Here is a 41,192-nt window from a genome sequence, read left to right on the forward strand (position 1 = left end):
ATTAAAGAATCTATATGTTTAACTAGTTCATTATTTATTAAAAATCCACCTATACCTTGTGGCCCTAGAAGTCCTTTATGACCTGTAAAACATAGTATATCTATATTATTTTCTTTCATATCTATGTTTAATACTCCGCTAGTTTGAGCACTATCTAATATAAATACCTTATTGAATCTTTTGCATAGATTACCTATTTCTTTTATAGGCATAACTGTTCCACATACATTTGATGCATGATTTATAATTATAGCTTTTGTATTTTCTCTAATTGATTTTTCTATATCGTTTAGTTTTATTTCACCTAAAGAGTTACACTTAACTTTTGTAATTGTTATGTCGCTTAAAGAATTCAAAGGTCTCATAACTGCATTGTGTTCCATAGAAGAAACTATTACATTGTCACCTTTTTTTAGTAAGCCTTTAATTACTATATTTAAGCTAGTTGTAATATTTGGTGTGAAAACAACATTTTCAGGTTTATCAAAATTGAATAATTCACATATTAACTCTCTAGTTTCATATAGAACATTTTCTGCTTCATAGGATGATGAATATGCACCTCTATTTACATTACAACCTACATTATTTATATAATTTAACATAATTTCACCCATTAATGGTGCCTTTGGATATGATGTTGCTCCATTATCACAATATATCTTATTCATTTTTTCCCCCTAATTAAATATATCTTAAGTTTAATATATCATTCATTTTTATTACTTCTATATTGTTTTTATCTATCATTTACATGAGTATTTTAGAATTTTTCTATACTACATTTTTACCTAATTATCTACAAAATGGCTGTGCTATACTTTGCGTGGAAAAGTATTTTGTATTTAACAATTTCATATGGGGGTATTTTTGATGAAGGAAAAAAGAAACATCATTATCGGTGGAGCTATAATTGGAATTATATCTGTTTTATCCGTACTTTGTGGAAATCCAAGGAATATGGGAATATGTGTAGCTTGCTTTATAAGGGATATTGCAGGTTCATTAGGTCTTCACAAAGCTGAAATAGTTCAATATGTAAGACCTGAGATTATAGGAATGGTGCTAGGTTCTTTTATTTTAGCACTTGGTAGTCGTGAATTTAAGTCTCGTGGTGGCTCTTCTCCATTTATAAGATTTTGTCTAGGATTTATAGTAATGATAGGAGCATTAATGTTCTTAGGTTGCCCTACTAGAATGGTGCTTAGACTTGCAGGTGGAGATTTAAATGCTTTATTTGGTATAGGTGGTTTTATAGTAGGTATACTTATTGGTATAGTTTGCCTACAAAAAGGATTCTCTCTTAAGAGAAGTTACAAACAAACTAAATTAGAAGGCTTTTTATTTCCAGCTATAAATATTGTATTATTCATTATGCTAATATCATCTTCTGCTTTATTGTTATTCTCAAAAGAAGGTCCTGGTTCTCAGCATGCTCCAGCTTTTATAGCTTTAGCAATAGGGCTAGCCGTTGGAGTTATATGTCAAAAAACTAGATTGTGTATGGTTGGTGGATTTAGAGATTTAATATTATTTAAAGATTGTTATTTGTTATTAGGATTTTTAGCTATGCTAGTAGCTGCTTTTATAGGGAATTTAGCTTTTGGATTCTTCACTCCTGGATTTACCGATCAGCCAGTAGCCCATACAGATGGTTTATGGAATTTTTTAGGTATGGTAGTAGCAGGATGGGGTTCTGTATTATTGGGTGGTTGCCCTATGAGACAATTAATTTTATCTGGTGAGGGAAATATTGATTCTGTAATAACTATATTTGGTATGCTTATTGGAGCGGCTTTTTGTCATAACTTCCAATTAGCATCTTCTCCAAAAGGACCTACATCTAATGGTCAAATAGCTGTGATTGTGTGCTTTTTTATACTTGGAATCATTTCATATTACAGTTGCAAGGCTGATAAAGATATAAAAAATAAATCAAAAGGAGATGTTAGTATTGGCTAAAAAAATAGATGCTAGAGGATATTCTTGTCCTCAACCTGTACTTATGGCTAAGAAATGCTTAGAAGAAAATCCTCAAGGTATAGAGGTTTTAGTAGATAACAATGCTGCTTGTCAAAATATAAAAAGATATATGGAAAACACTGGTTATAAAGTTTACATAAAAGAAATTGATGATGAATTTATTGTAGGATGTGATAAATAGTATGAATTACTTTGCTACATTTTTTACTCACTCTGGTGCTATTAAATTCTCTAGATTTCTAACTAAAAGTGGTATAGCAAACGAATCTTCTCCAGTTCCCAGAAAGTTAAGCTCTAACTGTGGTATTGGAGTTAGCTTTTCTTATACAGATGACATAAATAAAATTTATATAAAAGATATAGAGAAAATTTATTTTATAGATTGTAATGGGTACTCTTTGTATAAGGATTTTGATGATTAAATAACTTTATAAAAGCTGTAGGTAAATTTATTTTAACACAACTTTACCTACAGCTTATTTTAGTTCAATATATTTATCTTAACCAATCAGGATTACCTGGTACAAAAGGTCTCTTGCCAAACTTTTCTTTATATTCATCAAGAGCCTTTTTTATAAGTTCTTGATTATTTTTAAAAGTGTCTACTTCTTTTATAGTTTTTAGCTCTTGTGCAAATGGACATACTGATATGCACATCCCACAATCTGTCCCCATATACAACCATTTTATGTAACAAGTTTCTTGCTCTATTACCCACGAATCTTTATCTGGTTTATTGGATAAAGATTGCGAAGGACAAAAGTGTGCACACTTGTTGCACAATTTACAGAAGTCATCTAACCCAAAATCTATTGGATCATCTACATCTAGCTCTAAGTCTGTAGTTACCACTCCAAGCCTTATTCTTGAGCCATACTCTTTAGTAGTTAAAATAGTATTTCTTCCTATTTGTCCAAGTCCAGCATCTTTTGCCACTCTAACTGGCATTAGTAAATAATTTGAGTCCATATGATTTCTAGCTTCATATCCTAGATTTCTTATGTAATAACTAAGTACCATCCCAACTATAGATGCATCTACATAGCACTTACTAGTTTCTATAACTTCTGCTATCATAGGTCCTCTATTTATCATATCTTTATCCATCTCTACTGCAAATACTATTCCATATTTGTGATGATTAGTTATTTCTTCACCATAATTTTCTTCATGTCTTCCTCTATGAGTGTAATAATGATAGTCTTTTAATTCTGTTATCCCTACTAATTTAGCTCCATACTGTTTTGCAAATCCCTTTATTTTCTTAGTTATTATTTTTTTATTTACTTTTACCTTTTCTGGTTTAGGTTTGTTTTCACATAAGTGCTTTATGTCTGATAAAAATTCAAATGCAGACAAAGCCATTGGTGAATTTGTTGGATTGTAAGTCATACTTTCCTCACTACATAAATAAGGTCTAGTTCTTATACTATCATCTATATCCTTTTTTTCAGGATTTCTTGAGTAGTAATCTACATAAGCCTCACTCCCCTTTTCATAGTTTGATCTAGCAAACATTGTATCTCTTTCATCAACTCTATTCATTACTTTACTTGTCATCCCCTTTGACTTAGTGTTAGTAGATAATATATTCGACTAAATCCCCTATAATCCTTTATATAAAAAGATACTACATAATTTATTGTAGTATCTTTATATATATTAATTGCTAATACAAGCCTTTAGATCTTTATTATCTTTTTCTTTATAATCAATATCTCTAATCCACTTTTTGCTAAATAATCTAAACACACACCAAATTCCCTTTAAAATCTCATCTGATTTTAATACAATAAGAACAATTCCTGGAGGTAATTCTAAAACAATCCCAGCTACATATCCTAGTGGAATAGATATAATCCATAAAAATAATACATCTGCAATCATTAAAAACTTAGTATCTCCACCAGCTCTAAGTACTCCTTTTGTAAGAAGTGTTGCGACAGACATAAATACTACTAAAACTGACGTTGAGTTCATTAATTGATAGGCAATAGATTTAGTATAATCTGATATATTATAAAAATCTATTACAATGTATTTAAGGCTAAATATAACTATTCCAGAGCATGACCCTAATATAATAGCCATAGCCAAGAACGTAACAGCTCTTTTATATGCTGATTCATAATCTCCTTTACCTATAGTATTTCCTGTAATAACTCCACTTGCATTAGATACACCCATTAAAAATACATTAGTAAACTGTAGGACAACAGCAGATATACTGTTAGCTGCCACCATGTCTGAACCCATTCTACCCATTATTACAGATACCATGTTAAGACCAAGAGCAAGTATAAGATCACTTACTAAAACAGGTCCACCTATTTTTATATAACTTTTAAGTAGCTCTTTATCTAAAGTAAGTAAATACTTTAATTTGAAGTTAAGTTTTTTATCTATCTTAAATAAGTAAGTAACTATTACTGTAAATTCTATAATTCTAGCTATAAGAGTAGCTATTGCTGCTCCTTGTATTCCAAGTTCTGGTGCCCCTAATTTACCAAATATTAAAACCCAATTTAGAAAAATATTAAATCCAAAAGATGTTAAAGATGCAAATAAAGCAACTTTAACTGATCCTACTGTTCTAAATAAAATATTTACTGTAGTAGATATTCCTTGGAATATAAAGGATAATGATATTATCTTAAGGTACATTACTCCTTGATTTGACACAGGTAATTCACTAGTATATATAGACATTATTTTATCTGGTATAAACTGTGATAAACTTAAGAAAATTATAGCAAAAACTATACTAGCTCTTATCAATATTGATAATACTTTGTTAATAGAATTTATATCCTTCTTCCCCCAAAATTGACCAGATAATACACCTGCTCCTCCACCTAGCCCAAAGTTAATAATTAAAAATATAAAACAAAATTGATTTGCTAAAGATGCTGCTGATAGTGTTATCTCTCCAAAAGAGCCTAACATCATAGTATCTGTCATACTTACACCAACATTTATAAGTCCTTGCATGGCTATCGGTATACTAATTTTTAGTACATCTTTATAAAAAGATTTTTCTTTCACAAAAATACTCATATTATCTTTCCTCCTTATTTTAATAACTTATTTATGATATAAAAAGCTGGATAAGTCGCAAGCTTAAAGCTCACTTCTTATCCAGCATATAATCTTAATTTATAAGCACATTTTAATTATTAGCTTGATTATTTTATTATATTATATAATATTTTATTTGTAAATTATTTAAGTTTAAAACAATGATACAATTATATAAATTTTCTTTTGCTAAAACATAATTTAAATTGTCCATAGTTATTATTTTGAGAGTTAAATTTTAGAACTTTTTAATTCAAAGTAAAAATAAAAGAAGATACTACCATAGCCTTATGATAATATCTTCTTTTATTTTTAATATTTTCAAATTGAATTTTACTTATTATCTAACTTAACTTTATATTATTAAAAATACATCTTATCGCTATCTTTATAACAGTAGTATGTCTTTTCCTTTGTTTCTATACGTAAAGAATCATCATATACTACTACCTCATCTATAGCACTATCTTCTACTTCACATACAGTAGTATTTTTACATTCTCCAAAGCTTAAGTATCCTTTATCCTCTTTAGGCTCATATCTAAATTTTATATTAGCCTCTTTTATATTCATTTCTTCACCGTTTACTTTATTGCTTACTTTTATATCTGTATATTCATTTGTAAGAAGTAAATTTTGTATTTTGTAAGTTAATTTATCAGTCATAACCTTATGTCTATTTCTAAGTATATTTAATACTTAGAATCCTTTCATTATATTTATATATTTAATATAACAAACTTAATTGATATTATCAATTAGGCACTTTTTTGTAACTATTATTTTATAGTAGATTGTAAAAAAACACCCTATCAAATATTGATATGGGTGTTTTCTTTTAAATTTATTTTATTTTTTTAAACTCTCTTAATAAAAATATACCTACTATAATCATAGCAATTACATCTGATATTGATTGTGATGCCCATACTCCATTTAATCCGTATATTCTAGGTACTACAAGTATAACAGGTATCAATATTATAACTTGTCTTAATAAACTTAAAAACATAGATATCTTTGCACTACCTATTGACTGGAAATACACTGCTCCTAAAATAGAAATACCTATTGTTGGTAATGCAAATGTATATATATTTATTCCATTCATAGCTAAATTAGTAAGCTCACTATCATTTGTAAATATACTAATTAATAACTCTGGAAATAATCTAATAAGTATAAACCCAAAAGTTAATATTATTGTTCCCGCTGACATAGCTATTAACAATGTTTTTTTAGTACGGTCATATTGCTTAGCCCCATAATTATATGCAATTATAGTTTGCATTCCTTGGCTTAATCCAAATACAGGCATTAAAAATATCAAGTATATAGATGTTATGGTTGTCATAGCACCTATTGCTAAATCTCCACCATATGCTTTTAGTACTCTATTTGTTACTAAATGTATAGAGCCTGATGCTAGTTCCATAAAAAATGGGGTTAATGCTATTAATATAATAGCTTTTAAAAGTCTTTTTTCTAATCTAATATTTTTTATTTTTAGCTTAATATTTGATTTTCCCAGTGTAAAATAATATGTAGACCATATAAATACTAACATCTGACACATTATAGTTCCTATAGCTGCACCTTTTATTCCCATATCAAATCCAAATATAAATATAGGATCTAATATTAGATTAAGAATACAACTTATTATCATCATTGTGGCAGCTAGCTTAGGTCTTCCTTCTGCTCTTATAGCACTATTAAGTGCAAACCCTGGTAAATTAAACCACGCACCAAAGAATATTACACTCATATAATCTCTTGCATATTTAATGGTATCAACACTTGCTCCAAATGTATAAAGTATGTCATCTAAAAAGAGTGCTCCCACTATCATTATTAATATAGCAACAACTATTTCTAAAGCAAATGTATTTCCTAATATTCTTTCAGCTTCATCTTTATTGCCTTCACCAAGCTTTATAGATATATTTGTACTTCCTCCAATAGCAATTCCTACACAAAATGCTCCTAATATTGTAAATAAAGGCATTGTAACTCCAAGTCCAGATATAGCTAGTGCTCCTACATCCTTAATAGATCCTATAAAAGCCCTATCCACTGTATTATATAAAGATGTTACCATCATTGCTAATATAGCAGGTACTGAATACTTAAGTAATAACCTTCCTATTTTATCTTCTTTTAAAGCTTGTTGACTTTCCATAAATTACTCCTATACCACCATATCATAAGTTATACATACTGGTTTTTGAGTTCTAGGATCTTCAACAATCTCAGCATCTATATTAAATAACTCTTTAAGATTTTCTTTTGTCATAACCTCATATGCACTACCTTGACATGCTATTTTTCCTTTTTTGACACCTATCATATGATCTGCAAATCTAGCTGCATTGTTAAGTTCATGTATTACCATAACAATAGTTGTTCCTTGTTTTCTATTTAAATCTTCTAATAACTTTAATACTTCTAATTGGTGAGCTAAGTCTAAATATGTTGTGGGTTCATCAAGTATAAGTATATCTGTTTGTTGAGCTAGTGCCATAGCAATCCAAGCTCTTTGTCTTTGACCTCCAGATAAAGCTTCCATAGGTCTATCTCTAAATTCCTCTATTCCAGTTGATTTTAATGCCCATGTAACTATATCATTGTCTTCTTTTTTTAATTTACCAAATCCCTTTTGGTGAGGAAATCTTCCATAAGCTATTAACTCCTCTACTGTAAGGCCACTTGGAGCCTGAGGACTTTGTGGAAGAACTGCCATAGTTTTTGCTAATTCTTTTGGACTTTGCTCCTTTATATTTTTGTCATTTATATATATATCACCACTTTTAGGTTGTATAATTCTAGCTATAGTTTTTAATATAGTTGATTTTCCACATCCATTAGACCCTATTATTGTAGTTATTTTTCCTTTTGGTATATCTAAATTTAAATCTTTTACTATATCTAAATTTCCATATGAAATATTTAAATCTTTAGTATTTATACAGTTCATTTTTATCTCCTTTTGGTTAATTCTTTTGCTTTTTAAATGACTTTATTTATTCTGATAACATCAGATAAATAAAGTATGGAACCCCTATTATTGCCACTACTATTCCTACAGGAATTTCCATAGGTGCTATTAAATTTCTAGCTATAGTATCAGACACTAATAAAATTAAACTTCCTACAAGTGCAGCTGTAGGAATCAATTTTTTATGCTTAGGTCCTACTAGTTTTCTAGCTATATGCGGTGCAACTAATCCTAAAAAACCTATACTTCCTGCTACAGAAGTCGCTACACCTGCTAGTATTACTGCATATATTATTAATTTTCTTCTCTCTTTTTCAACCTCTATACCTAATCCTGTTGACACTTCATCTCCTAAATTTAGTACATCTAAATATCTAGATTTGTATATAGTTAGCAAAGTAAATATTAGTATAAAAGGTAAAACTGCTAATACATATTTCCAGCTTGCTCCCCATATACTTCCTGAAGTCCACGCCATTACTCTATTAAATTCTTGTGTTGTAAATCTTAATTGGAATATTGTAAGTAGTGATGTAAATGCTACATTTATACCTATACCTATTAATAATAACCTAGATGAATTTATTCCATTTTTCCATGCAAGTATATAAATTAAAAATGCCCCAAATATAGCTCCTGATAAGGCAACTATTGGCATTGTAAATATCGTCATATTACTTATACCATCGTATACATTTCCATTCATAATATAAATGTATATAACAACGAATAATGCAGCTCCTGAGTTTATTCCTAGTATTCCTGAGTCTGCTAAATCATTCTTGGTAACACCTTGTAAAATAGTACCTGCTATTGCCAAAGCTGTTCCAACTAGAATTCCAATTACAATTCTAGGTAATCTTAGCTTAAATATAGCAATTTCATGACTTTTAGACCCTTGTCCTACTAAAGTTTTTATAACATCTAATGGTTTGATAGATAGTGATCCCATATTTAAACTAACTAAAAATGTAGCAAATATTAGTACCATTAAAATACCTATAATCATAATAAATTTTTTATTTTTACTCATATTCATAATCTATTTTTTATCCTTTCTAACAAGGTATATAAACATAGGAACTCCTAATAATGCTGTTAAAGAACCTATTGGTGTCTCATAAGGGGGATTAATCATTCTAGCCATAATATCACTGTATACAAGTAAAACCGAACCTAATATCATTGAGCTAGGTATTATATATTTATAATCTGCTCCTACTACTCCTTTGGCAATTTGAGGAACTATCAATCCTACAAATACTATATTTCCAGCTACAGAAACAGATGCTCCAGTTAAAAGTATTACTATTATTAAACTCACAAACCTAACTGCATTTGTTCTTTGCCCTAATCCGATGGCAACTTCTTCTCCTAAACTTAAAATAGTTATCTTAGGTGCCATAAATATAGCTCCTATAAATGCAGCTCCTCCTACTATAGATAATAGTTTAACACCTTCCCACTTAGCACTAACTAATCCTCCAGAAATCCAAAAGCTTAATTGTTGAGATAAGTTAAAATACATCGCTATTCCCATAGCTAATGATATAAGTAAAGTACCTAATGCAGTTCCTGCAAGGGCAAGCTTTACTGGGTCTACTTTCCTCGCAGACCTTGAGCTTATAAAATAAACTAAAAGTCCACTTATACTAGCTCCTAAAAAGGCAAATATCATTAATCCAAAACTATCTATAACTAAATTTTTATATACCCTTTGTAATACGAAAGCCACTGCTATCATAAACGTAGCTCCTTGTGTTATACCCATTACAGATGGTTCTGCAATAGGATTTCTAGTTATACCTTGCATTATAGCTCCTGCTACTGCTAAAAAACCTCCAACAAGAGCAGCGCAAATGGCTCTTGGTATCCTAACATCCCTAACTATCTTAATACTTACATCATTACTATTTGTAAATAAGCTTTGTATTATTGTTTGAAAATCTATATCTTTTGCTCCTAGTGAAATAGATATAACTATTCCAGCTATAAGCAATATTATTCCTATAAGCATAAATGAATAAGCTAAAGTTTTCTTGCTTAATTTCTTCATAACTCCTCCTTAAATTAAATTTAACTGAAATACTTTTTTAAATATACCCATAAAATTTAATTGTAATTACTTTTTAATTGAAATTAATTATCTATAAATTAAATAGTAGGTGACAAAAGTTATATCCTTTTACCACCTACTCTATATACTTATATTATTTTACAACTTCATCTTTGATTGATTGTAATAATAATTCTCTTCCTATTGGATTGTATGCTTGACTGAAGTATGGACTTGCGTCAAGTATTGTTACATTACCTTCTTTTACAGCTCTTATCTCTGGCCATACTGTGCTTTTTTCTAAATCGGCCTTATCTGAATCTGTAGCTATAACTATTATATGATCTGCATCTATTTCAGTTAAACCTTCCATAGTAACAGTTGGTAAAGTTATTCCATCTTGCTTAGGCATATTAGCAGGTTGAGGTAATCCCATATCATCTTTTAATACTGTCCCTATACCACCTTCAGTAAATACCATAAATTGACCTTGACTAGCTAATACTGTTAAGTATGTTTTATCCCCATTAGCTTTCTTTATTTCTTCACCTAATTTTTTGGCTTTTGCATAATAGTTATCTAACCATTTTTGAGCTTCTTTTTCTTGACCAAATAAATTAGCTACATCTTTAAGTTTAGCTTCCCAATCATTTGCTTCATCTTTTAACATAACTACTGGAGCTATTTCTTTTAATTGATCATATATCTTTTCTTGTCTTGGAGCCATTATTATTAAATCCGGATTAGATTCTAATATTGCTTCTATATCCATTGTGTCCATCATTGAGTGACCAACTACTTTTGCCTTTCCTAACTTATCCTCTACGTATGATGGAACTTTATCTGTTTTATATGAATCTACATTTGCCGTAGCTACTGGAGTATGTCCTAGTAAAACTAACTCTTCACTACTTCCAGATATATCAACTATTCTTTTAGGATCTGCTGGTATTTCTACCTCTCCTTTTACCGATTGTACTACTCTTGTTTCTTCCTTTGTATTACTTTCTTCATTGTTACTGTTTCCCGAACAACCAGTAACAATTCCAAGAGTAGCTATTGTTAAACCTAATACTACTAATGATTTTAATCTTTTCATGTCATTCCTCCGTGTTGTTATTTATGTAATTATTATCATTATTTTTTGTTATTAATAATTATTATCACTTGAATTATATAATTATTATATCATCTAATTTTTTATAGTCAATATATTTTTATTTTATAAAATTTTTATATATTTTAAAATAAATAAAAAAATATTACCATACGCTTATGATAATATTTTCTTATATTTAATATATTTAAAATGTATTTTACTTAATCCTATTTAACTTTTCCTTATTATTTTTCTGTTAATCTATCTATAATACTAACAAGATTAACTATTTCTGGCTTAGTTATCTGTTCATCCGCTCCAAGTGCCTGACCTTTAACACGTATTTCTTCGCTTATTAATGATGAAAATAGTATTAGTGGAATATCTTTTAAAACACTATCTTCTTTAACAAGTTTTGTTAATCTATGTCCATCCATTAGAGGCATTTCAATATCTGATACTATACAAGAAACATGATTTTCAATTGGATCACCACAAGTTTTTACTTCTAATAAATAATCCCATGCTTCTTGTCCATTATCTGCCTTAACTGTGTTTTTATAACCTGCTTTGTGTAAACACTCGATTATAAGTTTTGAAAGTAACATTGAATCTTCTACAATTAAAATAGTTTTATCATTGCATTTACGATCACCTAATTTTTCTATAGCTTCAAATTGAATACTTGATTCTGGACTAATTTCTGCAATTATTTTTTCAAAATCTAATATAGTTATAAGTCTATCCTTGTATTCTGCAATACCTGTTGCTGCACCTTCATCTCCACCATATATAACTCTATCTGGTTTTTTTATATCTCCCCAAGAAACTCTATCAATACCAACTACTGAATTTACACGGAATGCAAAGTTTAACTTATTAAAATGAGTAACGATAAATATATCATGTCCTGCATCTTTTGGTTTAGGAAGATTTAGATATTTTCCAAGATCTATAACTGTGATAATCTCATCTCTTGGCTTAAATACACCTTCTACAACATCATGTGAATTTGGCATTTTCTTTACTTCTTGAGCCATTAAAATTTCTCGTACTTTTGCTACATTTATACCAAATACTTCACCTGAAATTGTAAACTCCATAATCTCAAGTTCATTAGTGCCAGACTCTAAAAGTATTTTCGTTTGACTTGTATTTTCTGAAAGTCCCATTATAATCCTCCAATTTTCTCTACTAACTATTTTGATGTCTATATATTCTATATACGTCTTTTATGTATAAATCTATAGGATTATTAATCATCTATTGTAACTAAACTCTTGTAACACTATAAATACTCTTATTTAATATTAATGTCATCTTTATAAGAACAGATATATAGTTGTTATTATTACTATGATAATAAATATACTTGATAGATTGTCTGAAACTGTGCCCACATAGAAATATGGATTTATAAAAAATTTTAATAACTTACCTTTATTATTTTCTCTTTCTTCTTTATTTATCTCTAATTTACTATCTTTTATAAATATGACAGCTTCTTCTATTGCTGCCATATTTATTTTTAATTCACTTTCTGAAATAATATCTTTACTACTCATGTTTTCTATATTCTTAATTTCTTTTGATACGATTTGTTGCCTTTCTTCTTTATTTTTACATAACTTTAATTCTTCCTTTAAGCTATTACTTTTCTTTATATATTTTTCTACTTCATGTCTTAACTCTGGATACTTTTCATTTATAAGATTTTTTTCTTCACGAGTTAATTTCTCACTTTTAATCATTTTTACTGCTATTATTTCTGCCTTTTTAAGTTCTTTTTGAATATTCTTCATGAACTTTTCAACTTCTTCTATTCCTGACATTTTAATTCTAGTTTGTATCTCAGAAAGTATTCCTTTTTTATTCATTAGTTTTATATTATTTATTGCTTTTGATATTACTTGTTGTTTTTGTTCTTCACTTTTTAAATTTTTTATTTCATGCTTTAATTCGCTTACTTCTTTTGAAGATTCTTCTGCTACTTGCTTTAAATCTGGATATTTTTCTTTTATAAACTTTTTTTCTTCAGAATTTAATGTCTCTTCTTTAACTATTTTTACTGCTATTATTTCTGCCTTTTTAAGTTCTTTTTGAATATTCTTTATGAACTTTTCAACTTCTTCTATTCCTGACATTTTAATTCTAGTTTGTACTTCAGAAAGTATTCCTTTTTTGTTCATTAGTTTTATATTATTTATTGCTTTTGATATTACTTGTTGTTTTTGTTCTTCACTTTTTAAATTTTTTATTTCATGCTTTAATTCGCTTACTTCTTTTGAAGATTCTTCTGCTACTTGCTTTAAATCTGGATATTTTTCTTTTATAAACTTTTTTTCTTCAAAATTTAATGTCTCTCCTTTAATTATTTTTACTGCTATTATTTCTGCCTTTGCTATTTCTCCCTGAATTCTCTTTAACAAATTTGCTACTTCTTCTTTTTGAGATTTATTTAGCTTAGCAAGTTGTTCTTTTGATACTATCTCTAAATCTATTTTTATTGCTGACTTATCTTGCATTGTCTTAGCTTGATTATTCCTATTTGTTAGTGCTGCCTTAGATAAGTTGCTATATGAATTACTATTTATGTTATTAATCACCTTGTCTCCTCTTTAGTTCTATATTTATTTTAAGTAAAACTATCTTTTATTATATTTTATTACAAAAATAAAAACCACCTATCAATTATAAACTCTCTTAGACATTAGCTTAAGTTTATTTATGAAAAAGTGGTATCTAATATTAAATTAATATAAATAAAAACTTCTCTATTCTTAATTATATTATCTAACAAGTTAATTTATTTTTCCTTTTATCCTCTAATACTAAATATAGCATAATTAATACTAAAGATATTGATACTGCTGCTAATAAATCTAGCCCTATACCTAAATAACTCCCCTCCATAATAATCTTTTTAAATGCTGAATTTATCCAAGTTAATGGTGAAATTAGTGAAAGATGTTGAACTGATTCTGGCATAAATTCTGTAGGAATAAATCCACCACTTAATAAGCACATTGGAGTTATTATTACAGAAAGTAGTGTATAATACATTGTTGAATTGCTAGATATACTTAAAACTACTAAAGCTACTGCTATCACTACAAAGGATAATACAAACGCTAGTAGCATCATCCATATTAAGTTAATATCAAACTGTGGATTTAGTATGTAAAAAGTAGCTACTAAAGTTGCACCTTGAAACAACAATAATACAAAGCATCCTAATATGTGTCCTAATGTATATTCTATCTTACTTATCTTAGACATTAAAATTCTCCTGTCTATTTTAAGCTCTCTTTCTTTTAATAAAGGTACTATACATCTTCCTCCTATAATTAAAAATGCCATTTCAAATAAACCAAACATAATTATATATGGGAAAGCATACGATAAATTACTATTTTCATAAGTAAATTTATAGCTATTCTTTTCATATTGTTTATATAATTTTAGGTATTCATCTTTGTTATCTCCAAAAGACTGAATTTGCATAATTCCAGTATTTATAACACTAAGTATATACTCTTTATTTCCTGAATTACTTTGAGAAATGACTTCTATTGTTCCTTCTTTATTAGTTTTTATATCTTTATATATATCTTTACTATTTATTATGACTCCAACAGATATATCTCCTTTATCTAAAGTTTCCTTAAGCTCTTTTTCACTGCTTACAACAAATAAACTTCCTACCTTATCTAAAGGCAGTAATTTATCTACTATTTCACTATTGTCTTTTGCATATACACCTACATTAAAACTATTATTTGAATCTTCTAAAGATGAGTCTTCTTTATCAACCAACACGCTAACAAGTATATTAATAGCTATTGGAAATATTAATACTAACCAAAACCACCCTTTCATAGTACTTTTTAAATTGTGCTTTAATATAGTCATTATATTTTTCATATTATTTCACCACTTTTCTACTTAAAATTAATATTGATATAGCCATTAACACAATAGATGCTATAATTCCAACACCTAATGCAGTATATAAATTTTCACTATAATTTAAAGTTACCAATGAATTAAATTCTTTACTGATCCATACAAATGGATTTAACTTTAATATTGGAATATCTTTTGCAAATTGCTCCATGTGCGGCATAAGTTCGCCTGAAGCTAAAGCCATAACAGTTACAATTATAGAGCAGACATTTTCTCCAATACTTCTTTTCTTACATATAGATGATGCAAATAGCCCTATACAAACAGAAAGCATACTAAGTACACTTATCAAAGCTATTATTCCTAATAAATTTTGTTTAGTAATATTTACACCATATAAAATAGCTATTGCAAGTAGCATTATAATTCCTTGAGCAAAAATTACTATAAAAGATCCTATTAACTCTAGTGACATAAGTTTCGACATTTTCACTGGGGATGACTTTACTCGATTTCCTATATTCTCTTTTATATAGAAAGTATTTTTGAAAGAACAAGCACTTACTGCAAGAATTGCCATCTGAAGCATGACTACACTGAAGTATTTACCATAATCTATATCTTCTGTTATTAAGCTTTTGATTCCTTCACTTTTGTATTCTGATACCTTTACTAAATTATTACTTATACTAGGTACTTCACCTTCTTTGGCCACTGATTCGTATAGAAACATTGAATTAAAAAATTCTTTTGTAATTCCTTCTATAACTTCTTCACCCATACTAAGTTTTTTGCTTCCTTCAAACTTTATATGCCTATTTTTTTCATCTATAATTACAGTTAAATTACTTTTATTCACTTCTTCACTATTTTTATTTTCATAAAATTCTTCTTTTGTATAAATTTTATAATCTAAGCTTATCATCTCATTTTCTTTATCAAATTCTTCTAAAGACTTTACATATGATTTGTTTATTTCACTATTTTTGTTTCCTACTATATTTATATCAAGGCTTTCCTTTCCTCCATCATAGTCAAATATTAAAGAAAATATATAAGGAAGCATTATAACTAAAAGTATATTACCGACGATTGTATTCTTATCCCTTAAACTTCTTTTTATTGCAGATAGTATTATACTCATTATATCCCCTCCTTAATCTCTAAGCTTTCTTCCTGTAAGATTTAAGAACACATCTTCAAGTGTCAATGCCTTACTTTTTATATCTAAAATTTTAATTGACTTACTACTTATATAAAGTATGAACTCATTTAAACCATTGATTTCTCTATCTATACTTACAATAATTTTATTGTCTTTAAATTCAACACTATCTATTCCTTTTATATCCATTAAATCTTTTTCATTTATTTCTGTGATATCGTTAACTATTACTTCAAACTTGTTTTTATCTGTAATAATTGCTTTTAAGCTTTCCTTACTTCCACTTGCTATGACCTCCCCTTTATCAATTATTGCTATATTGTTACAAATAGCTTCTACCTCTTCCATATAATGTGTTGTATATATTATTGTACATCCGTTTTTATTTAAAATTTTTATAGATTTCATTATATGATTTCTGGATTGTGGATCTATTCCAACAGTTGGTTCATCTAATATCAATAACTCTGGGTTGTGTACTATTCCACAAGCAATGTTTAATCTTCTTTTCATTCCTCCTGAAAAAGTCTTGCTTAACTTTTTAGTGTCTTCTAATCCTACAAATTCCAAAGCTTTTAATGCTTTTTCCTTTAAATCTTTTCCTCTTAGCCCATATAGGCTACCAAAAAACATTGTATTTTCTAGTGCTGTCATATCTTCAAATATAGCTAAGTCTTGAGGAACTATCCCAAGCTTTCCCCTTATATTAGCATCATTTCTTCTTAACTCTTCATTACATATTTTTATACTTCCCCTATCTTTTTCTAGTAGTTGGCAAAGTATATTTATTGTAGTGCTTTTTCCTGCTCCATTTGGTCCAAGCAAGCCAAATATATCTCCTTTTTCTATAGATAAATTTAAATTTTCTATAGCATTTACATCCCCAAAACGTTTATATAAGCCACTTATCTCAACATATTTCATAAATATCACTCCCACTTATTTACATTAATTTATATATTTTAATTATATTAAAGATATATAAATTGCTTAAGTACACATAGTCATTAATTAACCATGACTAAAGTCATAAATTTCATGGTAATCAAATAACTTTAATCATTTATTAATTTCATTCAAAATAATTCCTTGTTAAATAAAAAAGAAAACCTAAATGGTTTTCTTTTAAAATTAATTATGTAATTAATGTATCTTACTATTTAAATACTCTATAGCTATCTGTGTCCTATGTTTCAAATCCATTTTAGACAGAATAGATGTTATGTGATTTTTTATAGTCCCTTCAGATAAAAAAAGCTTATTTGCAATTTCTTTATTTGATAAGCCTTTAGATATAAGTCTTACTATGTCCTTCTCTCTATCTGTTAAGCAATAAATATTTAAGCCTTCATCATCTGACTTATCATTTTTATTACTATTGCCCACTACCAATTTTGATACTATATCAGACTCAAACACACCATTTCCAAGATAAACAGATTTTATCCCACTTATGATCTTCTCTGGCTTACTACTCTTTAGCAGATATCCGCTAGTCTTATGCTTTATAGCACTACTTATTAGTTTTTCTTCATCAAAAGTTGTAAGTATTAATACCTTAACCTTTATATTTCTCTTACTAATTTCCTCTAGTACTTCTGCACCATCCATCACTGGCATTCTCATATCTAAAAGTGCTACATCTACTTCATTTTCACTTAAAAAATCTATACATTCTTTCCCATTTTCCAAAGCTTTAACTACTTCAATTTCATTATCTATCCCTATTATTATTTTTAGACTTTCTCTTATTAAAACATCATCATCTACTATAATTAATTTTATCATTTTCTCCCCTTTTAAGTATTATTAGGTTTGAAAATCCATCTTCATTATTAAAATAAATATCTCCACCTAAATTGATGATTCTCTCTTCAATCCCTAATAACCCCATTCCTTTTTTTATTTCACCCTGATAATAACCATTATCTTTTATATGTAATCTTATAATTTTATTTAATACACTAATGTCAATGTTAATTAATTCTCCATTGGAATATTTCATGCTGTTTGTCAATATTTCGCTACAACATTCTATTATAGCTTTCCAATAAACTAAATTTATTTCGTTTAAATCTCCCTCTATATTTAATTTAGTAATTATCTTAGATTTGTTAGAAAATTCCTCTAACATTAACCTTAAGTTATTTATATTAACTTGTGATTGATTTGGCTTTATTTTTCTTAAAGTTTTTCTTATATCATCCATACCATTTCTTAAATTTGTAATTATATTTTCTAGCATTTCATTGCCTTTTTCTCTATCATTTACAATTACTATTTTTAAAGCTTCTAGTTGCATTATACTTCCTGCTAAAGTGTGCCCTATATTGTCATGAAGTTTTTGAGATATCATATTTCTTTCTTCAATTTTTATAGCTTCAACATTTTGATGACTTATACGATTTTCTTTTTTTCTTATTTCTTCTATCTTATAGTTTTTCTCTTTTAAATCATAGTTGCTTCTTTCTAATTTCAAGATTTTTTGTTTATATCTCATAATTTCATAAGTAAAAATACTAGCAACTATTCCTATAAATATATGGGTATAGTTTAGTCCTATCTTTATAGATAATATGGTATACACAGAAAGCAAAATATACCTACCTTTATAACCTTTAACTTGAATATACTCAGTTATCATATATGTCAAAATCGCTAAAGATGGAGGATAAAGGTAGGTTACTATAATCATATATAAAATATTGCCTAATAATATTTTGATATTTTTAAATTTGATTATGTATAACATGTAAACTGATAAGCTTATACTAATTAAAGCTATACATATTGGATAACTTACTTTGTCGAAGTATATATCATTTTCCATACCATATAAAAATATATCTACTGCCAAAATAATGTTTACAATTATTCTAAGTATCATTCTTACTCTCCCAATATAAAAATTTAAATCTAAGATTTACTTAGCTTCAAGCCCCCACTTTGACCCCATTTTAATTATATTTAATCCTTTAAATTGTTTTCTTTTCAATCATATAACATAGATTATATATTATTTAATAGTCAAAAATGAATATAATTTTTATATAAAATAAAAACCATATTGAATTTTTCATCAATATGGCCAATTATTACTTTATATAAAGTCTATTTAAAAGCACTTTTAAAATTGTTAGTTCTGCTTTATCCTTACATCTACCACAAGCTCTTCCTATATTTGTTTCTTTAACTACTTCTTCAACACTTATGCATCCATTTTCTTTAGCTTTTATTATATCTTCAATAGTCACATTGCAGCAACCACATATTCTATCATTATTCATAGTAAAACCTCCCTAGGCTAAAATATATTTTATTTATACCTAGCAAACACTTTATTAAACTATAGAAATTCTATATTCTTAAATAAATCTTTATTACCTTAAATTTTTATAATGTTAAATGTATTTTTTATTTATTTACTAACATAAAAATAACTATAAATAATCGTTTATTCAAATTCTGCATTATACTATTTTGTATAAAATGGCATAAAAAACAAGTGTAAAAACTACACTTGCTTTCTTTATATACTTAATCTTTTGTCATCTACTGTGTTAAATTTACTAAATAATAAACAAATAGCTTTAATTACTACATACCCTATAACTAAAGTAGCTACTACACACTGAACATATAATAATATTTCGCATATCCCTTGTAAATTTGAATTTTTATTTCCAAGGTATTTTACATATCTTTGAGAAGCTATAACTCCTATAGATAATGGGAATGTCAATGGTGCTAAATGCGGAAGTGATCTTTCCCTTATAAGTTGTGGTAATAATACATAACTATAAATAATAGATATGTATGTTAATATTGCAAGAATACTTACAAGTATTTGATTTTCCATATTGCTAGTAGCTAAACAACCCGCTAAACATACACTAGCTGGAGCTGTAAATATCATTATTGTAGATTTTGCAGGCCCTTGTAATTTAGAATGTTTTTTTAGTCTGTAAATCATAATTGGTGTTATTATTGCAAACATAGCTAATGCATAGTAAAATACAATATCTGAAAGTAAAGGCATATTCATTGGACCGCTTGTAACTGCTCCTACTCCTATCCCTACACTAGGAATAAACCAACCTGGTATCATTTTATCTAATTTAAACTCTTTAAACATTTCTCTGAAGAAAAATATACTTATTATAAAATGTAGAACTATTGCAAATACCCATGTTCCTTTTCCTATCACATTATTAAAATCATTAAAATAAACAGCTATAACCATAAGTGTCATACAGACAGTAGGGTAAACACTTCCTAATACTGGGTGTTTCATTTCTTCTAAAACTACTTTTGGGTGCATAGCATACTTTAAAAATATAAGTCCTAAACAAATTACTGAAAATAAAACTGCTATATGTCTTACCCATAAAATATTAAATCCTACAAAGGCTGTACCTAATCCCATAAATCCTAATGATATAGCTGATAGCGCTATTGGTATATTCTTAAAATTATCTTTCATAGTAACTAAATTCCTTAATTATTTACTTAATTTATTATCTTCCATTAAAACTTTTGCTACATATTCACAAACTTCACCAGTTATTTTTATACAATGTTGTCTTCTTTCTTCTGATACAAATTCAAAATTTCTAGTCATAACCCTACAACAAGTACTTTTGTAAAGTTCTTTTATATGATCATGTAATCCAGATGAACGTTTAAACATATCCTCATTCATAGGCTCTCCATGTTTTCTACCATATACCATTCCTAGAGCCATTACTCCACCACTTACTGCTCCACATAAACATCCAGCTTTACCTATTCCTATAGGGAAACCTGATGCTAGTTTAGTTATATCATCACTAAAAGGATTACCTAAAGCATCATTTATAGTTTTTACTACTGCTTCAGAACAGTAAAATTCTCCTCTTTCAAAGTATCCTTCGCCTATTTTTCTTATTTCTTTTGCTTTTTGTTCAATATTATTCATAATATCCCTCCTATTTTTTCTGGTTATTATTATAACATTTGGATTTTTCTACGTTAAATAGATATTTTCTATAATTAAGTACTTTAATATAGAAATCATTACATATATTTAAGAAAAGAAAATCTACGATAAATTAATTTTAGTAGTTCATATATTTAACACTTTTAATATTTTACAGGTTATAAAATAGTAAAATGCTTGAATAAATTTTTTCTATAAAATATTTTTTAAAATTTCTACATAAAAATAAGCTAGGTTTTACCCTAGCTTTTGAAAGTCCATATATGATTTTCTTTTGATATAATCTTACCAATTTGGTATTTATTAATCTTTTACTATATTAAAAATACATTTTATTCTTATGATTATAAAAGTTATAGTTTTTTCATTGATATTTAAATTTATGGAGTCATCTTTTATAGATATTTACGTGAATTCATTTTGTAAAAGAATATTTTGTATTTCATAGATTAATTTACTATTCATATTTTATAGCTGCCTAATCAACTTATATTAACTAGAATATTATTTATAGGCTTTGAATCCCTTAAGTCTAAGTGCATTAGTTATTACTGATACTGAACTTAAACTCATAGCTGCTGCTGCAATCATCGGATTTAATAATGGTCCTCCAAACATATATAATACACCTGCTGCTACTGGTATTCCTACTGTGTTGTATGCAAATGCCCAGAATAGATTTTGTTTTATATTTTTTATAGTTTCTTTACTTAATTTTATAGCTGTTGGGACATCCATTAAATCACTTCTCATTAAAACTATATCTGCTGATTCCATGGCTACATCTGTTCCACTTCCTATTGCTATACCTATATCTGCTTGCGCTAATGCTGGAGCATCATTTATTCCATCTCCTACCATTGCAACGAATTTACCTTGTTGTTGAAGTTTTTTAACTTCATTTGATTTATCTTGTGGTAAAACTTCTGCAAGTACTATATCTATTCCAACTTCTTTTGCTATTGCATCAGCAGTTTTTTTGTTATCTCCTGTTACCATAGCAACTTTGATTCCCATACTGTGAAGTTTATCTATTGCTCTTTTACTACTTTCTTTAACTACATCAGCTACTGCTATTATTCCACCTAATTCATTTTCTAAAGCTATATACATAGGTGTTTTACCTTGCATTGCTAATTCATCTGATTTATTACTTAAATTTCCTAAACTTATTTTTCTATCATCCATAAGCTTTTTATTTCCAAGTAATACATTTTTATTATCTATAGTTACCTCTATACCATGACCTGGTATAGCTTTGAATTTCTCTACTTTCATAAATCCAATATTTTTTTCTTCACCAAATCTTACTATAGCTTCTCCTAGTGGATGCTCTGAACCTTTTTCAGCGCTTGCTGCTATTTTTAATAAGTAATCTTTATCAATATTGTTAGTTACTACTATATCTGTAACTTGAGGTTTACCTTCTGTTATTGTTCCTGTTTTATCAAATATTATAGTATCTATCTTGTGTGCTAATTCTAATGCTTCTCCACCTTTGATTAATATACCATTTTCTGCACCTTTACCTGTACCTACCATAATCGCTGTAGGTGTTGCAAGTCCTAGTGCACATGGGCAAGCTATTACAAGTACTGATATAAATATTGTAAGTGCAAATTCTACACCTTTTCCTCCAACTGTAAACCAAAGTAATGCTGTTACTACAGCTATTGTTATAACTGTTGGTACAAAATATCCTGATACAGTATCTGCTAATTTTGCTATTGGTGCTTTTTTACCTTGTGCATCTTCAACTAATTTTATAATTTGAGATAAAGCTGTATCTGCTCCAACTTTTTCTGCTTTAAACTTTATACTACCGTTCTTATTTATACTTGCTCCTGTAATTTTATCTCCTACATTTTTCTCTACAGGTATACTTTCACCTGTAAGCATAGATTCATCTACAGAAGTGTGTCCTTCTATTACTATACCATCTACCGGTATCTTACTTCCTGGTTTTACTATTATTACATCTCCAACTTCTACTTCTTCTATTGGAGTTTCTATTTCTTTTCCATTTTTTATAACTACTGCTGTTTTAGGTTGAAGACCCATAAGTTTCTTTATAGCTTCACTTGTTTTTCCTTTTGATCTTGATTCTAAATATTTACCAAGTAATATTAGTGCTATTATTATACCTGCACTTTCATAATATAATTGGTGATGTTCATGTCCTGCTACCATATCTGTAGTAGCCATTTGAACTGTTGTATATAAACTATATAAAAATGCTGCTAATGTTCCTATTGCTACTAGTGAATCCATATTTGGACTTTTATTTATAAGTGCTTTAAATCCATTAGTATAAAATTTATTTCCAGCTATCATTACTGGTATTACTAATACTATTTGGATTAAAGCATAGTTTAGAGAATTTGTCATTGGGTTTATAATATCCGGAACTGGCCACGGTCCAATTGGACTTGGTACCATAGGTCCCATTGCTATATAAAATAGCGGTATTGAAAATCCTACTGCCACTAAAAACTTTATAAATAGTGTTTTCATTTCTTTTTCTTTTCTTAATTTATCTTCATCTACATTGTTTGATTTACTAGTTGTACTTTTTTCTAATACTTTATATCCTGCTTTTTCAATAGTATTTCTTATTGCGGTTAATTTTAGCTTAGATGAATCATAACTTATAGTCGCTTTTTCAGTAGCTACATTTACATTAATACTTTGTATTCCATCTAATTTATTGACGGATCTCTCTATTGCTTTTGCACAAGAAGCGCAAGTCATACCACCTATTTTTAAATCTATTTTGCTATAACTAACATCTTCTAATAAATTATAACCTGCTTTTTTTACTGCATTTTGTAATTCTTCAAAGCTAACCTTATTTTTGTCATATTCTATGTTAATTTTTTCTGTAGCCATATTTACACTTTGGCTAACTACACCATCTATTTTTTTGACAGCTCTTTCTGCAGCTTTACCACAAGCTGAACATGTCATTCCTGTTACTTTGTAACTTCTTTTTACTATATTATTCATGTTAAATCTCCTTTCATATTTTTTATAGACTTTATATATCTATAAGCCTTATTTTTTATTTCAGCCGCTTGAATACTATCTTTATATACCCCCATAGGGTATCTACTTTTATAAGTATATCTAATTTTTTTTGTTTGTCAATAATTTTTAATAAAATGTACACTTAACATAATTTCGATTAATTTAGGTGCATAATATGTAATAAAAATTAAATCTTATATAAAATTTATATAAACCATTATTTAAAATAAGGTGGCTCTTTATTATACAGGACCATATATATTACTTTACATAAATAAAAACCATATTGATAAATTAATCAATATGGTTTTTAATGGTGAAAACGAATCACAGCGCATCTTTTTTATTAATTTTGTATTCCTGTTTAATAAGCTATCTATCAGTATAAATCAAATTTATCACCTTAATTGGTAATTTTCTACTTAATATATAAGAAGATTCTTATACTTTCAAACATAAACTCGATCCTAATATATAATATTACTATATATATTTTATAAATCTAATAATTTATAAAATATTTCTCTCACACTCTTAGCACATCTCGTACATCCAGTACCTGCCTTAGTTTTTTCTTGAACTTATTCATAATTCAACTTCTCTTTCTATTTATTATATATATCTTTAATGTACAATTAAATATTGCATTAAAACTAATAGTTACTTTTATTTAGATTTTTAAATCTATTTTCCATATTTACTTACATTTACCTCTTTATTGCTATAATCTCAACTAAAAATTAAGTTGTCCAAACTTACCTGAATTATAGTCTTCATAAGCCTTTATTATCTCTGACTCTGTATTCATTACAAATGGTCCATGAGCTATAACCGGTTCATTTAATGGTTCTCCACTCAATACAATGGCTAAAGAATCTTCACTAACTGACTCTAATATAATCTCTCCTTCTACATTGTCAAATAATATAAAATCATTTTCTTTATATATAGAATCATTATTTATCTTCATTTCTCCATTTATAATCAGTATTCCAGTGTTAAATTCACTAGGTTCATTTAAGATTACTTTTCCATGATTTTTTAAGCATACATTGTATATATTCATTTTAGAAAATGTACTAGCAGGTCCTTTTACACCTTTTACTTCTCCTGCTATTACTTTTATTTCACCTTCATGGTTACTTAATTTATAAACACTTATATTTTCTTTAGTAATTGGTTGATACTTTGGTTTTGTCATCTTATACTTATTAGGTAAATTTACCCAAAGCTGTATCATATGGAGCATACCACCATCTTTTGAAAACTGTTCTTCATGGTATTCTTTGTGAAGTACCCCACTCCCTGCTGTCATCCACTGTACATCTCCCGGTCCTATAACACCATGATTTCCACTATTATCATGATGTTCAACTTTACCGTCATAAGCAATAGTTACTGTTTCAAACCCTCTATGTGGATGTGCACCTACTCCTCTTCTTGCCTCTGAAGGTTCAAAATAATGAGGTTGATTATAATCTAATAATATAAATGGTGAAAAACGAGTTAGTAAATTTTTACCCGCTGGAAAATACTGACTAACCCTAAAACCATCTCCTACAAAATGTGGTGCTGCTCCCTTAAATGATGTTTCAATACTTCTTAATTTGCTCATAATGTACCTCCTTTTAAAATTCTATCTATTGTAAATTTTTCTATTTTATATTTGAAATTTATCACTAATTAGTGATATTCATTTAAAAAAATTTATATTTATTTAAACTTTTTTAATATGTTTTTTAATAATACTTTTTCTTCATCAGTTAATATACTGAAAATATCATTTATATTTTCTATATGCTCTGGTAATATTTCTTCTATAACCTTTACACCTTTATCTGTTATAGATATTATGGTAGACCTTCTATCTGATGGGTCTGGAATCTTTTTTATAAATCCATCCTTTTCTAAATTTTTTATTACTACTGTAATATTTCCTGATGTAGTTAATATTTTTTCCATTATCTCGCCTATTCTTAAATCGCCTTTGTTGTATAAAGCTTCAAGAACTCCAAACTGCGAAATAGTTAATCCACTTTCTTTTATAGTTTTATACTCTAAGCTATGAATTTTATGCTCTGCTCTAGTAAAAGCTATTAATGTAGATAAATTAAGTTTACTCTCATTAATTAATGTTTTTATATTTTCCATGATTTTATATTATCACTAATTAGTGATAATGTCAATTTATTATCTTAAAAATATATTCAATAATATTTTACCTAATTACACACTCTATAGAATTAGATTTAAATTAAATATTTGTATTTAATTCTTTATAAGTTAGTTCATTTAAATTTCTTCTTATATTACCTATATTATAATCTAAGAATAATTTGAGAATTTTGTAGAATAAAAAAATAAGTATTGATTTTTAATCAATACTTATTCTCAAATTTCACTTGAAAAAACAAATTGTAAAATAATATCACAATTATACTCAAAATTTAATCTTATTTAAGAGCATCCTTTATATCTGAAATTATTAACTCTTCAGTTAGGTGATAACGCTTATATAATTCTTGTAATGATATACTATCTGTAAATTCTTTTGATGCCCCAAAGTTTAATACTTTCATATCTTTGTCTGAATAAAATCTTGATATCTTTTCACCAAATCCACCATCAAGTATTCCATCTTCTAATGTGACTACTAATTTATGGTTATCTATTAACTCAGTTAATAATTTTTCATCTAATCCACTTATAAACCTAGGATTTATTAATGTAGCATTTATTCCTGTTGTTTCTTTTAATTTTTCTTGTACTTTATTTCCAAGATGATAGAAACTTCCAAGACCAATAATTGCTACTTCGCTTCCATCTTTAACTTTTTCATAAGTATTCAAATCATCAAAATTAGTTTCTACCTCAACACCTGTTGACACTACCTCCATATTAGGAACACGTATTGCAACTGGGTATTTATCTTGTTCTATTCCCCACTCCATCATAGCAATATGTTCTTCTTTGCTAGTTGGTGCAAGATATACTATATTTGGTATATTAGATATTAAAGGTATATCAAATATACCAAGATGAGTTACATCACTACCACTTATGCCCCCATTGTAAACCATAATAAGTGCAGGATTATTATTTATAGCAAGATCTTGAGATAATTGGTCATAAGTTCTTTGTATAAAAGAACTCATAAAAGATGCAACAGGTTTACCACCTTGAGATGCAATACCTGATGCAAGTGCTATTGCGTGCTCTTCAGCTATACCAACATCAATAAATTGATCTTTAAATTCATATCTAAATGAGCCTAATCCAACTGGACCAGGAGTAGCAGCTGTTATTGCTACAATACTACTATCTTTTTTAGCTTTTTCATATAAGAATTTACCTGAAATATTGCTATAAGTTTCCTCTGTACTTTTAAATATTGGTTCTTTAGTTTCTAAATCAAATGGCATTATCCAATGGAATGCTTCTTTATTTTCCTCTGAATCCTTATATCCCTTACCTTTAACTGTGTGCATATGAACTACCACTGGATGATTTGTATCTTTAACTTTTGAGAATGTTTCAATTAAAGACTCAATATTATTTCCATCCTTAACATAATGATAATCAAATCCTAATGATTTGAAGAAGTTATTTTCTGATTTTCCATTAGTATCACGCAGTAAAGCTAAGTTTTGATAAAGACCTCCGTGATTTTCAGCTATAGACATATTATTATCATTAACTACTATTATTATATTTTTTCCTGATGCAGCTGCATTATTTAATCCTTCGTAAGCTTCTCCACCACTTAAAGATCCATCACCTATAACAGCTATAATATTTTCATTACCGCCTTTTAAATCACGAGCCTTTGCTAGTCCACATGCTAAACTAACTGAAGTTGATGTGTGCCCTATTGTAAAGAAATCATGTTCACTTTCATTAGGTGAAGTGTATCCTGTAACACTGTTATATTCATCAGGATTTATAAATGCATTCTTTCTTCCTGTCAAAATTTTATGTGCATACGATTGATGAGAAACATCGTAAACTATCTTATCTATAGGTGAATTAAATACATAATGTAGTGCTATAGTTGCTTCAACCATCCCTAAGTTAGGACCAAAGTGACCACCTGTTGTGCTTACTTTTTTTATTAGAATTTCCCTTATTTCGTCAGCTACTACTTTTAACTCATTACTACAAAGTCCTTTTAAGTCTTTCGGTTCGTTAATTTTATTTAAAACATTTAATGTCATATTAATTCCTCCTATATCCTACCCTTTAAAGTAATTTTCGTGTTTTAATAAGTATACCCCTTAGAGTAAACTCTAAGTCAATAAGTATTTTTAAGTTTGTTTATTTAGATTTTGCTTACAATTAACTATAAAGGTATAATATATTATTATATATTTTAGGAGGTTATCTATGTCATATACTATTAAAGAAGTCGCACAAAAATATAACTTATCACCTCATACACTTCGATACTATGAAAAAGAAGGATTACTTCCTTTTATTGAACGTAATGAACAAGGCAATAGAATATTTAAAGACACAGATTTGGAATGGCTTAATCTAATTTGCTGTTTAAGAAATACTCATATGCCTATTTCTAAAATTAAAGAATATGTTAATTTATGTATAGAAGGTCCAGAAACCATATGCCAACGTGAAGATATACTCTTAAAACATAAAAAGCATATTGAAGATGAGATAAAAAATTTTAATTCTTACCTTGAGATTGTCAATAATAAGATAAACTTTTATATTAAGGAACAAAAATCTAATATATGTAAATAATTAAAATTTATATAGCATTATCATACTATTATTTTTTAAAGCTAAAACCTACTATCAATTGATTGATAGTAGGTTTTAGCTTTAAAATTAATATATCTATATAAATATAGTTGTTTTTTATAACTAATATTTTCATTACACTATTTGATAAAATAGTCCGTGTTCTGTACAATAAAAATATAATTTACCACGTCCATTTTGATTTAACCTAAACTGCATATTCCACTCTGGATATTGTTTTACAATCTGAACTCTATCACCTTTTACATGTGCTACAAAAGAAATATAATGTTCCTTCTTCATTTCATGTTCTGATGTAATAAATAACTCATTTTCTATAGTTTCTACATTAAGTTTGTGTCCATCTTCTGCTTTTTTTGCAATTGATGGTTCTAATTTTTTCCCACAACAAGATATGGCTGCTTCACCTGTTGTTGTTATTAAATTTCCACATTTGTCACATATATAAAATCTTATATTTTTCATATTTCCTCCTTCTAATTCGTTTAAATTTATTTCTCCTGATAGAATCCCTTCTATACTCACACCAAATATATCTGATAACTTTAAAAGTAAAGAAATATCAGGGCAACCTAATCCTCGTTCCCATTTACTTATTGTTTTATCACTTATATTCATTAATTCGGCAACTTGTTTTTGTGTCATGTTTTTTTCTTTTCTTAATTCATATATTAATTTGCCAACTTTCTTACAATCCATCAGTTTCACCTCTTGTTAATAATTTAAACTATTAGAGAAAATCTTTCAATAAACTAATCGTAGAGTTTATATTGTGTTTTTTCTTTTTATATTAATTATTTTACATCATTTAGCTATATCCATTAGTCAATATAAAAAAGTTTTGTAATATATTAAAAATAGTTGTAGTTAAATACAATATTTAACTACAACTATTTTTATTTGATTATTTATATTTTTAAATTAATATTGTGTATCTAATAATCCACAGTACGCATCTACTGAGCTTACACCAACAAATTCTGATCTACCTAACATTTTTTCAACTAATGCTTTTATAGTGTATTCTTTATTGTCATAAGCATTTATATAAGTTTTTACTTGAGGCACATCAGCTAAATGGAATGGACATTGTACTGACACAAATATTGTTGGTATTTCATTTACATAAAATGGTATATCAGGAGTACCTTTACTCATTGGCCATTGTATACGTTGATCTGTTCCTGGTCCAATATCTGCTATGTTTATTATTAAATCATATTTGCTAGTTAACGAAGATATAGGACGCTTTCCTGAGTAAATGTCCATCATTGATTTCATCATCTCTTCTGGTGGTAATTTCATTGCTTTTTCCATTGGAGATTCATATATTTCAACTACAAATCCTTCTGCCTCTAATAATTCTTTCATTAATTCAATTGCATTTTTACCTTTTCCACCCATCATAGCCATTAATTTTCCAAATCCACCGTCATGGCCTTTAGGCTCTACAAGTAATACACGCTTTTGATTTTCTGGAGATATAGGGAATATATCTTCTTTATTCTTAACTAATGTTATAGCTTTATCTGCTATTTCTAAAGCAGGTATTTTATTTTCTTCTAATCCTATTTTAGCCATAGCTTCTTCTTTTGGTTGTAATATTTCTGTTTTAGCTTTTTTATGTAATCCTAAAGCAGCTTTTAATCCTAATATACGAGTTAATGCTTCTTCAAGACGCTCATCAGTTATTATTCCATTCTTATAACCATCCATCATCCACTTGAAATCCTCATCTGGATCATTGAAGAATAGGAATAAATCACTACCTGCTGCTATAGCTGTTGGTAACATTTCACTACGCTTCATTGCAGATGTCATAGCTACCATATGACTTGCATCTGTTACAATTACTCCGTTGAATCCCATTTTTCCACGTAATAAATCTGTTAATATATATTTACTTAATGTGGCTGGCATAGTTAATTCTTCAATAGTTGCTTCTGGATTAAAGTGACGTACGTATTCCGGTAAAGCTATATGTCCTGCCATTATTGATGGAAGGCCTGCATCTATTAACCCTCCGTATACTTTTCCAAATGTAGCATCCCATTCGTCTACTGAAAGCCAGTTTGGAGCAAATGATAAATGTTGATCACGTTCATCAATTCCATCACCAGGGAAATGCTTCGCCGCAGGCATAATACCACTTTCCATTATTCCTCTCATGTACTCTAAAGAGAATTCTAATACTTGCTCTGCACTAGATGAATAACAACGAGAAGATATTATTGGATTTCTCCAGTTTCTATTTATATCAACTACTGGTGCAAAGCTCCAGTTACACCCTATTGCTGCTGCTTCCACACCAGAAACACGTCCCATTTCATAAGCATATTTAGGATCATTTGTTGCTCCTATTTTAACTTGGCTTCCTACATATGTTCCATCTGTACATGCTCCATTACCACCAGCTTCAGTATTTGCAGCTATTAATAGTGGTATCTTACTATTTTCTTGTAATATTTTATTTTGCTCATATACATCTTCAGCTTTACCTGGATTGTATCTAACTGCCCCTATATGATAATTATCTAGAACACCTTTTAAATATTCTTCATCACGACTTGCACCCATATTTACAAATAGTTGACCTATTTTTTCTTCTATTGTCATATTTGCAATTGTGTCTTTTACCCATTGTATAGATTGTTCGTCAAGATTATAAGGTTTTGATTTTAAGTTTAACATATAATTATTCCCCCTATTGAATTTAGTATGGATATTTTTTAATACAAATTCTTTTATTATTTTAATGAATCATTAAATTCTTTTATTAATTGATTTTGATAAGTTTCATCAAATGTACCATTCATTAATTTAGGAACTGCTTCATTTACTAATCTTTTCCAAGAATAACCTTCCTTATTTACTAATATAGGATAGAAATTTACATTATTATTTTTAGCAGCTTGTAAATCTCCTAGTGCATCTCCTACCATTAATATTTTTTTCTCATCATATCCTTTTTTCTTAAGCTCAGATATACAATATTGTTTTGTTCCAGCTTCTTGCCCTAATAGTGCTTTAAGATGCCTAACAAAATTATGTCTATTCCACTCATCATCTAAAGCTTCTCCATTTGCTGATGATACTACTGCAACATCTACTAACTTAGATAATGTTTCTAATCCTTCTTTTACATTTTCGAATGGTTCATCGCCCTTTGGTAATTGTTCTATAGATTTGTTTACATTTAAAGACCATTCATATGCCATTTTTAAGGCTTTACTATTAGTCTTTTCTATTTCTATTTCTAACGATTTGTTTGATAATTCATTTGTAGTCTCAACCCAATTTACAAGACTATCAAGGTCGTCTATTTCTATACCTTCTTTGCTTATGATTTTAAACGTTTCAGCTAAACCTTTAAATCTATTTATACCCCTAGTTTTTGTATAAAGATTTATGTCATACCAAAGGTTTAATATATAATCTTCTTTTTCATATAAGTTCCATGTTTTTATCATCTCTGGTGCAAAGCATCTTCTATGCTTTATTTCCATAGTATTCATTGCACATCCATCAGAGTCAATACATATTAAAAATTCTTGTGTCTTTTCATACTTATCAAATATATTCGCCATAATATCCTCCATTAGTAAGCAATTATATAGCTTTTTTCTTTATACTAGTATACTAACATACGCAATAATCAAAGGCAATCGTTTTTCAATTCATTTCTACAAAAATTTTGTTTTTTCAAGTTAATAAAAAATAAATTGATAAAATTCTAATACCTAATATAATTTGTCCTATAAACTAAAAGCCCTTGTACATGCAAGGGCTAATTAAGTATTTATCTCTGTTTTGCTTAATTTTCTTATAATTTTATAGTAATTTCCTATATTTATCCCCTTCTAAGTTCTAACTCCTTTGTCATTTCTGCTAATTTAGTTTTTGATAAATTGTACACAAATGTCATAGCTATAGTTGAAATTAGAGCTGATACGAAAGGTAGTATTGTTATTATGTATTTTATCCCTTGAGCAACTTCTGGTGTTTGTGTTGCTACCCCTGCTTTGTATCCAATGAAAGTAAGCGCAAATCCACCTATTCCACCAGCTATAGCTTGACCTAGCTTTCTAACTAAAGAGTAAGATGCATAAACAATACCTTCTTCTCTCTTTCCAGTTATATATTCTTGATAATCTATTGCATCACCTACTAATGCCCAAATTAATACATTGAAGAATCCAGTTCCTATAGATGCTATAAAGTTTATAGCCATATACACATATGGACTTTTTATAGGCATTAAGAATAATGCTAAGTTTGCTACTACAGCAATTAACATAGTTCCTACTGAAAGCTCTTTCTTTCCAAACTTATTAACAAGTGGTGATAAGAATGGTAAGATTAAAAATGATGAAATCATCCCAATTACACCACCAAGAGATATTAGTTCTGGCGCTTTAAAATAATCTTTATATAAGTATGGTGTTAAAGCATTAACTGCCATCATCGATGCTAACATACCAAATGAAGCTAACATTAGCCCTATTAAAGCTCTATTACTTAATAAAGTTTTAACTGTTTTTACAAAACTTGCCTTTTCTTTTGTTTCCTGAGCTTTATGCTTAACACGCTCTGTTGTTAATTTAAATGCTCCAAAATAACATAAATTAGAACATACTACAAAGACAGCCGCAGCTTTCATAAATCCACCTGCTGTGGCTACACCATCAATAAATACCAATTTAGGTACTATTATCATTATCGCTAAATTTGCAATTAATGCACCTATTGATCTAAATGTAGATAAAGATGTTCTTTCCACTGGATCTGTTGTCATTACTGATGCCAATGAACCGTAAGGTATATTTATAGCTGTATAACACATACCAAAACCGATATAAGTTACATATGCATATACTAACTTTAAATTATCTGGTATACCCGGTATAGCTGTAAATGTTAAAAATCCCATAATTGTTACAGGTAATGCAGCGTATAGTAAGTACGGTCTAAATTTACCATTTTTACCAACTTTTCTTCTATCTACAAATGTCCCCATCATTGGATCATTTATTGCATCCCATATTCTAGCAACTACTAACATAGTTCCTACTGCCCCCGCAGTTATTCCTAATACATCTGTATAGAATAGCATTAAATATCCACTTACAAATTGGAAGAATAAGTCGTTACCTAAATCCCCTAACATATATCCTATCTTGTCTTGCATACCAAAAGGTTTTACTACATCCTGCTTTAAAACTTTTTCTGTTGATATTTCCATTTCCCCACTCCTTAGAACATATTATTATTCTTTCCTTATAATACTTCAAATCCTCACCTAATTTTATACTAGTATACCAATATTCTCAAAATAAAAAGGTAGCTTTGTTAATTGTTGGTTATTGATAGTCACAATTTAGTATGTAATTTGAAATATCTGATTTAGACTTAGTCATTATCCATATAATTACCCTTGTTATTTTTTTATCTATTCAAGCCCTTATTCTTTATACTAGTATACTAACACACTTCTTATCTTATTTGCAACCGTTTTCTAGAATTTTATCAATTTTTGTCACTAATTTTTAATTTTAAGATTATTATAATACTCTGATATTAATTATTTATTTTATGTTTTATCTATATATTTAAAACAAAATTCTCCCGATATCAATATTTTGTCCTTTTATTATTATCGTTTTTTATTGTTCATAAAATCAAAGATTTAGATAAAAGAAATATTAATATAAAAATAAATTCCCTGAATCTTTTTCAAGTTTGTATTTTGAAAAATCTATTGAATATACGACTTTTTCTTTTATTATCTTTTGACCTTTTAAAATTTAGTTATTAATTTTACTTATAAGTGTATACCAGACCTCTTAGGTCGCGTTATAAATACAGTATTGCTTACACTGTATCTTTGCCCATATTCAAATATTCTTTTAAAAACAATTAGTAGCTTAGATAAATCAATATGTTTAATCAAATATAAAAAATCACTGTCTATTAAAAATAAGCAGTGATTTTTCTACAATTACAAAGGTAATCTTTTGTATACTTTTAAATTATTTTATATGGAATAGATACATCATCATACCATCAAAATTTTCATCTTCAAATAATACATGAACACCATATAACCCTTTAGGTAAACCTTCTATACTTATAACAGACTCATCTTTAGCATCTTGTTCTATTACTGTATTACCATATTTATCTACAAGTTTAACAATTTTAGCTACATTATTACCTTCTCTGTTATATACTTTAGAGTCAACTACAACTTTACCATTAGATGGCGTTAATTCTCCTACTGCAATAAATTGCTCTTTTGCATCTAATGTTTTAAGTTTTTTTAGATTTGCTAATGGTCTTAAATCTTTAACTTCATTATGGCTCATTTCTAGAGTCTCTAAGTTTCTAGCATGTTCTATACCTGTTAAATCGACAACACCAGATAATCTTAAAGTAGTTAAACTACGCATATCTCCTAAAGTTATATTTTCAGTTTTACCTAATTGATTTTGTATAGATTTAACTAAATATTTATCTGGAATATTAACAACTTCCTGTAGATTTATTTCTATTAAACCTTTTACGCTATCTTGAAGTTCAGTAGTCATATTATCTATAGCTTCTTGACTAGGCTTCTCTTCTTTTAATAAAGCTTCTGCTTTAGCTATACTGTTTGCTAGAACTTCATAACTTGCTTCTGTATAAGTGTCTGCATCTAATTTCTTAGCTTCCTCTAAGGCAGTTGTTAATTCTTCAGTATATACTCTATCAGTATTTACGAAGTATAACTTAGCATCTGCCCAGTCTGCATGGTCTGAAGCTATTTTGTCTCCTCCGTTAGTAACTACTAACTTTAACTCTTTAGCACCTGCTAAATCTACTTGTACGAATTTTTGAGGGTCTCTAGCTCTCATTACTCCACTTTCATAAGCTAAATCACCGTCAACATAAACTTTAAATTCTATGCTACCAGGACCGTTTAACACTTCACGGTCTATACCAACAAAAGAACTGAACATGTTAACGTTCTTATCTGTTAAGTCGTAAACTATCTCAGAATGTGAATGAGTACCTATACCTTTCTTATATGTTACAGGTTTATTATCTTCGCCAGTAAGAGTTATTTCACGATTTTCTATTGATTTATCTTTACCTATAGTACCCCAACCCTTAGTAGCAGACTTCCACTCAACATCACTTAAATATTTAAAGTCTTCCATATTAGTAACGCTTATTACTCTGCTCTTTTCAGTCGTATTACCATCGTTATCTGTTACAGTGTAAGTTATAGTATAGTTACCTGTTCTATTAAAGTTAACTTTATCTTGACCAGTAACTGTTACATTTTGAGTTATATCGCCATCCTCTACATCTATAGCTTTGTAAGTTCCAACTACATCGTCTAGAGTTGTTCCGACCTCAACAGTTTGAGATTTAGGTATTGTTAATTTAGGTTTAGCATTATTTGTACTTAACTTAGGTTCTACTATCGTACCGTAGTCAGCTTTTGTTCCATTGCCACCGTCATTAAGCTCTATTCTAAGTTCTTTAACATCTTTTATAGGTACTTTTATATACTGCATATTGTCCCCATGTTTTAAAACTTTTGTTGTTGCTAAAGTTTTACCATCACCTATAACTTTGAAAGTTACACTAGAATCATTTTGAGCATGCACGTTCATGTCTACACCAACTTTTGCTTCAAAAGTCTCGTAGTTATGCTCACCTAAATCGTAAACAACTTCACCATTAGCATGTAATCTTATACCTTTGTCATAGTCTTTGATATTACCTAATGTTCTTCCTTTTACAGACTGGTTACGTGAAACCTCTGCGTGACCAGTAGTTGCAGTTTTCCATTCACTATCTGATAGATAGTCATAATCGCTAACCACAGTTACTTTCATTGTTTCTCTAGAAGTAGTGTCGTTAGCAGTAACCTCATAAGTAACTGTGTACTCACCTTTTCTCTTATTATCAACATTACTTATAACATTAATATCAGTTAAAGCATTTCCTTCACAATCAGTTGCTTTAACATACTCTAGAGGATTGAACTCTTCATTTAATTTTAGAGTTAGTCCATTAACTGCTTCTACCTTTGGTTGTAATGTTTTTATACTTACTGGTTTTGCAGTACTTAAATCTTTAGCATAAGCTACTATATCATAGTTAGTGTTTTCTTCTAAATCAACATTATTAATTGTGAAAGATGTTCCTGAAGTAAACCCTAAAACTTTACCATCTTTGCTAATTTCGTAGCCTAATAAATCATCGCTATTATTGTTATCTATACCGAATTTTAATGTAGCAGTTTTAGCTGCTTTATTTATGCTAGAAGATACTGTAACTTTAACATCTTCACTAAATCCATTGCCCTTATAAGCTATTGCAGAATTATTTGCATACCATATTTTCTTATCTAATTTAGGGTACTTATTTAATCTATTTTTACATTCATCTGATAACTTCATTCCATATCTTTCGAAATGTTCAGTTAGATTATACCCTAAAACCTCACTACTGTATTCTGCCATTATATCACATTTAGCTTGATGGTTTGCAGGTGCAGGTCTTCTATCTCTATACATTCTTTCTAATTCTTTCCAATAATCGTCCTTAGCTATTCTTAACTGCCAGAATAAACCTAGTCTTGACATTAAATCTAGATTTTCGTAAGTATGTTCATCGTCTACATCAGAAGCAACCCTATTATATATTGGCGTGTAATTAACACGGTCTGCTAACCCATTCTGATAAAATGCTTCATTAGGCCACATATTATTAGTTACTTCTCCCCAAGTTCTAGGTCTTATATCCATTTGGTGACCTAACTCATGGCCATTACCCCAACGTATACCATCCATACTAGATTTATCTATTCTTAAGAAATCGTCCGCTACATGTTGTTGTAATCCTACATGGTCTCCTGCGGCATATGCACCACCATAAGGTTGCATTACTCTTATAGCAGTTCTTATACCTGTACTATCATGTCTAGGAGTTTCAGGATTATCTTCTAAACCTGCATACTCTAACATATCATCTACTACTTTGCTCCAAACTAAAGTTGACTCTGCTACATTTACCTTTTCTACATTATAAACTTGATTAGCATCTGATGCTCTACCTGTAAATAATATTCTAGGCGAATTGTATTCAAATATGTCTACTCCAGTATCAGGATTTGCTTTTAAGTACTCGTTGTACTCTTTAAGTTCTTTTAAGAATTCTTGCTCGTCATCACCTTGATTAAACATAGGGAATTTTTGCCCACCCTCTAAAACTATTTTAGGAGCTTTACCCTGTTGCTCTGGTGTGTAAGGGTTTATGAAATATATAGCACCACCTGGGTTAGTTTTGTGTGACCATTTTTCATCATATATCTTAGGGACTTCGAATCTATTATATCCTGGTTGTAAGCTATATTTACGCTGCCAATTACCATAGTGTCCTTGTGATTGAGAGAACATTATTTGAGGTAATGGTTTGTCTGGCTCTGCGTCCACATAAACTTCTATAATTTCTCCTGGCTTAGCTAATACACCTGTAGATATAAAGTTAGTTCCAAAAGAAGACATCATTAAATCATTTTTGCAATGACCATGGATATCGCCATTTTGTGGTAAGTCCATTTTAAGTATATTGCCTTCAAAGCTATTATTTAATATTTTATGTGCTCTTTCTATAACTTTGCTTAATTCTACTTTTAAAGGATGTGATTTAATTTCTTCCTCTAATGTTTCTATAGCTTGTATACTATTATACTCAGGTTTTAATTCTGATTGTGTTTGGTCTGTGAATATACTATAAACCTTCTCTGCAATAACGTCTTGTTTAAAGAACATTATTTCATTTAATGTAGCCCAGTTTTGATTACTCTTAACCCACTTTAATTTTAATCTCTTAAATGTTGTAGGTTTAAATTTAGCTTCAACTAATCCTTCAGTACTAGATGCTCTACCTGTAGTTACTAAATGGAAGTCGTCACCTTTAGTAGTGTTAGAACCGTAAACTTCAAATTGCTCTAAAAATCCTTTTCTATCACTTTGTCTAGCACCATAAGCTATTCTATCTATAGTTATAGGATTTACAAATTCTACTGTTACCTCATTGCCCCAATCTGCACTATTGGGCTTATTAGTTTCCCAGTAAGTACTTATATTATTATCTACCGCATTTTCAATTCTTTGAGAACCATATTGACCGCCATTATTAGATATTCTCTTTATGTTCTCATAAGGAATTCTAAATTGGTCTATATAATCTTTATTATCTAAATGGTTGAACTTTTTAGTTACTGCTTTAGAGCTCTCTATTTCACCTTGTTCAACTAGAACCCTAGCGTTAGCTAAATCTTCTTTAAAGTCTTCATAGAATGGATGCTTTTTACATTCATTCTCTAAAGCATTTAATTCTTCAACTGTATCGAATTCTTCACTTACTGCAGTCACAGTATTATCAGTAAATAATCTACTCATTTTATCTAGAACTTCATCTTGCTTGTATAATCCAAATTCTGATGCTAATGCCCATCCTTCATGTGCTTCTGTAAATACAAATTTAACTCTTCTAGCTTCAGTTGGATTGAACTTTATTGATATTGAATCTTTAGTTATATTAGAGCTACCACTAGTAACTTTAGTAAATGTATCTCCTGATAAAGTTTTAGAAGTATATATGTCAAACTTCTTTGCAAATCCTCTATCTCTTAGAGAAGTGTAAACCACTTTATCTAAAGTTTGTAATTCGTCTAAAGTCATTATAACTTCATTTGTATGTGTAGAACTATTTTTATCCTCTGAATGCCAATAAGTTTCTATATTACCATCTATAGCTTTATCTACACTACAATCTGACCACTGTCTACCATTGGTAGTTATCTTCGTTATTTTATCATTGCTTATTTTAAATTGATCGTCATAAGCTTCTAATTCTTTCGAACCAAACTCTTTGAACTTAGTTACTTTAGCATCAACATAAGTTGCATTATTGCCTTCTAGAACTTGTTTAGCATCGTTTAAATCTTCTTTAAATTCATTATATAAAGGATGACCTTTTGCTTCATTTTCCAACGCAGTAATCTTATCTAGTGTAGCGAAATCAGGATTTACTTTATTTTTATTATTATCAGTGAATAGTGTTCCCATCTTCTCTGATAGTGCATCTTGCTTATAGAACCTTGCTTCAGATATGAATGGTCTATTTTGATAACACTCTTTAAATACGAACTTCAATCTCTTAAAGTTTGTAGGATTAAATTTGAATTGCATAAAGTCTGCAGTAACTTCTGCAGTTCCGCTAGAAACTAATTTGAATGTATCCCCTTGAGAAGTTTCTGAAGCATATATTTCGTATTTAGTAGGGAATCCTTTTTGATTACCACTTCTAGGTAATAATGCTATTCTATCAAGTTGCTCTATCTCGTCAAAAGTGAATACCACTTCATTAGTGAAATCAGTACCATTAGCTCTATTTGTTTCCCAATGAGTATTAGGGTTATCGTCGTACATATACTCTATTTTAGTTCCAGAGTAATTACCACCATTCACTTGTGTATTAACAATATGGTCTTTACCTAACATAAACTTGTCATCATAAACCTTTTGGTTTTCAGTTCCATACCCCAATAACTTAGATACTTTAGTTTCAGTAAAGTTAACTTCTTTGTTCTCTAAAACAAGTCTTGCATTATCTATATATTCTTTAAAACTATCGTGGAATGGATGTCCTCCAGTTTCTTTTTCTAAAGTGTTTAATGCTTCAGATGTTGCAAACTCTGTACTTACTTCATTCATGTTTGCATCCGTAAATAATCTTTCCATCTTATCTAGAGTTCTATCCTCTTTATAGAACCAAAATTCTGAAGCACTTGCCCAATCATTATTTGCTTCTACGAAAATAAATTTAACTCTCTTAGCACTTACAGTATCAAACTTAAACTCAACCATTCCCCCTGTTGCTTTACTTCCTTCTACTTTACCTGCTAATTCAAAATTATTGCCTGTTTCTTCTTGAGAAACATATATCTCTGCACTAGTAGGGTATCCCTTTCCTTTAGCACCATCTTGTCTTGTAGCATAAGCTAATCTATTTATCTCGGCTATATCTTTAAACTCCACAGTTACTTCATTTTTAAATTCA

At 28.7% G+C, this 41,192-nt stretch carries 32 protein-coding genes (1 of these 32 only partly in view); 4 read left to right on the plus strand and 28 right to left on the minus strand.

The window, feature by feature from the left end; translation table 11 throughout:
• Positions 1-671: the 5' portion of an aminotransferase class V-fold PLP-dependent enzyme gene (locus I4U89_RS09015; RefSeq protein ID WP_195940054.1), read on the minus strand. The gene continues 478 nt to the left of window position 1, outside the view; only the first 671 of its 1,149 coding nucleotides appear in the window; its start codon is at positions 669-671; its stop codon lies beyond the left edge, outside the window.
• 202 nt (positions 672-873) lie between these two features.
• Between I4U89_RS09015 and yedE the strand changes: the two genes are divergently transcribed.
• The 3 genes from yedE to I4U89_RS09030 are packed head-to-tail and all read left to right on the plus strand — an operon-like array spanning position 874 to position 2,405.
• Entirely contained in the window at positions 874-1,962 is a 1,089-nt protein-coding gene (gene yedE, locus I4U89_RS09020) for a YedE family putative selenium transporter (protein WP_195940055.1), read from the plus strand.
• Entirely contained in the window at positions 1,946-2,164 is a 219-nt protein-coding gene (locus tag I4U89_RS09025) for a sulfurtransferase TusA family protein (protein ID WP_195940056.1), read from the plus strand. Before yedE ends, I4U89_RS09025 begins: the two co-directional genes overlap by 17 nt.
• Before the next feature lies 1 nt (position 2,165).
• Positions 2,166-2,405, plus strand: coding sequence for a DUF3343 domain-containing protein (locus tag I4U89_RS09030; protein WP_195940057.1), 240 nt, complete (start codon positions 2,166-2,168; stop codon positions 2,403-2,405).
• Between the two features lie 73 nt (positions 2,406-2,478).
• On the opposite strand, the gene I4U89_RS09035 is transcribed toward I4U89_RS09030, so the two are convergent.
• The 22 genes from I4U89_RS09035 to I4U89_RS09140 form a co-directional block, all read right to left on the minus strand.
• On the minus strand, positions 2,479-3,543 hold the full coding sequence (locus tag I4U89_RS09035) for a 4Fe-4S dicluster domain-containing protein (RefSeq protein WP_243279188.1): 1,065 nt from the start codon (positions 3,541-3,543) through the stop codon (positions 2,479-2,481).
• A gap of 102 nt (positions 3,544-3,645) precedes the next feature.
• Positions 3,646-5,040 (minus strand): MATE family efflux transporter, encoded by a 1,395-nt coding sequence (locus I4U89_RS09040; RefSeq protein WP_195940058.1) that lies wholly within the window; start codon positions 5,038-5,040, stop codon positions 3,646-3,648.
• Between the two features lie 384 nt (positions 5,041-5,424).
• On the minus strand, positions 5,425-5,727 hold the full coding sequence (locus I4U89_RS09045) for a hypothetical protein (protein ID WP_195940059.1): 303 nt from the start codon (positions 5,725-5,727) through the stop codon (positions 5,425-5,427).
• Between the two features lie 178 nt (positions 5,728-5,905).
• Positions 5,906-7,243 carry an MATE family efflux transporter gene (locus I4U89_RS09050; RefSeq protein WP_195940060.1) on the minus strand — a complete coding sequence of 446 codons (1,338 nt, stop codon included), beginning with the start codon at positions 7,241-7,243 and terminating at the stop codon, positions 5,906-5,908.
• A 9-nt stretch (positions 7,244-7,252) separates the two neighbouring features.
• Entirely contained in the window at positions 7,253-8,038 is a 786-nt protein-coding gene (locus I4U89_RS09055) for an ABC transporter ATP-binding protein (protein WP_195940061.1), read from the minus strand.
• Positions 8,039-8,084: 46 nt separating this feature from the next.
• On the minus strand, positions 8,085-9,098 hold the full coding sequence (locus tag I4U89_RS09060) for a FecCD family ABC transporter permease (RefSeq protein WP_195940062.1): 1,014 nt from the start codon (positions 9,096-9,098) through the stop codon (positions 8,085-8,087).
• A 3-nt stretch (positions 9,099-9,101) separates the two neighbouring features.
• Positions 9,102-10,115, minus strand: a complete 1,014-nt coding sequence (locus tag I4U89_RS09065; RefSeq protein ID WP_195940063.1) for a FecCD family ABC transporter permease — start codon at positions 10,113-10,115, stop codon at positions 9,102-9,104.
• A 154-nt stretch (positions 10,116-10,269) separates the two neighbouring features.
• Positions 10,270-11,214, minus strand: coding sequence for an iron-hydroxamate ABC transporter substrate-binding protein (locus I4U89_RS09070; protein WP_195940064.1), 945 nt, complete (start codon positions 11,212-11,214; stop codon positions 10,270-10,272).
• 245 nt (positions 11,215-11,459) lie between these two features.
• Entirely contained in the window at positions 11,460-12,386 is a 927-nt protein-coding gene (locus tag I4U89_RS09075; protein WP_195940065.1) for a chemotaxis protein, read from the minus strand.
• A 150-nt stretch (positions 12,387-12,536) separates the two neighbouring features.
• Positions 12,537-13,820 (minus strand): hypothetical protein, encoded by a 1,284-nt coding sequence (locus I4U89_RS09080; protein WP_195940066.1) that lies wholly within the window; start codon positions 13,818-13,820, stop codon positions 12,537-12,539.
• A gap of 187 nt (positions 13,821-14,007) precedes the next feature.
• Positions 14,008-15,138, minus strand: a complete 1,131-nt coding sequence (locus I4U89_RS09085; RefSeq protein WP_195940067.1) for an ABC transporter permease — start codon at positions 15,136-15,138, stop codon at positions 14,008-14,010.
• A 1-nt stretch (position 15,139) separates the two neighbouring features.
• Complete coding sequence (locus I4U89_RS09090; RefSeq protein ID WP_195940068.1) at positions 15,140-16,264, minus strand: ABC transporter permease; 1,125 nt, start codon at positions 16,262-16,264, stop codon at positions 15,140-15,142.
• A gap of 12 nt (positions 16,265-16,276) precedes the next feature.
• Entirely contained in the window at positions 16,277-17,209 is a 933-nt protein-coding gene (locus I4U89_RS09095) for an ABC transporter ATP-binding protein (protein WP_195940069.1), read from the minus strand.
• Positions 17,210-17,428: 219 nt separating this feature from the next.
• Positions 17,429-18,073, minus strand: coding sequence for a response regulator (locus I4U89_RS09100; RefSeq protein ID WP_195940070.1), 645 nt, complete (start codon positions 18,071-18,073; stop codon positions 17,429-17,431).
• Positions 18,048-19,172 carry a sensor histidine kinase gene (locus I4U89_RS09105; protein ID WP_195940071.1) on the minus strand — a complete coding sequence of 375 codons (1,125 nt, stop codon included), beginning with the start codon at positions 19,170-19,172 and terminating at the stop codon, positions 18,048-18,050. The genes I4U89_RS09100 and I4U89_RS09105 overlap by 26 nt, the downstream gene beginning before the upstream one ends.
• A gap of 208 nt (positions 19,173-19,380) precedes the next feature.
• A complete protein-coding gene (locus I4U89_RS09110) occupies positions 19,381-19,572 on the minus strand; it encodes a (2Fe-2S)-binding protein (RefSeq protein WP_195940072.1) in 192 nt (63 codons plus the stop codon).
• 242 nt (positions 19,573-19,814) lie between these two features.
• Entirely contained in the window at positions 19,815-20,768 is a 954-nt protein-coding gene (locus tag I4U89_RS09115) for a TDT family transporter (protein WP_195940073.1), read from the minus strand.
• Between the two features lie 18 nt (positions 20,769-20,786).
• Positions 20,787-21,242: a C-GCAxxG-C-C family protein gene (locus tag I4U89_RS09120; RefSeq protein ID WP_195940074.1), complete on the minus strand. Its 456-nt coding sequence runs from the start codon at positions 21,240-21,242 to the stop codon at positions 20,787-20,789.
• A 525-nt stretch (positions 21,243-21,767) separates the two neighbouring features.
• On the minus strand, positions 21,768-24,269 hold the full coding sequence (locus tag I4U89_RS09125; protein WP_195940075.1) for a heavy metal translocating P-type ATPase: 2,502 nt from the start codon (positions 24,267-24,269) through the stop codon (positions 21,768-21,770).
• 754 nt (positions 24,270-25,023) lie between these two features.
• Entirely contained in the window at positions 25,024-25,905 is an 882-nt protein-coding gene (locus I4U89_RS09130) for a pirin family protein (protein ID WP_195940076.1), read from the minus strand.
• A 98-nt stretch (positions 25,906-26,003) separates the two neighbouring features.
• Entirely contained in the window at positions 26,004-26,441 is a 438-nt protein-coding gene (locus tag I4U89_RS09135) for a MarR family winged helix-turn-helix transcriptional regulator (RefSeq protein WP_195940077.1), read from the minus strand.
• A 302-nt stretch (positions 26,442-26,743) separates the two neighbouring features.
• Positions 26,744-28,504 carry a 1-deoxy-D-xylulose-5-phosphate synthase gene (locus tag I4U89_RS09140; protein ID WP_195940078.1) on the minus strand — a complete coding sequence of 587 codons (1,761 nt, stop codon included), beginning with the start codon at positions 28,502-28,504 and terminating at the stop codon, positions 26,744-26,746.
• A gap of 169 nt (positions 28,505-28,673) precedes the next feature.
• Here I4U89_RS09140 and I4U89_RS09145 point away from each other — a divergent pair, with 169 nt between their 5' ends.
• A complete protein-coding gene (locus I4U89_RS09145) occupies positions 28,674-29,048 on the plus strand; it encodes a MerR family transcriptional regulator (protein ID WP_195940079.1) in 375 nt (124 codons plus the stop codon).
• 135 nt (positions 29,049-29,183) lie between these two features.
• On the opposite strand, the gene I4U89_RS09150 is transcribed toward I4U89_RS09145, so the two are convergent.
• From I4U89_RS09150 to I4U89_RS09170, 5 genes are all read right to left on the minus strand, one after another.
• Positions 29,184-29,768 carry a helix-turn-helix domain-containing protein gene (locus tag I4U89_RS09150; protein ID WP_195940080.1) on the minus strand — a complete coding sequence of 195 codons (585 nt, stop codon included), beginning with the start codon at positions 29,766-29,768 and terminating at the stop codon, positions 29,184-29,186.
• A gap of 222 nt (positions 29,769-29,990) precedes the next feature.
• The gene (locus I4U89_RS09155) at positions 29,991-31,760 is read right to left on the minus strand and encodes a glycoside hydrolase family 3 protein (protein ID WP_195940081.1); all 1,770 of its coding nucleotides are present in this window, start codon (positions 31,758-31,760) and stop codon (positions 29,991-29,993) included.
• 56 nt (positions 31,761-31,816) lie between these two features.
• Positions 31,817-32,656, minus strand: a complete 840-nt coding sequence (locus I4U89_RS09160) for an HAD family hydrolase (protein ID WP_195940082.1) — start codon at positions 32,654-32,656, stop codon at positions 31,817-31,819.
• 263 nt (positions 32,657-32,919) lie between these two features.
• Positions 32,920-34,311 carry an MFS transporter gene (locus I4U89_RS09165; RefSeq protein ID WP_195940083.1) on the minus strand — a complete coding sequence of 464 codons (1,392 nt, stop codon included), beginning with the start codon at positions 34,309-34,311 and terminating at the stop codon, positions 32,920-32,922.
• Between the two features lie 787 nt (positions 34,312-35,098).
• The gene (locus I4U89_RS09170; protein ID WP_330615547.1) at positions 35,099-41,170 is read right to left on the minus strand and encodes an NPCBM/NEW2 domain-containing protein; all 6,072 of its coding nucleotides are present in this window, start codon (positions 41,168-41,170) and stop codon (positions 35,099-35,101) included.
• Positions 41,171-41,192: the final 22 nt, after the last annotated feature.

The organism is Romboutsia sp. 1001713B170131_170501_G6 (genome assembly GCF_015668195.1).
GTDB lineage: Bacteria > Bacillota > Clostridia > Peptostreptococcales > Peptostreptococcaceae > Romboutsia_C.

Excerpts from the sequence above, each read along its gene's own strand:
- yedE (WP_195940055.1), top strand. The coding sequence starts at position 874 with ATGAAGGAAAAAAGAAACATCATTATCGGTGGAGCTATAATTGGAATT.
- I4U89_RS09025 (WP_195940056.1), top strand. The coding sequence starts at position 1,946 with ATGTTAGTATTGGCTAAAAAAATAGATGCTAGAGGATATTCTTGTCCT.
- I4U89_RS09030 (WP_195940057.1), top strand. The coding sequence starts at position 2,166 with ATGAATTACTTTGCTACATTTTTTACTCACTCTGGTGCTATTAAATTC.
- I4U89_RS09035 (WP_243279188.1), bottom strand. The coding sequence starts at position 3,543 with ATGACAAGTAAAGTAATGAATAGAGTTGATGAAAGAGATACAATGTTT.
- I4U89_RS09040 (WP_195940058.1), bottom strand. The coding sequence starts at position 5,040 with ATGAGTATTTTTGTGAAAGAAAAATCTTTTTATAAAGATGTACTAAAA.
- I4U89_RS09045 (WP_195940059.1), bottom strand. The coding sequence starts at position 5,727 with ATGACTGATAAATTAACTTACAAAATACAAAATTTACTTCTTACAAAT.
- I4U89_RS09050 (WP_195940060.1), bottom strand. The coding sequence starts at position 7,243 with ATGGAAAGTCAACAAGCTTTAAAAGAAGATAAAATAGGAAGGTTATTA.
- I4U89_RS09055 (WP_195940061.1), bottom strand. The coding sequence starts at position 8,038 with ATGAACTGTATAAATACTAAAGATTTAAATATTTCATATGGAAATTTA.
- I4U89_RS09060 (WP_195940062.1), bottom strand. The coding sequence starts at position 9,098 with ATGAATATGAGTAAAAATAAAAAATTTATTATGATTATAGGTATTTTA.
- I4U89_RS09065 (WP_195940063.1), bottom strand. The coding sequence starts at position 10,115 with ATGAAGAAATTAAGCAAGAAAACTTTAGCTTATTCATTTATGCTTATA.
- I4U89_RS09070 (WP_195940064.1), bottom strand. The coding sequence starts at position 11,214 with ATGAAAAGATTAAAATCATTAGTAGTATTAGGTTTAACAATAGCTACT.
- I4U89_RS09075 (WP_195940065.1), bottom strand. The coding sequence starts at position 12,386 with ATGGGACTTTCAGAAAATACAAGTCAAACGAAAATACTTTTAGAGTCT.
- I4U89_RS09085 (WP_195940067.1), bottom strand. The coding sequence starts at position 15,138 with ATGAAAAATATAATGACTATATTAAAGCACAATTTAAAAAGTACTATG.
- I4U89_RS09090 (WP_195940068.1), bottom strand. The coding sequence starts at position 16,264 with ATGAGTATAATACTATCTGCAATAAAAAGAAGTTTAAGGGATAAGAAT.
- I4U89_RS09095 (WP_195940069.1), bottom strand. The coding sequence starts at position 17,209 with ATGAAATATGTTGAGATAAGTGGCTTATATAAACGTTTTGGGGATGTA.
- I4U89_RS09100 (WP_195940070.1), bottom strand. The coding sequence starts at position 18,073 with ATGATAAAATTAATTATAGTAGATGATGATGTTTTAATAAGAGAAAGT.
- I4U89_RS09105 (WP_195940071.1), bottom strand. The coding sequence starts at position 19,172 with ATGATACTTAGAATAATTGTAAACATTATTTTGGCAGTAGATATATTT.
- I4U89_RS09110 (WP_195940072.1), bottom strand. The coding sequence starts at position 19,572 with ATGAATAATGATAGAATATGTGGTTGCTGCAATGTGACTATTGAAGAT.
- I4U89_RS09115 (WP_195940073.1), bottom strand. The coding sequence starts at position 20,768 with ATGAAAGATAATTTTAAGAATATACCAATAGCGCTATCAGCTATATCA.
- I4U89_RS09120 (WP_195940074.1), bottom strand. The coding sequence starts at position 21,242 with ATGAATAATATTGAACAAAAAGCAAAAGAAATAAGAAAAATAGGCGAA.
- I4U89_RS09125 (WP_195940075.1), bottom strand. The coding sequence starts at position 24,269 with ATGAATAATATAGTAAAAAGAAGTTACAAAGTAACAGGAATGACATGT.
- I4U89_RS09130 (WP_195940076.1), bottom strand. The coding sequence starts at position 25,905 with ATGAGCAAATTAAGAAGTATTGAAACATCATTTAAGGGAGCAGCACCA.
- I4U89_RS09135 (WP_195940077.1), bottom strand. The coding sequence starts at position 26,441 with ATGGAAAATATAAAAACATTAATTAATGAGAGTAAACTTAATTTATCT.
- I4U89_RS09140 (WP_195940078.1), bottom strand. The coding sequence starts at position 28,504 with ATGACATTAAATGTTTTAAATAAAATTAACGAACCGAAAGACTTAAAA.
- I4U89_RS09145 (WP_195940079.1), top strand. The coding sequence starts at position 28,674 with ATGTCATATACTATTAAAGAAGTCGCACAAAAATATAACTTATCACCT.
- I4U89_RS09150 (WP_195940080.1), bottom strand. The coding sequence starts at position 29,768 with ATGGATTGTAAGAAAGTTGGCAAATTAATATATGAATTAAGAAAAGAA.
- I4U89_RS09155 (WP_195940081.1), bottom strand. The coding sequence starts at position 31,760 with ATGTTAAACTTAAAATCAAAACCTTATAATCTTGACGAACAATCTATA.
- I4U89_RS09160 (WP_195940082.1), bottom strand. The coding sequence starts at position 32,656 with ATGGCGAATATATTTGATAAGTATGAAAAGACACAAGAATTTTTAATA.
- I4U89_RS09165 (WP_195940083.1), bottom strand. The coding sequence starts at position 34,311 with ATGGAAATATCAACAGAAAAAGTTTTAAAGCAGGATGTAGTAAAACCT.